Here is a 51,862-nt window from a genome sequence, read left to right on the forward strand (position 1 = left end):
TATTCTTATGGATAGTGAAGGAAAGAAGATCAAAAATGAATCGAGAATAAAATCTTGGTAACGTTAATAGTCTAACCTGTCAAAATCCTGTCAATAAAAAAGCCACTTATGATAAGTGGCTTTTTTATATAGAGAATTTTGGTGGGATGGCGACTACCAAACTAACTAAACAAGTTATTGTTTAATATTGTTTTTATAAATAAAAAATTCCATAGGGATACACGCTAGGATACAAAATCTTGCTTATTATCTATTTTTATAAATATTGTTGAATCTGAAAACTGGAATTAAAAATAAGAATTTTTCTTAATTTACAGAGCTTGTAAATATAGAGGATACAACATCATTAAGCTATAAATCTTTAACCTCATTGCTGTCAGGCATTTCATCAAATAGTACTTTAGGGTTAACACCTAGTGCATCAGCTATCTTAAAAATATTTGCTAGAGTTAAGTTACGCTTACCTCTTTCCACATCACCATAGAAAGTACGTTGTAAGTTCTTTTCATGAGCAAAGTTTTCTTGTGAAAATCCTGTTTTCTCTCTGTATTTACGGCAATTGTTACCAAAAATAATAAAACGGCAATCATCAGTTTTATCCTTAGTGTCTTTAGATAGTCTTTTCATGAAGCCTACGCTCAAAGCTAAAGAATCATGGTAAAAATTCACTCCCATACAGACCACCCTCATAAAAAATACCCCTATATATAGGACAATAATATTTATTAGAGTATTATTACGTATGTTTAGTAAGATGGAGTTGGTAGCCAAGTTCACATTTCATCAGATGAACGGTTATCAACAATATGAAATTCTAAAGAAAATTAACTTTATAATTTCTTTAAAACTTCAATTTAAAATTAAGGGGGAAATACATGGCTTTAGTACCTTGTCCTGAGTGCAAAAAAGAAATTAGTGACATCAGTAAAAGTTGTCCTAGTTGCGGCTTTCCAATGAGTGAATACACTAGAAATCAACTAAATTCCAGCACGCCACCACCTTTACCTCCCCCCCTACCAAAAGAATATTTAGACTCTAAAAAATCTTCGGACCAAATGAGTAAGTTAACGAAACAAAATAAGTATTCTCAAAAAATTTTTTGGGGATCTTTACCTATAGTAATCTTATTTATATGCTTTGTTCCTTTTGGAAAAGAAAATACGCCAACAGAATCAGGCAAAGAAACGCAAACTAAGGCTGAACCAGTATTAGAAAACACTACAGCCAATGCTGAACCTAAGATCAACTATCTAAAAACAACAGCAACTAAAATGATTAACACCTATAACAGCAATGAAGTCCGTGCTGATAACATATATAAAGACACTTATATTGAAGTAACAGGAATTGTTGGTTCAATTGATAGTGATTTATCAAATGAGGCTGTTATAAACTTATCTTCTAAAAATGAATATGAGTTTAACTCTGTAATAGCAAGTGGAGATTTAGACTTCCAAAAGAAGGCTACCAATATCAATAAAGGACAAATTATTACTTTGAGATGCATTGGTGGAGGAGAAGTTGTTGGAAACCCAATTCTTAATGAATGTACATTTAAATAAATAGATATTAATCATTATCAAGGAGCACCCTATGTCACTACAGCAAGAAATATTTGTAGAACAAAAGGTTTCAAATCAGAAAAAATCTAAAGGTGTTGCATATTTATTATTAATTTTTTTTGGAGGTCTTGGAGCACATAGATTTTATCTAGACTCTTCAACATCAGGAATTATTATTTTACTTGCAACTATTTTTTCTTTTGTGTTTTTACCTCTTATTGCAATTACTGTAATTTGGTGTTTCATTGACCTTTTTTTAATTCCAAGTTTAGCTGACAAACATACAGACAAGTTAAGACAAGAAGCACGTCTAGAAGCGTTAGGTCTTAATAAGAATGGTCCTTTCTCATAATTAAATTAAAAAAAACACGACACCCCATAAAAGGAATGCCGTGTTTTTTTCATTAGATTCATGCAACCAAAATACTTTGATTATCCATTCGTGCTCTTTTCTTCCAGTTTTCATACCAATCAATTATTTCCTGATAATCAAAAAAAGCTGTTGCTTGCCTAGTATCACCCTCTTTAAAAGGTTGGGGAAATGTAGGATCATCACGTCTATATCTATTAATCATATCTCGACTGCAACCCAACATTTCACATACTTGCTTCATATTAACCCTTAATACTCTAATACCTCCAAAACTCTCATTAGCAATCATTTATTACCTCCTTACATTCAATTAATTTTTCACCTTATGTTGAGTTTCTTTAAGTGTTATATGTGCAAGCATATCAACTATAGAATTAACTCTTTCTTCCAAAAAATTTTCTAAATCTTGGAAAGTTACTACTTTAGACAATAATATTTCTCTATTAAGTAAAGCCTTGATAAGAGAGCTTAGATTAGGGTAGTAGCCAATATTCTTGTAACTTACAGTATTAGCACCAGTCGCCCTGTTGCGTGCTCTTCTCTTTTCTTGTAGAATGAAATTGAGTTCATCTGTTTCCACACGATAATTTTCATTTAAATCTATAATCAAATTTTTCTCCTTTTACCTCGATTTTTAAACGTATTTATAAGCAATTACAGCCACCTTAAGACATTAAGATAGGTAAGCACCAACGAACTTATAAAATGGCTATAACATGCTTAAAACACACTTGAAATTGATGTTTACTATTAATTAATACTTAGGCGGCTGCTTCACATTCAAAATTTTTAGATTTTGTCATTCGTGTTACATTAAAAGAACACCTAACAAACCTATTTGGAAGCATAGACTTTTGACTCGTTTTACATAAGTAACTTGCCCTTTTCACTGCATCAGAAAACTCTAGTTTTAAATCATGCCAATATAAATCCTGATACTCAGCCGTCATATATTCATGTTTTCTAAACTTCAAAAATCCAATACTAAAATCATCCTCAAGTTCTTTAATTTCCAAACCTTGAATTCTATTTAGTGTGCAATTTACAATATGATTTATTTCTTTTTTTCCATATCTGCCATACCCTATGTCCACGATAAGCATGATATGAATATGATTAAATCGATAGGGTGCCAATTCTCCACTGCCGTCATCCCGTTCTATCAATTTACTTTCCACACTATAAATTATCTCTAGATCAGGAATGCTTCTCTTTCTAGCACCACAATTCCTTTTCTTCCTTTTTTTTTCATTTATTTTCCACTCGCTCTTAAAAATTTCTTTAAAAGCTTGAATAAATCTTTTAGGGAATAGGTTTACTTGATCTATCTCTGCTACGTAATGCATCATTTTAGGATTTATCATGCTTTCCTTAGCACGATGTAGCACATTAAACATTGATCTAACATTATCTTGATTATCAGCTAGCTTAAAAATTTCAATACCATTAATGATATTTCTGTTAACCATAATTTGAATCTCCTTAAATTTTCTCCTTTTGGGAATTACCTTTAGATAGGCAATATGCTTTAAAAAACTATTAATTCAGAATACTTCTGTTGTAGCTGCTACACATTTAGATTAGCCATTAGGTACTTTGCACATCAATTCTTTCAGTGAATATGTGCAGAAAAGTTAAATAGGCTTATTTTGAAGTACAGAATCAATAGCATGCTATAAAGGAGTTTCACAGTCACCACTATGTTATAAGGCTTGTGAAACTCACTAAAAAATACTCGTACGCTAGCCACTAACCCATAGATACAGATACGATTGCTCCAATTTTTAAAGACGATAAGCCCTTAAATTCGAAAAATCTAAATCTTGGAAATTGAGTTATGGCAAGGATGTGATTGCTGGATAGTGGAACAAAAGATAAAGTTGAAAAGCAGTAAAAAATTTCTGCTAAGTCCTTTTAGAATTTATCCCAAAACACCTGATGACGAGGTATTCGATCAATATCTTTTTCAGCTAAAAGAATAACAAAAAACTCTCAAAAGTGAAGTTCACTAATGAAAGTTAAAATTTATTTTTCGAGATAAGATGTCTTGATATTTAAAAATATATCATGACTTTCCAAAATGTCTATTGCACAAAATTACATTTTATTAGCATTTTATACCAATTTTAAAATTAACACCTATCACCGTAGTATATTAAAATAATACCTAAAAAGACTAATATTCACTTCAATGACATGCAACTTAAACTTATTATTAAAACTCTTTTAACATATAGGTGTAACCACAAGATAATTAAATAATTTTATAAGATAAGTTGCTATTTAAAAATATTAATATACTTGATTCAATATACCAATTTACTCAACTTATACAAATGAAAAATTAGCATCGCTATACCTAAGCCTACTTAGCAAGTTTTCTACCCCCCTAAAAAAAATTGATATCTATTTTTAAAATATCCGTAGCAATGAATTTATTAAGTCTTATGTCTACCACGTAAAATATTAAAGAAAGTAAAATAATTAATTAGCACTAATCATTACTCTAGTCTTTTGAAAATACTTTATGCTGCACTTATTTTGATTGTACTCTGTACCAACTTATCCAAATAATCAGCCCATGATTGCATCATTTCTTTTCTAGGTTCAATATAAATTGCCTTATTATAAATTCCCTCAACACCACCAACTTTATGAGCTAAAGCAGCTTCTACATGATCACGGTCAAAACCCAACTCCCTTAGCTGTGTTGAAAAAATATGTCTAAAGCCGTGAGAAGTTTGTCGACCTTGATAGCCCATAGATTTCAATGCTTTATTAAATGTGTTGTTTGAAACTGGTTTACTTGAATTACTACGGCTTTTGAATAAGTAAGGACTATTACCACAATATGATTTTAATTCACTCAATAACGCTAAAGCTTGCTTCGGCAAAGGTATTGTATGTTCAATTCTTTTCTTCATCCGTTCAGATGGAATAACCCATATTGATTTTTCAAAATTAAATTCATCCCACGTAGCTTCTCTTAACTCATTTGGTCTACATGCTAATAGACTCAATAATTGCAATGCTATTGACGTTGTTGGGCTTGGATAAGACCTAATATCAACAAGTAATTGTGGCAATTCATCAATATTTACATGCTCCATATTTTGTTTCTTATGCTTAGCTATAAATTTTTCAATTCCTGATAAAGGATTATGATCAATTCTCTCTGTTACTTCTGCTAAATCGTAAATGTCTTTGCACAATCCTCTAACACGATTCCCCATTTCAACGATAGGCTTACCAGTTTTTGGATGTAGTTTTTGTTGAATCTGTTGAATTAAGCTTAACCATTCTTTCTTAGTAATTTTTCTATAATCACGATTGCCCAATATTGGATATACATGATTGACTAATGCACCTATATTTCTTGTTCTTGTGCCATCCACCCAATTTTTTGAGTTGCAATATTCCTCTGCCAAATTTTTAAAGCTGAATTGATCACTGTTTAACAACGCCTGTTTTTGTTCGTCACGATGTGCTTTAGGATCAATACCATTAGCAATTAATAGTCTTGCTTCTGCTGCTTTTTGTCTTGCTAATTTTCCACTGATTTCAGGATAACCACCTATACCAAACCAAGACCAAGCACCATTTGGCTTTTTATATCTTAATTGCCAAGATTTATTACCATCAGGTTTTACACGGAAATATAAACCATTGCTATCAATCTCTCTGTATTCTTTTAACTCAGGTTCCAAGCCGCTTAAAGTTGCATCCTGTAGAGGACGGCGTTTGATTTCCGATCTCTTCATCTCTCTTGTATCCCTAAATTAATCAAACTCAAAGGATACACATCAGGATACATACACACAAGCTATAAATCACACCATACAACACCATATAACGGCATAAAAAAAGCCCTAACTATTGATAGTTAAGGCTTTTAGTTTTATATATCATCATATAACGGTATATAAATTTAAGTATATGGTGGAGATGGCGGGAGTTGAACCCGCGTCCGCCAGCATTACGCTCGAGAATACTACATGCTTAGATATCGTCTATTGTTTTAACACCTTGTGACCCGACGAACAGGGTACAAGTTGCGATCCTCTAAGTTTGGTATAAAGCCCCGAGGCTTGACTCTATACGGACTTGTGTGCGTGCGCTACGGTCGGGTTCCTAAACCACAAGTATTCTAGGAAGCGGACAAACTGCCCTTAGGCAGCTAGAGCGTAAGTTTCGTCGTTTGCGACTAAAATATGCAAATTTGATTTACGAGAGAAAATGCGCTCTCGGCATGCATCTATGAGTTTCATCACCAGCGTCGAAGCCAATAACATCCCCATGAATGTATGAGCATCATAGCATAACTAAAATAAAATACTGTGCATTTTATCAACAGTCCGCTACTGATGAACATATTTACATAATGGAGAGCCTTTTGTTTTTTTCAAGGGCCACATAAAAAAGCTGCCAAAAATGACAGCTTTTTTTAAGTTGGGTCTATAAAGCACCATTGCCTAACACAATACCTTCACGGCGTGGGTCTACCCCACCTGCGTATTTACTTTGATTATTAATGTTTACTTTCATAATCGTTGAAATACCGCTGGTTTGCGCAGTGTTGGCAACGCCATGCCCTTTTGCTTTTAAACCTTCAATCAAATCAAGCAAAGAAAGCTGAACATTCGAGCTATCTACATTGGTGTTTTTACTATTGGTCGCACCAAAGTTTACAAGCGAGGTAGCCTGCTGAGCGTTTAAGTTCCAGTCCAATGCACCCACCAAAGTTTTAACCACATATTGAATGATGGTACCACCCCCTGGTGAACCTGTTGCCATATAAAACTCATCTGGCGTAGTGCCTTTAAACACCAAAGTTGGCGCCATTGTACTGCGTGGGCGTTTGCCCCCTTCTACACGGTTAGCAACCAGTGCCCCAGTGCTATCAAGCGGGTTGGCGCTAAAGTCAGTTAACTGGTTTGAAAGCAAGAAACCATCCACCATGTGGAATGAACCCATACTTGATTCAACCGTCGATGTCATTGAAACCACATTGCCATAGGCATCTACAATCGTGAACTGAGTTGTTCCGTGTTCAACAGTCGTGTCGACACCCGAAGCTGGATTGAAATTACCCGCTGGCGCAATACCCATGCTCTGGTTCGGGTTAATCAGTTCTGCACGTTGCTTTAAGTAATTTTTATCAATAAAGCTTGCAATGCCCTGTGCTGGTAAAGCAACAAAGTCAGTGTCTGCCACATATTTATCACGGTCGGCGTAGGCCAAACGCTCTGCTTCAGACACTAAATGCACACCCATCACATCTGGTACACCGCCTTCATTTTCAGGGTTTTTAGGTGGATAGAGCGACATATCAAAGTTTTCTAAAATACCCAGCGTTTGCGCAACCGCAATTCCTCCCGAAGATGGAGGTGGCATGGTACACACATAGTAACGGTCACGGTACGTCGTACAAATCGGGTCGCGTTTTTTAACCTGATAGCTCGATAAATCCTGCAAGGTCATCAAACTTGGGGTAATTGGAGTTCGTGCTGGGTCATCCCCTAACGTCTGTCCTGCTTTTGCCACAATCGCTTGAGCAATCGGACCGGTGTGCAACGCATTTGCCCCTTGTGAAGCAAGTGCTTCTAGGGTTTTTGCATAGGCTTTATTGGTCATGGTTTCACCGACTTTACGAGGTGAACCATCTGTGTAGAAATAGGTCGCCATTGCATTTGCATCAAGCGCTAAGCTGTTTGCATTACTTGCAATCGCATCTGCCAAACGCCCCGGAATGCGGAAACCATTGTCAGCCAAACCAATCGCTTCACCAAAAAGCTGGTTCCACTTGAGTTTGCCATGTTCCTGTTGCGCTTGTTCAAGCAAACGCATCACACCCGGCACACCAATCGAGCGGCCACTACGGCGGGCACTTGGTACAGGTGCTGGTGAATTTGGGTCATATATATCTTGGCGAATTAAATAATATTCGTTGGCTGCGGCTGGTGCGGTTTCACGGCCATCATACGCCGTGACTTTTTTAGTTTTAGCATCGTAATACATCATAAAACCACTACCAGCAATCGTGCTCGATTGTGGCTCGACCAAACCAAGCACCGCTTGTACGGCAACGGCTGCATCGACTGCGCTACCGCCTGCTCTTAAAACATCACAGCCGGCTTTTACCGCAAGTGGTGTGTTTGCCACCACCATATATTTATCTGCGTATTTAACCGTGTTACCGAGTCTATAACCCGATGCACCTTCAGGCGCTGCTGGGTCACCATTTTGATTTGAACCGACCACCACGCTTGAACCGTCTTGTGCCAGTTTGCTACAACTGGTCGGGTCATTATCAACAATTAAATTGGGCGGGGTTGTATTTGAATCATCCTTGGGCTGATCTGACGAGGAGTCATCTCCACATCCTTGTAATAAACCGACTGCTAATAAACTACTGAACAAAAATGAATATCTTTTATTCACGTGATAACTCCAATATATACGCCTGCCTATCCATGCAATTGCCATGCAAGCTTCTTTGTTTTCAGGTATTAAGTTTTTTTAATCTTTGATAAAAATAAGGTTTTATAATATTGAATGTTCCAGGGCGATTTATCCTGTGCCCTGTCTTATGCCTCCTTGCTTGATATCACACTCTTTTATAACTGATTTGCCCGATTCTGGCATGCTTTATTTCTCTAAATACAGGCAAAATCTGCCATTTGCAGATGCAGTTTATTTTTTAATGGACCTAAAAAAAGCACCTCCGAAGAGATGCTTTTGATGTTTAATGAGAAGGCATTCCGCCGACGTCCCCTTTGGGTTTTGGACACAGCCAAATGACCAGCCCCGCAAAGACAAACACCATCGCAAACAATAAAAATACATGGTTTGCCGACATGGTAATCGCTTCTTTATCAACGAGGTTTGAAATAATTCCTAAGGTCGAGTCAGCCGAAAAACCATTTTGCGCAAGGTTATTTTGAACTTCGGCAGTATGTAGGTTAGACACCATTTCACTGCGTGCAACTTTGGCATGATCGTCCCAAACGGTCACTGCAATTGAGGCACCAATCGCTCCTGCCATGGTTCTTAAAAAGTTCATGAGGCCTGCAGCAGATGCAATTTCTTGTTGGAGTACCGAACCAAGTGCAATATTCGAAAGTGGAATAAAGAAGAACGGTACGGCAAAACCTTGCAGGATTTGCGGCCAAGCCAGTGCCATAAAGTCGGCATCTGTGGTCCAGAACGCCCGCATTAAGGTCACAGCACCCAGCAAAATCAAACCAAAACTCGCTAGTGCTCGTGGGTCATGTTTGGTCGAAAGCTTCGCCACAATCGGTGACATGGTCAAACTACCAAAACCCATGGTTGCAGTTAAATAGCCGGCCCATGTGGCGGTATAGGAAAGGTTCATTTGCAGCCACTGCGGAATCAGTACAATACTGCCAAAGAAAGCTCCAAAGCCCAGAGACAGAGCTAACACTGAAATTGCAAAGCCCCTATGCCGAAATACTTTTACATCCACGACGGGGTGCTTATCGGTCAGTTCCCATATGAGGAACACCACAAAGCCAATGGCGGCAGTTAAAGCGAGTACCACAATGCTGATGCTGTTAAACCAGTCGCGTTCATGCCCCAAGTCGAGCATGAGCTGTAGCGCACCAATCCAGAGTATTAACAAACCTAAACCGACCGTATCGATTCTTAAAGAAATCGTTTCTGTTTCGGCTGGTTTGAGCAAACGGATTGCCGCTAAAACACAAATAATGCCGACCGGAATGTTAATAAAGAAAATCCAGTGCCAAGACAGGTTGTCACTAATCAGACCACCTAAAATTGGTCCTAAAATTGGCCCAACCACTGTGGTCATTGCCCAGAGGCCCATCGCCTGTGCATGTTTTTCTTTAGGGAAAATACGCATGAGCAAGGTTTGGCTGAGTGGCATAAGTGGGCCACCGCATAAACCTTGTCCAATACGGAAAAATACCAGCATGCCTAACGAGTTTGCTAGGCCGCACAAAAAAGAAAAAATGGTAAAACCAATCAGGCCAAAAATAAAAACCCGAACAGTTCCAAAGCGGCCCGCAAGCCAACCCGTTAAAGGTACACAAATCGCTTCTGCAACTGCATACGAGGTAACGACCCATGTCCCTTGTGTACTGGAAACAGCAAGGTTACCAGTAATGTGTGGTACAGATACGTTGGCAATGGTTGTATCGAGCACGACCATAAAGTTCGACAAGGCAATAACAAACGCTGCCAGTAATAAACGGCCACCGCTTAGCTCGGCAAAAGGTGTTTGCGTTTTCATAAGCGTTTACTTCGCAGATAGGTCGACTTTTGCTTCCATCGACAAGCCAACACGCAGTGGGTGTTCAGCAAGTTCTTTTGGGTCAAGTGCAATACGAACTGGTAAGCGTTGAACCACTTTAATCCAGTTACCTGTTGCATTTTGAGCCGGAATTAAGGCAAAGGCAGAGCCTGTACCACCAGAGAAGCCCATCACTTTGCCGTGATATTCAACATCGTCACCATATAAATCTGAAGTAAGTGTGACGATTTGACCCGGACGGACTTTTTTCAACTGACTTTCTTTAAAGTTCGCATCTACATATAAATCGTTGAGCGGCACAATCATCATCATGCTAGTGCCCGGTGCAACACGTTGTCCGACTTGAATATTACGACGTGTGACCACACCATCAACTGGCGCACGAATCACGGTACGTTCTAAATCAAGCTGAGCTTGTTCAACATGTGCTTGTGCAACTTGTACATCGGGTGTTGAAGTCTCGCTTACACCCTGAATTAAAGCTTCGTTCGCTGCAAAAGTGCTTTCGGCAGCTTTACGGCTTGAAGATGCTTGCGCTAAACCTGCTTTGGCAAGCTCTAGCCCTGCTTTGGCTGTTTCAACTGCACTTTGTGATTTAGTGAGCTCTTCTTTAGACACTGCACCAGACGCGGCAAGTTGCGCACGGCGATTCAGCTCTAAAGCAGCTCTGTCGTAGTCAGCCTGTGCTTGAGCAACTTGAGCTTTGGCACTGGTAATTTCGTCGGCACGCACCACAACTTGAGAGTTTAAAGAGCTACTGTTTGCCGCAGTTTGTTTGTATTGACGTTTTGCTTTAGCGAGTTCTGCCTCAGCTTGAGCCAGTGCAATTTTGGCATCACGGTCATCAATACGAACCAGCACGTCACCACGATGTACCGTTTGGGTATCTTTTACCACAACCTGAGCGACCTGCCCGCTTACCATTGAAGTGATTTGAGCCGTTTCTGCACCGACATAGGCATTATCCGTACTCACGGAATGATTTAAAAATAATGCCCAGATTGCATATAAAATAGCGGCGATCAATAAAATCAGCGCAAAAAAACCAAGAAATTTTTTGCGCTTGTTTTGATTGTTGTCATCCGAGGCAGATGTTGTTGGCACTGTTTCTTGTACATTGCTTTGTGCATCAGTCATGGTATGTTCCTAAAGATGGGTTGGCTTTGCCATCAATCTCGCACTACACCTTGTTATAGAGTTTTTATTTTTCTATAAACAAGACATACCGCATTGTCAAAGGAGCTAATTTTAACGCTAAAACCTCATGATATGAGAATAAAAAATTATAACTAATGCGTTCGTTCTAATTAAATTAATGTTTATCTCAAAGTTTTTGTGAAAATTCCTGCTTTTCAAACACCAAAAAAAGCGCACTTGGCGCTTTTTAACTACTTAAATGGGCAATTTAATAGGCGTATGAAGCAATACCCGCAGCAATTGCTTTGCCTTCATCATTGACCATGGTCATGCGCATGGTACAGCCCTTACGACCTAAACGCAGAACTTCGGCACGTGCAATAAAGTATTTACCACGCCCCGGCGCCAAATAATCTACACGCATGTCGACAGTTGCCAAACGCGATACTTGCTTAATGGTCTCGGTTAAAGTTTCCGGCGTTGAACGGCGATATAGATGTTCCATTGCCACAATACCGCCAATGCTATCGAGCAAGGTTGCAGCAACTCCACCATGCAAAATCTGAAATGCCAGATTACCAATCAGGTCGGGTTGCATCTCGATATAGCCTTCAATTTGCCCGTCCACCACACGCATAATCATTCCACTATGCTTAAAAAAAGGAGAGCTATTAAACGCCTTACATAATTGCTTAAGAACTACATTCAGGTCAGTTTTTGCACCTAAATGAATGCTCCCAGTCCAATTTTTCTTTTCATCACTCATACATTGCCTAAATTTAAAAGCATGATAAACACCCATAATTTTGTACAAATCCAGCATTATGGGGCTACAATACAGCAGTCGGTTGACAGTAATGGAATATCCGCCAACCTATCCTAGTGTAATACCGAACATCGAGATTGTTATGACTTATACGTTCAATCGTCCTGCATTTCCAGCCACTCGCATGCGCCGTATTCGTAAAAATGACCAGTTGCGTGCGATGGTCAGCGAAACACAGCTCACTACCAATCACTTGATTTATCCAGTATTTGTATTACCGGGACAAAATCAGACCCAAGATATTCCAAGTATGCCAAACATTCAGCGTTTGTCGGCAGATTTATTACTGAAAAAAGCTGAAAGACTTCTGGAATTGGGCGTATCTAAACTGGCTCTTTTTCCAGTTACGCCTCAAGAAGATAAAAGCCTGACCGCAGAAGCTGCATGGCATGAAGATGGTTTAGTCCAAACCACGTGCCGTTTACTTAAAAAAGAATTACCAGAAATGGTGTTAATTACTGATGGTGCACTCGACCCATACACCACGCATGGTCAAGACGGCATTATTGATGAGACAGGCTATGTGCTGAATGACGAGACTGTCGAATGCTTGATTAAACAAGCGCTCAGTCACGCAGAAGCAGGTGCCGAAGTGATTGCACCAAGTGACATGATGGATGGCCGTATTGGTGCTATTCGTCAAGCTTTAGAAGCCAATGGTCACATCTATACCAACATCATGGCCTACTCTGCGAAATATGCGTCTAGCTTCTATGGTCCGTTCCGTGATGCTGTTGGCTCTGCATCCAACCTCAAAGGTGGTAATAAATATAACTACCAGATGGACTTTGCCAACCGTGCCGAAGCGTTACATGAAATCGCACTTGATATTCAAGAAGGCGCTGACATGGTGATTGTAAAACCGGGCATGCCATATCTGGATGTGGTACGTGAAGTGAAAGATACCTTTGGTGTTCCAACCTTCATTTATCAAGTGAGTGGCGAATACGCGATGTTAGCGGGCGCAATTCAAAATGGCTGGTTATCAGAATCAGTGATTTTAGAATCACTCATGTGCTGCCGCCGTGCTGGTGCAGACGGGATCTGGACTTACTTTGCAGAAACCGCTGCCGAAAAACTCAAGGAAATGAACTAAGTTCGCAGAGAAAGGATAACACTGCATGCATATTGCAATGATTGGCGCGGGCATAAGTGGATTAATGTCTGCGCTAGAGTTGGTTGAACAAGGCTGTACGTTAAGCATTTTCGATCAACAACAAGCGGGACAAGCAGCCTCTTGGGCTGGCGGAGGGATTCTTTCTCCGATGTACCCTTGGCGCTATGTGTATGCAGTGAACCAACTCGCTCAATTTGGCAAAGCGTCTTATCAAGCATGGAACCAAAAACTCTCCCCTGTTACAGGGATTGATTTTGAAATTCATGACACAGGCATGTTGATTTTTGATGAAGAAGATTTTGACGTCGGACTTTCCTACGCCGATCAACATCAAGAACCCATGCAACGCTGTGAATATTTACAACGAGATGCCCTAGAGCAAGTCAACCCGCATATTTCCGCTCAGTTTCAAGAAGCCATTTATTTTCCTGAACTTTCTAATATTCGTAACCCACGCGTATTACAGTCTCTGATTAGTTATTTAAAACAGCATCCAAATGTTGAGTTTTTTGAACACGCTGCTGTTAAAAAACTGATTCAACACGGTGATGTGATACAAGCGCTACAAACCGAAGATGGTCGCAAACATACAGCAGATCATTTTGTAATAACTTCGGGAGCTTGGAGCCATTACTGGAACTCACAATTACAACTCGAAATTCCAGTCGAACCTGTTCAAGGTCAAATGTTGTTATTTAAAACCCCTGCTCACTGGCTACCGACCATGTGTATGAATCGAGTGATGTATCTGATTCCTCGTATGGACGGTCATATCGTGTGTGGTTCAAGCATGGCACATCGGGGGTTCGACACTTCCACCGATGAAACAACCCAGCACAATATTTTAGAAGCTTGCTTAGAAATGGTTCCAGAACTGGCAGATTTCCCGATCCTACAGCGCTGGGCAGGACTCAGACCAAGTTCACCAAATGGCGTTCCTTATATTGGCAAAATGCCTGAAATGGATAACCTCTGGGCAAACTTTGGTCATTTTAGAAATGGGTTATGTATGGGTGCAGGCTCTGCACAATTACTCCGTCAGCTTATGCTGGGTCAACCAACGTTAGTTGATGCAAAAGCATATTCACCAGAGCGCCTACAAAATAAAATCTTAGCCTGACGCGAGTACATTCTCTAAAGCCATTTTTAGTTGAGGATAAGCAAATTCAAATCCTTCTGCTTGCAGAGCTGCGGGTTTAACGTATTGACCATTTAAGATCAATTGCGACTGCTCTCCCAACAAACAGCGAAAAACTGTGCTTGGTGCTGACAACAGTGGTTTCTTATTCAAAACCTCAGCGGCTTGCTCAACAAAAACTTTTTGAGTCACATTTTCTGGTGCCACGACATTGTGAATTTGGGCAGATTGAGGATGTCTAAATATAAACTCGATTGCGTTTAAGACATCTTCAATATGTACCCAAACTACAGGCTGACGACCGTGACCAATTTGACCAACTAAATTGAGTCGAATCGGAAGCAACATTTTAGGCAAGATGCCACCGCCCTGCCCAAAGACCACACCTAAGCGAATAATTTTAGTATTTTGCTGAGTATCTGCTAAAGCTGCGTTTTCCCACTCTTGGCAAAGCTCGGACATAAAAATAGGCTGTGGCAGGCTTTGTTCTGTGCACACCTCTGCCCACTTTTCTTGATCATCAATCCCGTAATAACCAATCGCTGAGCCAGAGACAATCACTTCTGGAAAAATTTCAGATTGTTTTAGCCACGGATACAATTTTCGGGTCGTGTTTACTCGGCTTTCAATGAGTTGCTTTTTACGTGACTCAGTCCAGCGTTTTTCGCCAATATTTGCACCTGCCAAATTCACCACATAGTCAATTTGACGTGTCGCAATATCTTCGACTTTTTGCACCCACTGTAAGGCAGGATGGTCAGATATCTTTCCAACCTGCCGCGTAACAGCAATCACGTTATAATTTTTTTGCAGCAGGAACTTAATTAAATGCGTTCCGATAAAACCACTGGCACCCGTGATTAATACATTCTTATTCATATTTCCTCCTAAGCTGAGGACTCAAGTTTTATTTAATTGTATAAGACTCATTTATATTTAATCGTAGCTGTTTATATAGTGATCTATTGCATATTAAACATTTTGCTTGCCATTCGCTGTGCCTGTTTGCCGTAAAACCAGTAAGTAATTAAATAAAGGGGAATGGCTAACATTAAAAGCATAATCACCATAATACTTAAGAACTGAGGCTGTTTGAGGTAAAGCATAAAGTTTTGCAAAATCTCAGGGTCTCTTCTGGCAAATAAAAACAGGCCAAATAAAACGCCACACAAGTTATAGCCCCAGAAAATCAGGGTAAAACCTAAAGTAAATTTCTTTTTTTCTTGTACAGTCGGTGCACGGCGTTCTTTCTTTAAAAATTTAAATAAGACAAAAATCATTGCGCCTAAATAGGGAATGGCTGTTAAAATACCGCCTACACTCGCTGGTAATAGTGCTGCAACCACACCAACAACTAAGGTGAGTGCGATGCATAAAGCAAAAAACCAGAGAAAGTAAGAACGTAATTTGGTCATATTTTTGCCTAATTTATGGGTTTAAAAAATAATTATAAATTTTTTTCAATTTTTTTTCATTTTTCTGTCAACCAATCTGAATCTCTTGACGTTATATAGAGTAATAAGGTCGCAGCAACCGAATACTTCCTTTGCACGGCATCCGCAAAATTGTTTCGGTGACCTTTCATTACGACTCTTTTCTTCCTTCAGATTAGGTTTTGTTAGCAGCCGAAACCCTTGATGAAGTTTTTGACCGACGATTCTCTCATCACTCGAATCGTCGGTTTTTATTTTCTGGCACTTTCATTTATTTTACGCTCAACCTACACAATCGTTATTTCATAGCTATGAAAGCTATGGGTATACTTTTTACACCATAAAAATATGTTTTAAATAATATGAACAATATTGCCTATTTTGAAATCCAGTCTTCAAACCCTGCTCGCGATGCGCAGTTTTATCAAGCTGTGTTCGGCTGGCAATTTAAACTCGATGAAAGTTTACCCATTGAATATTATCGTATAGAAACCCCTTCACTCATGGGCGGCCTATTAAAACGTCCTGCTCAAACGCCTCCAATGGAATATGGTACCAACGCATTTACGTGTTCGGTTCATGTCGAAAATTTCGATGAAGTTGCTGCAAAAATTTTAGCGCAAGGCGGTATTGTTGCAATGGATAAATTCGCCATTCCCGGTCGTGCTTGGCATGGTTACTTTGTCGATTTAGACCACAACGTTTTTGGTATTTTTCAAGCCGATGAAAATGCAGCTTAAAGTTTTTATTTAACGACTTTATTTATTTTTTAATGTATAGCCACCGCCTTTTTATCGGTGGCTATTTCATATTGATTACTCAGCAAAACTAAAGCTGGCTTCACATGTAATTGGGAAATTCACCGAATTGGCAATCATACATTCATGATGCGCTTCTTCATGTAATTTTGCAGCAAGCTCTTGGTTGGCGCCTTTTTCCAAAACAATCTCTGGCTTTAAAATAATTTGAGTAAAGTGGCCACGTTTAACTGGATCTGCATCCTCCATGAATCCAAGCGCGTGGTCGACATAACTCACAACGTGAATATGATTGACTGCACATAGGTGTAAATACCACAGCTTATGACAAGCTGAAGCTGATGCAACCAGTAAATCTTCTGGGTTCCATCTGGTCACATCACCTAAATAGGCTGGGTCTGATGAACCTTGAATCGTGGCCTTTTGTGGGTGTTGAATACTAAAGTCTCTTTTATATGAACGATAAGAAGAAGTGCCTGTTCCCGTATTGCCTTCCCATTGTATTTTTACTTCGTATTTATGAATGGTCATTTTGTTCTCAAAGTTCGTTGTTTGCCTTGATAGTAACAAAGCAAAGTTTAAAGTGAAAAATTTAATTTAGATTTTACGGTGGGCTTAAATATCGAGCACTTTAAAATGTCTTTATAAAATCTCCTGCCAATTTATGCTAACGTATCTGTGTTTATCTTGGCTTGATGTCTGTTTCTATGTCCGTACATTTTCTACATACTTCTGACTGGCATTTGGGGCAGTTTTTTTATAATCATTCACGCCACTACGAACACCAACAATTTTTAAGTTGGTTACTTACTCAAATTCAAGAAAAACAACCGCATGCCCTACTTATTGCTGGCGATATTTTTGATGTTATTAACCCAGGTTCTCAAGCACAAAAGCAACTCTACCAATTTTTAGCAGATGCGCATCGTCTTGCCCCATACATGCAAACGCTCATGATTGCCGGGAATCATGACTCAGGCTATCGTATTGAACAGGTCGAACCTCTTTTAGAAAAATACAATGCGAAAACCGTGGGCGTGGTTCGCTGGAATGAAGATAAAACTCTAGATCTCGATCGTTTGCTTTTGCCGATTTATAATCAAAATCAGGATATTGTGGCGTGGTGCCTTGCCCTACCTTTTTTACGTTCGGCGGAAATTACGGGCTTTAATGAACATACTACTAACAGCAAAAATGCGATTGCCTATTTGCACCAGCAACTCATTGCCGAAGCCAAACGTCGTAAAACGCCAGACCAAGCGCTTATTTTGATGTCGCATGCGCATATGCAAGGTGGAGAAACATCCGACTCTGAACGCCCAATTATTATTGGTAATGAAGAAGCTCTTTCAACCACTTTGTTTGAAAATGCTGTCGACTATGTGGCTTTAGGGCATTTGCATAAACCACAAAAAGTAGGTCAGCCGCACATTCGTTATAGTGGCTCGCCAATTCCGCTGTCTTTTAGTGAAATTAACTATAAGCACCAAGTGGTTGAGGTCAAAATTGACCCGACTCAAGAAGCAGACAGTCGTTTGCAATTTGAAGCAGTAGAAATTCCACGTTGCATACAGCTACACCGCATTCGTGGTGAGTTAAACGAAGTGCTACAACAACTCAAAGCTTTACCACATGGCGTTGTTGAAAATATTGACCATCGTGAATATGTCGATATTGAATATTATAGTTTAACGCCGCCACAACCGAATTTACGCCAGCAGTTTGAAGCAGCTTTACCACCTGAGCGCTATCGCTTAGTACGTATTTCACGCCAATATGTGAACAAAGACACCACCGATTCAAATACCACTCAGCAAATTGCACTCGAACCACCAACACCAGAAAAGCTATTTCAAAATATCTGGGAAAAACAAGGTTACAGCGCCGATGATGCAGTATTAAAAGATTTTCTGAGTCTGGTACAAGAAGCACAAAAAAATCTTGAAAATGATGCAACCCCTTAAGGATATGTCATGAAAATTTTATCCATTCGTATAAAAAATCTGGCATCTCTTTCTGATGAACACTTTATTGATTTTGAAAGCGCACCTCTCGCCCATGCGGGTCTGATAGCGATTGTAGGGAAAACGGGTGCAGGTAAGTCGACCATTTTAGACGCGATGTGTCTGGCCTTGTTTAATCGGGTGCCTCGCCTTAAAGACAGTGATGGTAAGTTAAAAGATGTCGATGGCTCAGAATTACTGACCAACTCACCTTTAACTGTCTTACGCCGTGGTACAGGACATGGTTTTGCTGAACTGTGCTTTATTGCGCAAGATCAAAAACGCTATTTGGCACGTTGGGAAATTAAACGTGCACGTGAAAACCCAAATGGTAAATTACAAAGCGTGCAACGCCATTTAAAATGTCTGACCGATGGTGTGGTGCTTGCAGATAAAGCCAAAGCGGTTGATGAAAAAGTTAAACAAATTACCCAGCTTTCATTTGAACAGTTTACGCGTGCTGTATTACTTGCCCAGTCAGAAGTGACCGCATTTTTAAAAGCACGAGACAGCGAACGCGGTGAATTACTTGAGTACTTAACCAACTCCAGCATTTTCGCCAAAATCGGTGAATTAGCTTTTCGTAAAACAGCAGATATTGCAAAGCAGCGTAAACAGCTTGAAGAGTTCTTAGGCCATATCGAAATTTTGTCTGATGAAGAGATTGCGGCATTTACCGAACAATACCAGCAAGCGGAACAAAACCGTCAACAGTTAGAACAACAAAAAAATGTCTTAGACAAACAACAACAATGGTTTGAGCGTAAAGCCAAACTTGAGCAAGAAGTTCAAGCTAAACAACAACAGTTTCAAACCCAGCAAAACCATCATCAACAATTGGCTTCCGAACGTGAGCAATTAAAACGGCTCGAAGTTTTCTCTGAAATACGCCAGCAGGTTTTTCAGCAATCTCAAAATTTACAAACGCTACAACAACTTGAGCCACAAATTCAACAAGCTCAAACCAAGTTTAATAACCTACTACAAGTTTTTGAAACGGGACAAAAACAATATCAACTTGCAGAGCAAGAACTCAAACATACGCTCGATTTTGAGCAGCAGCATCAACAAGCTTTAAATCAAGTTCGACAGTCCATTCAGGAACGTGCTTTTATTGGTGATGAATATAAAAAGTGCAAAGAAAAAAGAAACGTACTTGAGCAGAAACTCAGTCCACTGCACCAACAGCAAAATACTGTCCAACAGCACATTGCACAGCTTGAGCAGAACCAAATTCATCTTCAACAGCAGCTTACTCAAACTCAGCAATATGCTGTATTAGATAAAGGCCTTTCAGCGCATCTACATCAGCTTGGGCAATTTATTCAAAATTACCAAGCGATTGAACAACAGCTTGGCAACCCTACCCTTGCTCGCCAAAAGCTGTCGGAAGCTAAAAGTGAACTCGAACAACTCGTAACTTTACTAGGTACCGTTGAACAGATTGAGTTAAAACTTGAACAACAGCGTAAAGACAAAGATCAGAAACTTGTTCAAATCACGCAGTTAGATTTGATTCAGCAAAAAATAAAAACTTATCATGAGTTATATGCTGAGCTTCAGCAGTTTGCTGAAAAACATACTCAAACCTCAGAGCAAGAACAGCGGCTTAAAACCCTTTGCCAGTCGACTGAGCAAGAGTACCAAACAGCAAAAACTGAACGTGAAAAGTTACAGCACATCCTGCAACAGCAGCGTTTACTGCACACCGAAAATATTGAGCAGTTACGAGCCAATCTTAAAGACGGCGAAGCTTGCTTAGTGTGTGGAAGCACACATCACCCCTATCGTGTTGATGACAGTGCAGTCTCCAAGGCCTTGTTCGACTTACAGCAACAGCAAGAGCAACAGGCCGTAGTTCTAGAGCAAACTAAATTTAATGCATGGCAAAACCAACAACATGCTCTCACCCAGTGTAGCGCCGAGCTTGAGCAAGTTCAGAAATACTTAGCTCAACTTCAAGCTAAACAATCAAGCTTGCAGCAAGAGCTTGAGCAGCAATTTAGCCTCAATCAGTTACAGATTGAGCTTAATCAAGTTCCTGAACAAATCTTGCAAACGCTTAACGAACTCAGACAAATCGCACAAACTGCGATAAGTTCATTTGATTCAGAAAACTTGCGTTTAACCCAAGCGATTAAACAACACAATCAGCTCGTTCAATCTATTCAGCGTAATGAGACACTGCTAAACACGGCACAGCAATGGCAACAACAAGTTCAACATATTGTTGAGTGTTTATCGGAAAATGAACAGCATGCATGGCAGCAGTCGAGTAGCCAAACGGCTAAGCAGACTTGGTCGATTCTCGACGCACGCGCCAAGCAACTTGAGCAACAAGAACAGCTTTCACAACGTTTCGAGCAGCAGCAACAAGAACTTAAAATGCTAGCTGCCAATCTTGAACAAATGACCAAACAAATTGATGAGGTCGATCAAAATCTCAAAGACATTACGCTTAAAGGCCAACAAAATAATGAAAAAGCGGTGTCGCTCATTCAGCAAATGACGGGCCGCGCTGACATTAAACCGCATGAATGGTTAATTGAACATGACGCTAAACGTCAGCAGCAACAAACGGCATATCACGAAGCTAAACAACGTTTCGAACAAACTAGACAGCACTTTGAGCAGCAAAAACAGGCGCTTGATCAACTCAAGCATCAGCATCAACACACTGCACAACATCAGCAGCAGGTTGATGAGCAAATTCAAAAATGGTTAAAGGCCCATGTCGATTTTCAAGCGTCTGAGCTTACAGCGCTCATGCAGATTAATTCAGCCCAAGAACAAGATATTCGTAACCGCCTTAATCATGCTGAGCGTCTATTAAGTGAAGCCTCATCTGCCCTAAAAACTATGCAAGAGCAATTGAGTGAGCATTTACAAACTCAGCCAGATATTGAACATGAAAAGCTTGTTAACCTCATTCAAGACAATATTGCAGAACTCAAAGCACAGCTTGAAGTACGTGATCGGCTTAAGCTTAAGCTCGAGGTACATCAACAAAACCTTGCGAAGCAGCAACAATACGCCGAGCAAATTCAAAATATTCAGCAAGAAGAACATCGCTGGAGCAAAATTTCAGGTCTGATTGGTGATGCTAAAGGTAAAGAGTTCCGTGACTACGCCCAGCAATATCACCTAGATATTTTAGTTGAACATGCCAATCAGCAACTGGCGATGCTGTCTCAACGCTATACGCTTAAACGTTTAGAGCAATCGTTAAGTCTTGCGATTATTGACCACGATATGGATGGAGAAACCCGCTCTGTTGCCTCTTTATCTGGCGGTGAGTCGTTCTTAACTGCCCTTGCCTTGTCTTTAGCGATTGCCAATATGGCCTCGGGTTCAATGAAAATTGAATCTCTGTTTATTGATGAAGGGTTTGGTACTTTAGATGCTTCGTCTTTGCACATGGTTATGAACGCTTTAGATCAATTGCAAAATCAGGGCCGTCAGGTCATTCTGATTTCACACATTCAAGAAATGCATGAACGTATTCCTGTACAAATTCAGGTGAAACCACTCGGTGCTGGTGCAAGTACCATTGAAGTCGTGGGTTAATTTATTAAGATTTCATATCTTAAACTTGATTGAATCTTATATAGCAAAGGGGCGTATCATTTACGCCCCTTTGTCTTGTATTCATTTTCTTTTATTTTAAAACATCAAAAATTAATTAACGCAGAGCACTACAACTGCAAAACCGATACAGTACATACCGAACAAATGCCAGCGCCCATGTTCTAACCATGATGACAACCATTTTAATGCCAAAAGGCCAGCACCAAAGCTAAAGCACATGCCTAATAAGCTGGGAACCATCGAATGGAACACTTGTCCATGAGCTACAGTTTGTAAGCCTTGAGCGTGAACTAAACGATATAATTCTTTTAAAATTACTGCTGGTGTTAATACAACCGCCAGCGCAAAACTGAATTCTTCAGCCTTTTGGCGTGATACACCTAAAAATAGCCCTGTAGAGATGGTTGCACCAGAACGTGAAAAGCCACGGAAAGGCAAACATAACGCCTGCACTGCCCCAATAATAGAAGCACTACGTAAACTGATTTCACCTTGTTGTCCGCGATCTAAACGCGAAGATAAAATAATCAGAACACCTGCCGAAATCAGCGCAGCTGCCATGAGTTTTGAGTTACTAAACAAATGCTCAATTTCGAAACTGCTCGCGCCGCCGAAGAACACATGTTTAATCATAGATTGAAGCGCTAAGCCAAGCGCACCTGTAATTAGGGTTGCCAAAATAATATAGAAGGCTTGTTTTTTGAAACTTTCCCATGAAGAAAAATAGGTTTTTTTCCAAGATTTCCAAAAGTAGACAATCACTGCAAACATCGTACCTGTATGTAACATCACAAGTAAGAAAGTCATATCAGGTGCAGATGGATCATACCCCATTAACTTTTCAGCTAAGATAACGTGTGCGGAACTAGAAACTGGCAATAATTCAGCAAAACCTTGAATGATTGCCAGAATGAAAACATGCAACAAATCCATACCCTACACACTCAAATATTAAAATATCTGGGTTATAAGCTAGGAAAATTAAATTTAAATTAACAAATTACAGTTACCCGACAAAACGTCTATCTAAATTGTAAAAGTCATTTTTTCTCAACTGTATCGCGCTTTCCAAATAAAGCCGTTCCTACACGGACCATGGTTGAACCTGCGGCAATTGCAGCGTCTAAATCACCTGACATTCCCATACTTAATGTGTCCCAGTGTTCTGGGTGGACATGTTGTTCTTTCACAGCATCAAACAAGGCTTTAGCATCCGCAAAAGCAGCTGTATTGTCTGGCGCTGGAATCACCATCAAACCGCGTAATTTGATTTTCGGCAGTTGACTAATTTGAGCAACTAACTCGGCAACCTCATCTGGTGCACAACCATCTTTACTGTCTTGCCCATCAATATTCACCTGCAAACAAATATTCAAATCAGATTGATCTTGAAGTCTTTGATTAGATAAACGCTCAGCAATAATTAAACGGTCTACACCATGCACCCAATCAAACTTTTCAGCCAAATGTTTAGTCTTGTTGCGCTGAACATGACCAATAAAATGCCATTCAATTTCTAAATCGTGTAAAGCTTCAATTTTGTCTAAAGCTTCTTGTAAATAGTTTTCACCAAATGCTCTTTGCCCTGCTGCATACATTTCACGCAAACTTTCACTCGGATGTGTTTTCGACACGGCTAAAAGTTGCACAGTTTCAGGCGCACGCTGAGCATGTTCACAAGCACGTTGGATTTGCTGTAATACGAGCTGTCGCGCATCTTGCAGGTAATTCATTGACAAGGTTCTCATTTTCAAAAAACTTTTTTGCTTTTCACCTAAAGCGAGGTGTTGGTAAGCCTCGGTGAAAGCCGTATATTATTCTACAAAATAATGACATATTTTGATTTACTTGGGGAAATTATGGATATTACAGAGCTACTCGCTTTCTCTGTGAAAAATGGCGCGTCCGATTTACATTTATCTGCTGGCATGCCACCGATGATTCGCGTTGATGGTGAAGTCCGTCGCATTAACTTACCAGCTCTAGATCATAAAGATGTTCACCGTCTGGTCTATGACATCATGAATGATAAACAGCGCCGAGACTACGAAGAAAAACTTGAGACTGACTTTTCTTTTGAAGTGCCCAATGTTGCTCGTTTCCGTGTTAACGCATTTAACCAAAACCGCGGTGCTGGCGCTGTATTTCGTACCATTCCATCTAAAGTACTTACTATGGAAGATTTAGGCTTAGGGCAAATCTTTAAAGATATTTGTGATTACCCACGTGGGATTGTACTGGTAACAGGTCCAACAGGTTCGGGGAAATCAACCACGCTTGCAGCGATGATGGACTATATCAACGAAAATCGTTATGACCATATTTTAACAGTTGAAGACCCAATCGAATTTGTACACCAGTCGAAGAAATGTTTGATTAACCAGCGTGAAGTACATCGTGATACGCATGGCTTTAATGAAGCACTACGTTCGGCACTGCGTGAAGACCCCGATATTATTTTAGTCGGTGAGATGCGTGACCTTGAAACCATTCGTTTAGCACTTACTGCTGCTGAAACTGGTCACTTGGTGTTTGGTACGCTCCATACGACTTCTGCTGCAAAAACCATTGACCGTGTGATTGACGTATTCCCTGCCGAAGAAAAAGACATGGTTCGTGCCATGTTGTCAGAATCTTTACAGGCTGTTATTTCGCAAACCCTTCTTAAAAAGAATGGCGGCGGACGTGTCGCAGCACATGAAATCATGATTGGTATTCCTGCCATTCGTAACTTAATTCGTGAAAATAAAGTCGCACAAATGTATTCATCAATTCAGACTGGTGCAAATCATGGCATGACAACACTCGACCAAAGCTTAAAAGGTTTGGTATCTCGTGGTGTGATTAGCCCACAAACTGCACGTACTGCTGCAAAACAGCCTGAATCATTCCTATAAAAATAATTAGAGAATAAATATGGATTTTAATGACCTACTCAACCTCATGGTTGAAAAAAAATCATCCGATCTTTTTATTACAGATGGTGTTGCACCATCTATGAAAATTAACGGGCAAATTGTTCCAATTTCAAAAAATAGTCTTTCAGGGGATGTTATTGGTCAACTTTTACATTCCATCATGAGCGAAAAACAACGCAAAGAATTTGCAGACACTCGTGAATGTAACTTTGCCATTATGAACCGTGATAAAACGGCCCGCTTTCGTGTGAGCGCTTTTCAGCAGCGTGACATGCCAGGCATGGTACTACGTCGAATTGAAACTAAAATTCCTTCAATTGATGACTTGCAGTTACCGCCCGTTCTTAAAGATTTATCAATGACCAAACGCGGTATCATTATTTTTGTTGGTGCAACAGGTACTGGTAAATCGACTTCATTGGCTTCAATGATCAGCTATCGCAATCACAACACTAAAGGTCATATCATTACTATTGAAGACCCAATCGAGTTTATTCATGAACATGCGGGCTGCATCATTACCCAACGTGAAGTCGGGATCGATACAGACTCTTTTGAAATTGCCTTAAAGAATACTTTGCGACAAGCACCAGATGTCATTTTGATTGGTGAGATTCGATCTCGTGAAGTTATGGACTACGCGATTGGCTTTGCTGAAACAGGTCACCTTGTATTGGCTACGATGCACGCTAACAATGCCAACCAAGCGCTCGATCGTATTATTCACTTCTTTGAAAGTGACCGCCACAGTCAGCTTTACATGGACTTATCGCTTAACTTAAAGGCCATGATTGCTCAGCAACTTATTCCAACGCCTGATGGTAACTCGCGTCGCGCTGCAATTGAAATCTTAATTAACTCACCATTAATTTCGGACTACATTCGTAAAGGTGAAATTCATGAAATTAAAGATTTAATGAAGCGTTCCCGTGAACTCGGTATGCAAACCTTTGACCAAGCATTGTTTGATCTCTATAAAGCAGGCCAAATTACCTACAAAGATGCATTAAAACATGCCGACTCACCAAATGATTTACGTTTGACGATTAAGCTTGCCGAAGAAGGACCTGATCAAATTGCAGGCACAAATCAGCATTTAACCTTCGACCGACAGTAATTTCCCCATAAAAAAAGGAAGGTTAAACGTAACCTTCCTTTTTTATTTGTTTTCTTTGTGTGAAAACGATTATTTCTTGCGCAACACTTCCTGACACTCAGGTTCGTTACAGTAACCGTAGAGGTTTAATGAGTGACCCGTTAAGGTAAACCCATATTGGTCTGCTACAGCATGCTGTTCCTTCTCGATAACATCATTAGTAAATTCAATAACTTTGTTGCAATTATAGCAAACCAAATGATCGTGATGATCTTCTTGCATAATTTCGAAAACAGAATGATTATTTTCGAAATGATGACGCTGAATGATACCTGCAGCTTCAAATTGTGTTAACACACGGTAAACTGTCGCAAGACCGACATCTTCCCCTTGTTCTAACAAAGTCTTGTAAATATCTTCAGCACTAAGATGATGTTGCTTTGAATTTTCTAATAATTCCAAAATCTTAATTCGTGGAAGGGTAACTTTAAGTCCAGCTTTGCGCAAATCTTGATTGGAAATAGGCATGAAAAAAGGTCTCTCAACAAATCTCAAGTTGGAATAGGCAATAGAATTTAGATGAAGTATGATCTATCCTTTGATCAAATGCATCATAATTTATTGGGATAGTGTAGCAAAATGCAAAAACTCGTGCTGACGTTATTAGTCACTTCACTCCTTGCTGGTTGTTCAATCTTTGGTGTATATAAGGTTGATATTCCTCAAGGGACTCCTTTGACCAAAGCTCAGGCCTCTCAAGTACAAGTCGGCATGAATTTCCAGCAAGTGCGTTTTTTGCTTGGTAGTCCAACTGTGACTGATCCCCTCAATCCTCAGCGTTGGGACTACATTTACAACTATATCCCGGGAACTTACGCTAAAAAGGCAAAAATCCCCGCAGCACATGGTCAGCATTTAAAAATTTACTTTGATGGCACTGGCACAGTAACTAAAATTGAAGGTTTAGAAACTATTCCAGAATCGCAACCAGGTTTACCTGCTTCTAAAGAAGCGATTTTAACTGCCCCACCACTATAATCGTTTTTTCTAATAAAAATAAACCCCTCAAGTGAAATACTTCGAGGGGTTTTATTTATGGGGCTTATTACTTTAAGCGATTACTTTTAATATATCGCCCCACAGGATTTTTCTCGGCGCGGTTACGGCGTATATCCTTAGGATTAATCGTTAAAGTTCGATAAACCTCTACCCGATCACCCGCTTGTAAAATCGCATGTGTCTCAACTTTTGCACCAAAGATGCCAAGTTGTAATGGCTCAGGCAAAGTTACCTGTGTCTGCAAGCCACTCGCTTCAACTGCTTGTAATGCTGTCATTCCAGCTTCAAATGGAACAGCAACTAAAAACTGTTGCTCTGGGGCTGCAAAAGCAACCCACACTTGCTGAGCTTTTTCCATCAGATCATTTGTCCAACTACCGCAATCATGGCAATTACAATTGAAAGCGGTAAAACAATACGTACCGCAATACGCCACAAGTTATAGAACAACTCATTGCTAAAATTCATTGATTTACGCAAGTGGCTAATTTTCATAATCCAGCCAGCAAAAATTGCATAGATGAGGCAAATGAGTAATCCCCAAAGCATCAAAATCAGCGTAAAAATGCCGTGAAGTTCAGGCACAGCCCAAACCGCAATTGCTACAACAATAATCACCCACTGTAAAACGTACATCAGTTGACGTTGAGCAAGCTGTTCTTTAGCAAGTTGAATAAACAGAGCTGTTGTCATTACCGCAGTAAAAATCCAGGTGAAAACAGGAAGCTGTGCTTGAAGAGAAAAGAAACCAAACGCAACGACAGCAATCAATTGAGCCAACCAGATTGGAAGTACAGTTTTTGTAACGCCTTCTTGAGAGTGAATTACAGATAAACTATTTTGCCAGTAAAGTCCTAAGCCTAAACCACTCGCAACAAGAGCAAGTACAGTTGCATTACCCCATTCTTTAAATTCAACATTTGTCCAATGCCAAGGCTGTAAAGTCGTTCCCATTGTATTAGCTAAAACAAGAGAAGCGATTACACCGACTGTCATGAGCAGAATTAAAATCTGACGCGGAATAAAAGATAAAATTAAAGCCGCAACTGCAAGCCCAGCAAAAACAATTTGCCCAGAAACGCTGTTATTGAGCTGTACTGTCAATAAATTGCCAGCAGTACTCAGTACATTCCCGGCTAAAAAAGGAATAAAAATAACTGCAAGCCAACCAGCCAAACGCCATTTTGGTGAACTATCTGCTTCACGAGTTAAACTTGATAAAGCATTTAAAGCAGTAGTCTTCGACCGTTTTGCTAAAGCAATTTCTAAATAGCAAACTGGCAAAGCCAATAACAGCATTGTGCCTAACCACAATAACCAGAAATCGATTTGACGATCAATCTGGATCCCCATAGCGGGCGCCAATGTCGCCATAATGATGAAAGACAAGCAAAACGCCATCAGGGGCGATAACCATCGTGACATAGGTATGTCCTGCATTATGCATTCCTTGAAAAAGACTATCGATATTTTGCCCGTCTCATGCCTGAAAATCAAAGTTTGCTCAATAAAAAAAGCAAACTACCGAAACGATAGTTTGCTGCGCTAACTAAAATTATAAGTTTTGTTATTTAAATTATGCGAAAAACCGGGCAAACCAGTTTTTCCCTTTCTTCTTTTCTTTTTCTCTAATAATTCCCATCATATTTTCTTTTACTGCCCCCACATAATCTGCATCATCATGTTGAATATGGTTAATTAACCATTTTGCTAAAATTTCTTGTAGCTCTTTTTCAACAGTATGTCCCATTTCAAAACGTTCACGATATAACTCTATTTTTTTAATAAACAAATCATGTACACGTTTATGTGGTACACGATATTTATAATCTGCTTCCTCTTGTAAACTTTCTTCGAAAGTAAAATGTGATTGCGTGTAATCAATAATATTATCTAAAACATCTTTAATTCGACGTCTATCTTCATCATCTTTTACATCATCAATTTCATTAATATAATCAAGTATTCGTTTATGTTGCTCATCGATTACATCAATACCTGTATTATATTCTGAAGCCCATTTCATTTTCATACATCTCCCCAATGATGTTCAATGACTGTTGCATAAACTTCATGATATATTTAAAGAATTAAAATAAAAACAAAGCTATTTTGTCGGGTTTATCACATAAAAATTATATTTAAATCAAACCATTGTTTTTATTGTTTTTTTAAAAATTTAACCAACTAAAATAATAAAGTATTTTTTAAACAAAATACTTTATTGTTAAATGTCAAATATATATAAATATCTCTATTCATACATTTTAAATATACTTTATATTAATATTGATCTGCACGAGTAATACGTTTAAGTTCAGGATTTTCCTGCTCACGCTTTAATCTTTCCACATGAGTAATTGCTTTTTTAATCGGCTGACCATGTTGAAATAAAATCATTTCACCAGGTAGATAAGCTGTCCAATTTTCATTATGTGTTAAAGGCTCAGTTGTTATTACTGCTACACGATCCTCAGGCGTTGTTACCTGACTAAAATCGACTTCAACATCTAAATCAATTAAATGAGCCTGATTAAATGGATATTCTCGAACCAACCAATGTAATTTAGTAATCGCATAACTAAATAATGCCTTGCCATTCGATAAGCAATAATTAAATGTGCCGTACTCAGCAATTTGTGGCGAAATTTTTTCTAATACTTCAAATATCTGTTCAAGGCTTGGTTCTTCATAGCCAAAAGCTTCAACAAGTTGATCGAGCAAATAACAAAATGCACGTTCACTGTCTGTATTACCTACAGGTGTAAAACGTCCACTCAGTGGTGGATCAAAGTCATGTAAATCACCATTATGGGCAAAAATCCACTGACGCCCCCACAGTTCTCGAATAAAGGGATGAGAATTTTCTAAAGTAATTTTGCCTTGAGTCGCTTTACGGATATGCGCGATCACATTACGCGATTTAATTGGATAATTACGGATAAGATCGGCAATTGGAGATTCAACTGCCGACTGGTTATCGACAAATAGTCGACAAGCTTTATCTTCGAAAAATGCAATACCAAATCCATCACTATGGTCTGAGGTAATTCCTGCACGCTGTGAAAAACCACGGAAAGAAAAAGTGATATCCGTTGGTGTTGCACAATTCATTCCTAATAGCTGGCACATATTGCTTTTAAACTACTTCTAATTACCCCATCTGCTCTATTGTGCATGAGAGTAAAATTGCTTGCAAATCTCAATATGTGCTGGCTATTAGAAAATAGGACATATGATTAACGCTGACCCATTTTATTCATGACAAATGAAGTCGCCACTTTATTCACTTCCAGAAATACAAAATAATCTAGACAGTTAAACTCTTCATCAAAAAATGCCTGTTTCGATAGTTTTGACTGCATGCTCAAATACATTTGGAATAACTTTGGCATACGTTCATCTTGTGGAAAACTAAACTCAGGATATTCAGGTTCGTAGATTTTTTTCGAACGGATATCAATGGTTTTGCTTTCAGATAATTGCTGAATCTGGCGATGTGTGTAGTACGCTCTAGCTAAATTATCTTGTAGATGAATACTGACACAGCCCATCAAATATTTAGCACGCATTGACCACAACACTTTAGGTGCAAGATTCATCCAAAGCATTGAAAGAGCCTTACCATTACGAAAGCGTGGGTGCACACAGGTACGCCCTATTTCTAACACATTAGGAAGGTGCGATAACTGAGGAACAATATCAAACTCATGCGCGCTGTAGCTTTGTGCAATCTCATGACCTTGAAATAATTTTAGACGAGTATACGCTACAATTTCTCCAGTCCACTTTTCACGTAAGACAGCATGCTCACAACCAAAATCATAAATGTCTTGGTCTAAGTTATCTTCAAAATGAATTCCAAATTGTTGGCTAAATTGTTGTGCACGAAACCGCTGTACATCTTGTAATTCTTTTAAATTATCAACCCATTCAAAACGAAATTGTGTCTGATTTATTGCTTTATGACGATTTAAAGGTAAAGTCCAGGTTTGGCGATATTGATTAAGTTTTTCCAGCATAATGAACGCTCCTAGTGACACCCCATACACTAGTCAAAGCTCATGACAAAAAAATGACCAAATTAAAATGGTATAAAAAAAGACCACCTAGGGTGATCTTTTCTTGAGAAGAACGGATTTCTTAAGCAGTTTTTGCGCGATTAGAAATGAGTGTTCCAACACCATGATCAGTGAAGATTTCTAGCAATGTTGCATGTGGTACGCGACCATCAACAATATGCGCGCTCACAACACCACCTTTAACAGCATCAAGTGCACAACCTACTTTAGGAATCATACCGCCATAGATCACACCTGTTTCAATGAGGCGATCAACTTCTTGCGTAGTAAGCCCAGTTAACAGATTTTTATTTTCATCAAGCACACCAGTAATATTGGTAAGCAAAATTAACTTTTCAGCGCCTAGTGCTTCTGCAACCTTACCTGCAACTAAATCAGCATTAATATTATAAGTATTGCCTTCTTCATCTACACCCAATGGTGCAATCACTGGAATAAAGTCACTTTGGGTAAACATTTCCAATACATCGGTTTTAACGCCAGTTACTTCACCAACCATACCCAAATCGATATGTTTGATAGAACCGTCTTCTTCTTGCTTTTCCATAAGTAATTTACGGGCACGAAGTAAGTTACCATCTTTACCTGTTAAACCAATTGCGCGGCCACCATGTTTATTAATCAGGTTAACAATCGATTTATTTACGCTACCACCTAATACCATTTCAACCACTTCCATGGTTGCAGCATCAGTTACACGCATACCGTCAATACGGTCAGACTCTCGTCCTAACTGCTTTAAAAATGAGTCTACTTGTGGCCCACCACCGTGAACAACAATCGGATTTAATCCTACAGTTTTAAGTAAAACGATATCTCGGGCAAATGAACTTTCTAGCTCCGGATCAGTCATCGCATTGCCACCGTATTTCACCACCAGCGTTTTACCAGTAAAACGTTGAATATACGGCAAAGCTTCAATCAAGATTTTTGCTTTGTCGACACCGATATGCTGATGTTGGGGCATTACGCCTCTCCTTACTTAGGCCTCTGAAAGTTCTTGTGCAATTTGCGGATAGTGCTCTTGCAACATATCTACAAATTTTTGCTGGATTTCCTTTAATCGTAAAGGGTTATCCGCATCAAATCTTACTGTAAAATATTCACCAGTATTTGATGCTCGAATAATGCCAAAACCATCATCAAAATCAAGACGTACGCCATCGATTTTACTGATACGAGCACCTAAACGATGACTTAAAATCTCAATATCTTGTAATACATACTTTGGATCGGACTGATACGTACCAATATAGGTATCTTCTGTACAACATCTTTCTGGATAAGGAGCAAATAATTCGGAAATTGTAGCGGCATCAGATTGAGTAAAATATTCCATTACACGTAATGCAGCATACAAGCCATCATCGTAGCCAAAACCACGCCCATCATTAAAAACGTAGTGGCCCGCATATTCTCCACCAAAAATGGCGCGTCCATTTGACTGAGATAAATAAGCTCGTAAGAAACTACTTCCCGTGCGGATCATTTTTGCTTTTCCGCCGAGTTGTTCGACCGTTTTTTGAACCATGCGTGAACATTTCACATCGAAAACGATTTCTTGCTCTGGGTGCTGCTCTAGGCACATTTGCGCAAAAAGCGATAATAAGCGGTCTGCTGTCAATATCTGGGCTTTTTCATCTACTAAAACAACACGGTCACCATCACCATCAAGGGCAATGCCTATATCTGCTTGTTGCTCAATAATTGCTTTTCGCAAATCACTTAAATGTGCTGCATGTGAAGGATCAGGTGCATGGTCTGGAAACTCTCCATTTGGATTGGTTCGTAAAGCAATCACTTCGCAGCCCATTTTTTCTAATATTATTTTTGAGCAGTGTCCAGCAGAGCCATGTAAACCATCTAAAACAACTTTTAAAGGACGTTTTAACTGAATATCTTTAAAAATGGCTTGCTGGTATTTTTGGCAAAACTCAGCTTTAAATTGAGCCACCGTTAACTCAAGAACAGAAATTGAATGGGCTGCTACATAAGTTTGAGCTTCATCACCAACCTGCTGAATCATTTCTGGAGACGGCGGTTCACCTTTTAAAATCCACTTAATACCATTATCGGACTTTGGGTTATGGCTTGCAGTCACCATAATGCCATTGCCACCAAAATCTCTCGCAATGTAATACATCATTGGTGATGAACAACAACCAATGTTTGTGACCACTAAACCCTGTTCTATTAAAATTTCTTCAATTAAGTGTGCATAGGCTGGACTTGTGAGACGGGCATCATAGCCAATCACTAATTGAGTTTGTTTTGCTTGTTTGTATTGTTGTGCCAATCCGTAGGCAATCGAACGAACAACGTCCGCGGTTAAGTAAGAAAGTTTGCCTCTAATATCGTAAGCACGAAAAATACTTTTTGGAAATGAGTGTCTTACATTCATAGTGTATCTTCTATTTAAAGATCAATCCGATCTATCGCAAAAACATAGATTATTCAAAATTTTTGAAAGGTTTGTTTGCTAAATAAAGTTAAAAGAATATGAGTAAAGCGTGTTGTAATATAATCCATTGTAACATTCAAGATGTAAAAAGAAACGCCTGTTCAACAGGCGTTTGATTTTCGTTAATATTTTCAAAAAACTTATTGTTTGCCTGTGTGACCAAAGCCACCAGCGCCACGTAAAGTTTCTTCAAATTCTTCTACTTGCTCAAATTCAGCTTGAACAACTGGAACTAAAACGTACTGTGCTAGGCGCTCACCTGGTTCTAGACGGAATGTGGTTTGACCACGGTTCCAAACTGAAACCATCAATTCACCTTGATAATCCGAATCAATCAAACCAACTAAATTGCCAAGCACGATACCGTGTTTATGACCTAAACCTGAACGCGGTAAAATTAAACCAGCAAAATTTACATCATGAATATAAATTGCCATACCTGTTTTAACCAAAACAGTTTGTCCTGGTTCAATATCAATTGCTTCATCGACGCAGGCACGTAAATCTAAACCCGCTGAACCTGCTGTTGCATATGAAGGTAAAGGCCATTCTTTACCTAAACGCGGATCGAGCAATTTCACTTGAACTTTCATGGGATTTCCTAAAAATTAAAAAAATTAACGCTTTAATAAAGCTTTTAAATTTGCCAGATATTGTTGAGCCTGTTCTTTAGGATCAACATTAGCCGCAATTTTCTTTTTACGCCCTAACCACTCGAGCTCATCTTGCGGAAGTTCATCAAGGAACCGGCTAGGCGTCATCTGTTTCATCTGTCCGCCATTTTTACGCTGTTCTGCCAGTGTTAACGTTAAACCTTGGCGTGCACGGGTAATTCCCACGTACATTAAACGGCGCTCTTCCTCAATGGTTTCAGCTGCAATCGAGTTTTTATGCGGCAATAGTTCTTCTTCCAGTCCCATAATATATACATAGGGGAATTCCAAACCTTTTGCGGCATGCAGAGTAAGAAGGTTAACTTTGTCAGTATCTTCTTCTTCCTGCTGCTGTTCTAACAGGTCAAGCAGAACCAGTTTTCGAATGACGCTTTCAATATTTTTTTCATCAACATCTTCTGCACGGTTAATCAGGTTTTGAATACTGTTAAATAAGTTCTCGATATTATCGAGCTTACTTTTCTCTTGTGCAGGTGTTGCAGACTGTTCACGAACGTAGTCCATATAACCAGCTTCGTTCATCATTTGACGAACTTTAGGCACAGGTTCATCATCTTCTAACAATTCACGCGTAAATGTCGCGATAAAGTCAGCAAACTCATGAAGTTGAGTCTCTGCTTTTTTAGGAAGCACCATGCTTAAACGCTGGTCAGCAGAAGCACCAAGTAAAGACAAATTATTTTCTTGTGAGAATAAACCTAACTTCTCAAGAGTAACCGGTCCAATTGCGCGTTTAGGCGTATTAATAATACGTAAGAAAGCACTGTCATCTTCTGGGTTAATAATGAGACGTAAATAACTCATTACGTCTTTAATTTCAGCACGAGCGAAGAACGAAGTACCGCCAGAGAGTTTATAAGGGATTTGCATTTGGCGAAGCTGGGTTTCTAAGACACGAGCCTGAAAGTTCCCGCGATATAAAACCGCATAATCTTTCCAGTTTTTACCGTTCATGAGCTTATGAGTAAGTAGGTCTTTCACCACACGCTCTGCTTCATCATCATCATTACGACACGTAATAATTCTGATGACTTCACCATGCCCTTTATCACTCCACAATTTCTTATCAAAAATATGTGGGTTATTTTGAATGACACAGTTCGCGGCTTTTAAAATACGGCTGGTTGAACGATAGTTCTGTTCAAGTTTAATAATATGTAGATTTGGGAAATCCTGTTTCAGCAAAGCCATATTCTCAGGCTTAGCGCCGCGCCATGCGTAGATCGACTGGTCATCGTCACCAACCGCTGTAAACTGCCCCATTACTCCAACTAAAAGTTTGACTAAAATATACTGAGCCGTGTTGGTATCCTGATATTCATCGACCAATAAATAACGAACACGGTTTTGCCATTTATCACGTACTTCTGCATTTTCTTGCAGTAAACGTGTTGGCATAACAATTAAGTCATCAAAATCAACGGCGTTGTAAGCACGTAAATTACGCTCATAAAGCTGATAAAGATGGGCAAATTGTACATCTTCAGGTGTTTCACAGGTTGAATGCGCTTGCTCCGGCACGATCAGATCATTTTTCCAATCTGAAATTTTCTTCATTGCCTTAGCAATTAATTCTTTGCTTTCTGCACCCGACAAATTATCACGATGCATCAAATCCATCAGAATACGTTTGCAGTCGTCTGCATCTAAAATCGAAAAATTAGCTTTTAAAGGTAAATTTTTAAGTTCTAAACGTAAAAGGTTTAAACCAAAAGTATGGAAGGTAGAGACTGACAGTCCTTTTGACTCTTCACGTGATAAAAGCTTAGACACACGCTCTTTCATTTCACGTGCAGCTTTGTTTGTAAAGGTCATCGCAGTGATACGATGCGCCGGAATACGGCATTGCTGCACCAAATAAGCAATTTTACGGGTAATTACAGATGTTTTGCCTGAACCAGCGCCAGCAAGCACCAATAAAGGGCCCTGAGTATATTTCATGGCTTCTTCTTGCTTGTTGTTCAATTGACTGGCAGATGACATCGTGGATTACCTCTTAATTTTTCGAGCATGATTATAGTCATCTCTGTTTTAGAAACCCAATAGTAAATCTACGGATATGTATAAATGATGTCTAATAATGCAATTTCTACGCCGCAGTTTGTCGTGGTTATTTATTATTCATAGTCATAAAAAAACCACCCGAAGGTGGTTTTTAATACAATAATTTAAATCTTATTGTTTTGCATAGATGCTGATTTCTACACGGCGGTTTTGTTCACGGCCAGATGCAGTTGAGTTATCTGCGATCGGGTTAGAAGCACCTTGTCCTTCAGCATTAACTCGACTTGATGAAAGGCCTTTATTTACTAAATAGTTTTTAACAGCAATTGCACGACTATTTGACAATGGAATATTGATAGAGTCATTACCCGTGTTATCAGTATAACCAGTAACCAAAATCGCGCTCTTGTTATCTTCAGCCAATGTTTGAGCTACTTTGTCTAAAGTTGAATAGAAGTTTGGCTTGATGTTTGATTTGTTTGTATCAAAAGTAATGCTACCAGGCATGATCAATTGAACAGAACCATCTGGATTACGGCCAACGTCTACACCAGTACCCGCCATTTGTTGACGTAATTTTTTCTCTTTCTGGTCAAGGTATACACCACCAGCGGCACCAAGAACTGCGCCAATTGCTGCAGCACGGTTGTTTTGACGGCTAGAGTTTGCACTTGATTTAGAAATACCGTAACCAGCTGCTGCACCAATTAAAGTACCTAATGCGGTTTTATCGTATTCAACGCCACCAAGATTATTACCAGTTGTTTGACAACCAGATAATACTACTGCTGCCCCTACCACTGTCGAAATAACTAATGCACGCATTGCATGCCTCCTCACTTTGTGTGTTTTGTTGTCTGAATGAATAATGAAACAAAAAGGAAGTATAAAACATTGATATTTTGTTAATAATAAACAGTTTAGTTACTTTTTTGTAATATTTTGATGCACTTTAAGATGTACCCTCATCACAATTTCTTCATTGTTGTCTAAGATATCGTTGTATTTCATATTATGACAGTTATAGTTGAACAACTTTTCTATGGATTTTAGACATTCGGGGTCATTCATATGTCAACTGCACCCAATAAGCAATCTGCGCTAAAAAAAATTACACGTGGACTCACTGTAGGTACAGTCATTACAGGAAGTACGTTTTTTCATGGTCCACCTGTTCTTGCACTAGGCCTGACCAAGCTTTTAAAAAAATCATCAAAAGTAGATGAAACCAATATTCAGATTACAAATAGCTGGTTAGGCGTAAATAATTGGTTAATTGACCATGTTTTACCAAATCTAAAATGGGATATCACGATTGATGAGGGACTTGACCTAAATATGCAAGGTCGATATCTCATGACATGTAACCATCAAAGTTGGGTTGATACAACGGTAAATCAATACTTTGGTTTAACCCGTATGCCACTCACCCGCTTTTTTACCAAATGGGAACTCATCTTTATTCCTTTCGTTGGCCAAGCTTTTAAAATTTTAGGCTTCCCAATGATGAAGCGTCACAGCAAAGAACAGGTTGCAAAGAATCCTGAACTCAAAGACCGTGACATGATGGAAGCACGTAAAGCCTGCGAGCAACTTTTAAGTCAGCCCTTTACATTATTGAATTATTTAGAAGGTACTCGCTTTACTCAAGAAAAACATGATCAGCAAAAATCACTATATAAACATTTACTTAAACCTAAAGCGGGTGGTTTAGCGCTTGCCTTGAATATTTTGGGCGACAAAATTGATGCCTTGGTTGATATGACAATTGTCTATCCGAATGGCGTACCTGGATATAGTGATTTCTGGTTAGGCGATGTTTCAAAAATTGCGGTAAATTTGCGTAAAATTGAAATCCCAGACTGGGTTCTTGGTGGAAACTATGAAGACGATGCGGTTTACCGGGAACGTTTCCAACAATGGGTCCATGAAATCTGGACTGACAAAGATCAACTTATTGAGCAAATGAAATCTCAATATACCTCTACAAATATTTAAGAAAGCATCCGTTATTATGCAAAACAGCGCTGGGAAAAAAACGAAATATCATCAGGTAGATCCAAACAGTCTTTCGTTTAAGCTGTTTTTGATCTATGACATCTTTATGGTGTTTATTATTATTTTTAACCTGTTCTGTCTTGCTATAAATTTCTTTTTAATGAGCAGTATTGGGGCATGGTTCTTTGAACACATTCATTTGCCCCAAATACTGAGCTTTTACCGTAATTCACTACATCCATGGGTAATCACATCAGAAGCATGGTTTATTGGTTTTTTAATTGTTGAACTGCTTGTTCGTTGGAGCATTGCGATCATCAATAAACACCATAAGCGTTGGTTCTTTTTCCCTTTTATTCACTGGTATGAAATTTTAGCCATTATTCCACAGCTTCGTTTTTTACGTTTGTTCCGAGCTGGGATTATTGCTTATCGCTTACAGGAAATGGGATATCAAGTTATTCCCGAAAGCTGGCGAAAGACTGGATTATTTTACTATCGCGTCGTGATGGAAGAGTTGTCTGACCGTGTTGTTATTACCGTGATTGATGGCATTAGATATGAACTTCAAACCAGTTCTAGCCATAAACAGATCATTCATGACTTGGTTAATCATCATCGTGAGCAATTTACTGCTACCCTAACAGCATTATTACAAGAGTCTTTAGCCACTGCTTTAAAACAACAAAAGCCAGCAATTACAAAAGGCGTTGGGAGAATTGTAGATCAGGCCATAGTAGATACACCTGAGCTAACCCAATTATTACGCTTAATTCCTTTAGTCGGCGGTCGCATTGAACAGCAAATTCAAAGCATTGGTCAAAGATTAGGTGAGAATATTAGTGCAGGTTTAATTGAACCTTTAATTGAGGGTTCACCAAATAGTCCGAATCCTACTTATCAATTAATTTCTCAAAAAGTTAGTGAAATAAATATTAATAATCGTCAGCTTGAGCAATTGGTTGAATCTGTCGTGTTCGAGACGCTCGAATCTGTACGAAAACAAGTTAAGGTCAAACAATGGCAACAAACGCTTGCGGAGCATGATCGAATCAAAGAATAAGCATTTACTTAATTTTTTATGAATCTTGCTAGAGAATTGGCATAAATTGTTCTAGCATTTGCCCTATTTACAATAAACTTAGCGCTATTACAGCTCGTTTAACGCCTTGAAGGAAGACTTATGGCTGATATCCGGATTACCGGCAGAATGGTTAACTTTAGCAGGATAACCTTCGATACCAATGATCATGATGTGATCCGCCAGCAATTATCAAATATATTAAATGAAGGTTCCCATCAAGGAACTTTAGTAATTATTGACAGTACAGTTGAGCAAGAATTAATTGCATTAATTCAACTTCTGGTGAGCTTGGGTCTACAGCCTATGGCGGTAATCGACGGTATTTTAGGAGATGAAGCTCGCGCTATTCAATTCCCTGTTTTATCGGCAGATCAACCATTACAGCGTATTAAAGCCACAACAGAACAAGTAGCGATTGTAGAAAAACCAGCTACCGCCCCTGCCTCGTCTTCAGCAGAAACAAAAAAACCACTAAACAAGATAGCGGTTGCTCATATTACCTCTTATCATGATGAAATTTTGCGTACGGGCCAATCCCTCGTACAAGATAACGGCGATATTATTTTAAAAGCTGGCATGAATAGTGGTTCTGAAGTTATTGCATCAGGAAATATACATATTTATGGCACAGTTCGTGGTAGAGTCATTGCTGGTGCGGGCGGGCACGCAGCTGCACGCATTTTTTGCCAATCTTTAGAGGCTGAGCTCGTTTCCATTGCCGGAACGTATTGTGTCGCAGATGATATCCCTAAACATGTGGTAAAAAAGCCAGTACATATTTATTTAAATGAAAAGCAAGAGCTTGAATTCGAAGCGATTGAACTTTAGTTTATTAAGCAAATCACCAAAAAACAGCCCTTTTAAGGGTGAATGACCATAATAGGAGTGGATTCGGTGGCCAAAATTGTTGTCGTAACATCAGGCAAAGGTGGTGTAGGTAAAACTACAACGAGCGCATCTTTTGCAACAGGTTTAGCCCTTCGTGGTCATAAAACTGTTGTGATTGATTTTGATGTAGGCTTACGTAACCTTGATTTGATTATGGGTTGTGAGCGTCGTGTTGTTTATGATTTTGTCAATGTTATTAACAACGAAGCACGTCTGCAACAAGCCCTTATTCGCGATAAAGATATCGAAAACCTTTATATTTTACCGGCTTCACAAACACGTGATAAAGATGCGTTGAGCGACGAAGGTGTTGCTCGTGTTATTGATGAGCTATCTCAAGAATTTGATTATGTCATTTGTGACTCACCTGCGGGTATTGAACGTGGTGCGATTTTAGCCATGTATCATGCAGATGAAGCAATCATTGTAACAAACCCTGAAATCTCTTCAGTACGTGACTCTGACCGTATTATTGGTATGTTAGATAGCAAAACCAAAAAGGTTGAACAGAACGAAGGACGTATACGTAAACATTTATGTATTACACGCTTCAACCCTGAACGCGCAGACCGTCAGGAAATGCTGACCATTGATGATATTTCTAAAGATATTTTACGCGTACCGACATTAGGTGTTATTCCAGAATGTCCAAGTGTATTGCAAGCATCAAACGAAGGTAAGCCAGTAATTCTGTATTCAGAAACTAAAGCTGGTCAGGGTTATGATGATTTGGTTGCTCGCTTTCTTGGTGAAGACCGTCCTTATAGACACATCACAGCTCAACCTAAAGGCTGGTTAGCAAGACTATTTGGAGCGTAGATATGGCAGGATTCTGGAGTAAATTATTTAGCAGTGACGAAAAGCCATCAAGTGCTCAAACTGCAAAAGATCGTTTGAAAGTTATTGTTGCTTCTGAACAAGGTTTAGGCCGTCGTTTAAGCCAAGACAAGATTGATCAGATGAAGAAAGAAATCATGCAAGTGGTTAGTCGTTATGTCAGCGGTGTAGGCGAACAGCATATCCAAATGCAGGTTCGTTCTGAAGCCAATATCGAAATGTTAGAAATGAATATCAATTTACCTGAAGAACGATAATTCTATTTCTGACTATTCAATAAAACAGAATCAAGGCAAAATAACGCAAGTTATTTTGCCTTTTTTAAAACTGAGGAGATTGTCATGGCATTATCACAGCCAGCAACTTTCAATGAAGAATGGTCCGATGAGCGTGTTTTTGCCTACCTCAACCAACTTCCGCCAGCGGGTGTGAACGCAGATTTTCATGTGCTCTACCATGCATTCAAACATATGCGTCCAACAGACTATGAACGTCTTTTGACTCAATTTATTGCGGACGGACGCGATATTAATGCCAAAGACCCAGAAGGCCAACGCATCCATGATGTGATTGCCAAATTTCCACGTCAATCGGCACCCTTTTTAGAAGTTCTAGCAAAGTTTGCTTAAAAATAAAAAGCCTCTTAACGAGGCTTTTTTCTTACCTAAATTTATCGATTACCAATCAGGAAAATACCAAACACCGTAAAAATACCACCTGAAATACCATCAATCCATTTTGAAAAATTACGATAAGCTGATCTAAAACTCGGTAACGAAAAAATAAAAGTCACAAAGCAGAACCATAAAATCGTTTCAACCGTGACAATAATAAAGAGTAACCAATGAACCTGATCAAGTTGAGGATTGGCTAAAAATAAAGAAAAAACACTACCAAAATAAATAACAGCTTTAGGATTTGATAGATTCGTTATAAGACCTTTAATAAAAAATAAGTAAGGTGCTTTGGGTAGCTCGACAGCAACATTATCTTCTTGCTGATTTTTTGAAAATGCTGAACGTAACATCTGATAGCCGAGCCAACATAGATATAAGCCACCAGCAATGAGTAAACCTTGCTTTAACCAAGCCATTTTCTCAAAAATAAGATTTAATCCCATCAGTGCCAAACAAGCCCAAAACATAACACCTGCTGTTATGCCAGCAACCACTAACATAGCGTCTTTACGTGATCGACTAATCGCTGTTTGAGATACAAGGAAAAAATCAGGCCCTGGAGTAATAAGTGCACAAAAATGGATAAAAGCTAAAGTAATCAGAGCAAGTAACATGTTTTCCTCCAGATTTAATTCATTGTTATTTATTTAGGAAAAAATACATTAGCATTTTTTACTATCCGATAAAATCTTTAAGTCATTTTATGGAAGTGATTATTTTTATTTAAATCATAAAAAAAGCCTCCGAAGAGGCTTTTTAGCTATTTCATATTAAACCAATATATCTCGCTTACCATTAGGACCCATTGCGCTCACAATGCCGTTCTCTTCCATTTGGTCAATGATACGAGCAGCACGGTTATAGCCAAGGCTAAACTTACGCTGTAGCGATGAAGTAGAAGCTTTACGTGTTTCTAAGACAAATGAAACACATTGGTCATAAAGTGCATCACGGTCAGAACCACCCTCGCCCTCTTCAAAACCACGTGAAGTTTGTTCTTCGTCAAATGGAGTCAAGATTTCGTCGACATAATCTGGTTCACCACGTTCACGCCAAGCATCACAAATGCGGTTTACTTCATCATCACTGATGAATGCACCATGCACACGCTCAGGCTCGATTTTACCAGGCCCCAAGAACAGCATATCACCATGGCCTAACAGATCTTCTGCACCACCTGCATCCAAAATCGTACGCGAGTCAATTTTACTGTTTACACGTAATGCTACACGCGTTGGAATATTGGCTTTAATCAAACCCGTGATCACATCAACAGATGGGCGTTGAGTTGCAAGCAATAGGTGAATACCAGCAGCACGAGATTTTTGTGCTAAACGCGTAATCATTTCCTCTGCTTTTTTACCGACCTGCATAATCATATCGGCAAACTCATCTGCCACAATCACAATAGATGGTAACGGTGTTAAGCGAGGTGCACGCTCTTGCGTCGCAGAATCACTTGGCTTCCAAGTTGGGTCAATTAAATCTTCCCCATTCGCAATTGCTTCTTCAACTTTACGGTTGTAGTCACTTAATTTACGAATCTTCAAGAATGACATCAGCTTATAACGGCGTTCCATTTCATTCACACACCAGTTTAATGCGCTTACTGCATCTTTCATGTCAGTAACAACTGGCGTTAATAAATGTGGAATATCATTATAGTTTGCAAGTTCAAGTTGTTTTGGATCGATTAAAATCAAACGTAACTGGTCAGGTGTATATTTAAGCAACATCGATAAAATCATCGAGTTTACCGCAACCGATTTACCTGAACCTGTTGTACCAGCAACTAACATGTGCGGTGCTTTCGCTAAATCAGTTAATACTGGATTACCTGAAATATCTTTACCCATTGCCATACTGATTAATGCACTTGGATCGCGATATGTTGGCATTTCCAATAGCTCAATCAAACGCACCATTTCACGGGCACTGTTTGGTACTTCAATACCAATATACGGTTTACCAGGAATTACTTCCACTACACGAACAGACGCCATCGACATTGAGCGGGCTAAGTCACGCGAAATATTTGTTACCTTAGATGCTTTAACACCCGGTGCCAAATCTAACTCAAAACGGGTAACTACAGGTCCCGGTTGAGCTTCAACCACTTGAGCTTTAACATTAAATTCTTGTAACTTAATTTCAAGTAATTCAGATAAACGCGAAAGCTGCTCTTCAGTGAAGTTAACTTTCTTATTCGGATCAACATTATCGAGCAGCTCAAGGCCCGGTAATGTTGGTAAATCTAAACGCTTCTTGGCAACTTGCATTGCACGAGACATTGGTCGACCAGCTGCATCTGTTAATGGTGCATCTAAATCGAAATCGTCTTCATCAATATCAGGATTTTCCTGAGGTTTCCCAGCAGTTTCCTGCCACGCCTCAATAAACTCTTCTTTTGAAAGTTTATCGGCCTGAATAGTCGTTTGAATAGGAGCTTTTACAAATGCTGAAGATTGCGCATAACTACTTGCTCTGACAGGTTCTGCTGGCGCAATATCTTCATCTATTAATAAATCATCGAAGTCTTCAAAAACTTGTTCATTTGCTAAATTTTTTGGTGACTGATTTACATTTGATAAAGGTGAAGAAGTTTCTTTCGCAATATTTACGGATTGCGAAGGAGGTTCTGCGACTACATGCTGATCTTGAATAAATGGTGTATGCACATCTGTTGCAGTTTTACTGTTTGGAACCGCAGCAAGCAATTCATCAAAAATCTCATCATCATTCCAGTCAAGACCATGTAAATCTTGTTTAGCTGTAGATTGAGTTTGATGAGCTTGAGAAATGGTTTGCTGGAATTGCTCATGTGTAGGAGCTTGTTCTGTTGAATCGTCAGCTGCTCTTAAAAGCGCATCAATTTCTTGCTTATGGCTCGCATCATCACGTTGTAAAGCACGCCATACTTCACCGGTAGCCACTAAACGTTGACTATCTTTTTCAAGTTTATGGGCTTGCTCAAGCGTATGCTCAAAATTTTGAGTATTTGCAACTGGCGTATCTGCTACAGGCTCAGGTCGGCTTTGCTCTTTGGCTAACATATCTGCAAATAGGCGCTCAGCAACCGCATCATGTCGTGTTGCTGCTGGTTGTGATGGAATACTTTCAGATTGAACTGAAGCCACTTTCTCACTTGAAGCATTTGTCTCTGCGTTTTCTGCAACTTTAACTGCCGCTGCTTTGTTAGCAGGCTGAGTCGTTAAATCATAATCCGATTCGTTCGGTGATACATTTTTATAAAATAAATCTTGTAAATAACTTGGTGTCGCTTTGAGCGTAACCCATGTTTTGCTCCACTGCACCCCAAATGCAAGAGTAAACAAGACCACTCCGAAAGCCAGTAAAAATAAAGTCGCGCCGTAAATTGTTAGCAATTGAGATAGGCTCTGACCTAACTCGTAACCAATAATTCCCCCAGCCGCATTATCTAAAGTATCTGCCGGTAGATTCCAGTGTAAATAAAGCAGGCTAGACACAACCAGAATTAAAAAGAATTGTGCAGCATAACGAAATGGGCGGTTTAAAAAACTACGTGGCCACCACACCTGAATTGCTTCAATAAAAAGGAAAATTGGAATAAGCAAACTTGCCCATCCTAAAAAACCAAACAGCAAATCTGCAATCCATGCGCCAGCAATACCACTCGCATTGGATACTTGCTGAGTATCACTGGAAATATGCATCCAGCCCGGGTCAAATGGTGTATATGTTACTGTCGCCAGAAACATATAAATGCCAAAAGAAACCAAGAATAATGTCATCAATAAGCGCTGTGCATAAACACTCGACACCGCAGTCATATACTGTCCTGTAACCCATTTAATTATTGGTTTAGAGATGTGAAGAACTACATTTTAGATCTTCAACGAATGAACTTGATATTATGCACCTGTTCTTACAAAAAAGGTGCATGATTCTTTACAGTTGTTGTTAACATGAGGCACTTCTACATTGTTATATAACTTAATTCGATTGACCTGATCAATATTATCCACATTGATTTAACGCTATTGATCGGCAAATTCACGTATAATTTTCAAAATTCTCGAAATAAATAAGGATACCCTCAATGAGTGTTCGTCATTCTCGGTTAGTTATTCTCGGTTCTGGCCCTGCGGGCTATAGTGCAGCTGTCTATGCAGCGCGTGCAAACCTTAAACCTACTTTGATTGCAGGTTTACAACTAGGTGGGCAGCTTACAACAACAACCGAAGTTGACAACTGGCCGGGCGATCCTGAAGGTTTAACAGGTCCTGCATTAATGGATCGTATGCAAGCACATGCTGAACGCTTTGGTACAGAACTCGTCTATGACCATATTAACGAAGTGGACTTAAATGTACGTCCTTTTGTTCTTAAAGGTGATATGGAAGAGTACACATGTGATGCTTTGATTATTGCAACTGGTGCTACAGCTCAATACCTTGGCCTAGAATCTGAACAAAAATTTATGGGACAAGGCGTAAGCGCATGTGCAACATGTGACGGTTTCTTCTATAAAAACCAAAAAGTAATGGTTGTAGGTGGTGGTAACACCGCTGTTGAAGAAGCGCTTTATTTATCCAATATTGCTGCACATGTAACTTTAGTACATCGCCGTGATAGCTTACGTTCTGAAAAGATTTTGCAAGATCATTTATTTGCCAAAGAAAAAGAAGGCAAAATCAGCATTATCTGGAATCATGAAGTTGAAGAAGTATTGGGTGACAATACTGGCGTAACAAGTGTTCGCCTTAAGTCAACTCAAGACGATACCAAGCAAGACGTAGAGGTTCATGGTCTATTCGTTGCAATTGGTCACAAACCAAATACTGGAATGTTTGATGGTCAATTAAACTTACGTGATGGCTATATTCAAGTACAAAGCGGTACTTCTGGTAATGCAACAGCAACTTCTGTAGCTGGTGTTTTTGCTGCTGGTGATGTCGCTGACAGTATCTATCGTCAAGCCATTACTTCTGCTGGATCAGGCTGTATGGCTGCTCTAGATGCTGAAAAATATCTAGATAATCTCGGTTAATTCAATCGATGCAAAAGACATCCAATAAACGATTGGGTGTCTTTTTTTATGATGTTCATCTCTTCATATTTTCAAAATGGTCTAAATGTGTAAAACGTCCAGAACTCGTCTGGTATTGGTCAATCTGAGGAACTAACCGTTGAAAGTGCTCAGACTGAACATGTCGATCTAAAGCGGCTCGATCTACCCATTCCTCAATAAAAACAAAATGTCCTAAATTTTTTATATCATGATATAAATCGTACGCAACACATCCTTCTTCACATCTCGTTTTTTCAACAAGTTCTTGATAAAGGGGTAAAACAAAATCAATTTTTTTAATATCAATAAAATCTTCTGCAATAATTTTTAGCATTACGCCAACCTTTTCCATGTATTCATTCATGCTAAAGATGAACAATAAAAATTGTCAATGAAGCTCAGTTACGTTAATTTTGAATTATTCCATTTTATTTTATTTTCTATGCAGAAACTTCCACTCTCTCAATTCATTTTCCCTGACCCCATTGAATCCGATCCAGACGGTCATGGTTTAATTTGTATTGGAGCTGATCTCTCCCCTTCTACCCTATATGAAGCATACACCCATGGATTATTTCCTTGGTTCAATGAAGATGAACCCATTTGTTGGTGGAGCCCAGAGCCTCGTTGTGTGATCTACCCTCAAAACTACAAGCCAAGCAAGTCACTGCTTAGAAACATGAAAAAATATGACTATGCAATCACTGTTAATCGTGCCTTCGAAGAAGTTATTCGCTCATGTTCTCTACCAAGAAGTTATGCAGACGAAACTTGGATTAGCGAAGATATTATTCAGGGCTACTGTGAGATGTTTAATGCTGGCTATGGATATAGCGTGGAAGTTTGGGAACAAGACAAACTTGTAGGAGGTTTATACGGCATTACGATTGGTAAAGGATGCTTCGGCGAGTCAATGTTTAGTAATGAGACAGATGTTTCAAAAATGGCTTTTTATACATTAATGCTGATTGGACAAGAAAATCAACTCCCTTGGGTAGACTGTCAACTTGTAAATAGTCACTTAATTAGCTTGGGAGCTTGTACACTTTCTCGTCAAGACTACTTAAAATCGTTACAAGATGTAATTATTCACCCCCCTATCAATTGGAAAAAGTATCAAGAACGTGTATTTTCAAGTAAAACAATAGCATTAGATGCAAAATTAATGGAATGATAACAGGAGGGACCAATCATGAAATCATATCACCCGAAGTCCCTTTTAAATGATCTGCAGTATTACATTACTCCACCTCATGATTGCAGCTACCTAGAAAATAAATCGGCGCGCATGGTGTTTTTAGACCCTATTCATCGGATTGATGTGGTCACTCTTTCAGAACTTTCCCGTTTAGGATTTCGTCGTAGCGGTGACTTTGTTTATCGCCCTGAATGCCACTTATGCAGACAATGTTTGTCTTGTCGTGTTCCAGTTGCCGAATTCCAAATGAACAGCATGCAAAAAAAAGCGTGGAAACGAAATCAAGATCTGACCATGACTATTTTGCCGACTCAGCAAGCAGCACAAATTCATTATGATTTATATGAACGCTATATTAATGAACGCCATGCTGATGGTGACATGTTTCCACCCAGCTTAGATCAGTTTGAAAAGTTTTTAGTACATAGTTGTACAGATAGCTTTTTCCTTGAGCTTTGGAAAGATAACCGTTTAATCAGTGTGTCTACTTGCGATCTAATGGATGACGGACTGTCTGCGGTCTATACTTTCTTTGATCCCGATGAGCACCGCAGATCCCTTGGTGTGTATTCTATTCTGAACCAAATCGAATATGTTAAATCGCTTGGTTTAGAATATCTTTATTTAGGCTACTGGGTGCCGCACTCAGCCAAAATGAATTATAAATCGCAATACACCCCTTTAGAACTTCTACTCGATGGGCAATGGCGCCGTTTAAACAGATCCTTATCACCAGACGAAATTCAACAGTTAGGTACGTCGCTTATGACAACATTACCTTCTGAATGGAACAATTTAATTATTAAATAATTTTGATTTTGCCTTCTTATGAAAAAATCAGATCAAAATTTAGAATAAAGAAGCAAAATCATCGGTACAGGTTTTTACCATAATGACTGCATGTTCCCGCCCTCCTTCTGGGGTAGGATAATAATTGCGACGGAGGTCGATTTGGTGAAAACCTGTTTTTTCATATAAACCGATAGCGGCTTTATTACTTTCGCGAACTTCTAAAAATATTTGTACTGGCTGATTTTTTAACTGATCAATTGATGCATTTAATAATTCATATCCTAAGCCCTGACCTTGCATTTTAGGATCAACTGCCATGAGCAATAAATTTGCTTCATCTAACACTGGTTGTAAAATACAAAAGCCAACCACTCTATTTTGTGACTCAATGACGGTACATTGATAAGAATTCAAAGATTCTACAAATTGCTGTCTTGACCATGGATGTGTTTGCACTGATTTTTCGATTTGTACAACAATATCAACATCAGTGTTTTGCATAATACGAATCATGGGTTCCAGCACAATCAAAGTTCTAAAGTAATGCGTATTATAAAAACTTCACAAGAAAAAACGAGTAAAAAAAAGGACAATTAAATTGTCCTTTTTCACTGTCTTTTCTAGAGACCTAGTTTTTCACGCCAAGTTGCTAGCAGTGCTGTAGTGTCAGAATCATTTGGATGAAATTTTGGTCTTAAGAAATCAAGTAACTCTGGAATTTGACGGGTCATAAAACCTTTACGTCCATACATAAACTTAAGCATGTACTTAGTATCTTTCCATGTTAATTTTCCATCGGTTTTTAATAACTTAGCAGTGAAATGTGTCTGAGTTGCAAAAATTAATGCCATTGCAATGATTAAAGCTGTTGAACGCATGAAATAGGCTTTCGGACCTTGCCCATACATGCTTGTGTACACATCAAATGCCACAGCTTTATGTTCATTTTCTTCTACAGCATGCCACATCCACAAATGATACATCGTGTCATCTTGGAACATTGCTTGAATTTCAGGATTCTGTAAAAGTTCAGCTGCAATCGTAGACGTAAAATGTTCTAGAGCACATGTTCCAGTCAAATCAATCATTTCTTTAGTGTAGCCAAAAGGTTTCATTAATTTGGTTACAACAGCTGTACCCATATTAATGACTTTTCCTGTTTGCTTTTCCATATGACGCACATCATATCCATAGGCCTGAGCAGAGGCATTAAATGCTAAATGCTCTTTCGAATGCATTGCTTCTTGACCAATAAAAGCACTTATTTCTTTTTGAAGATCTGGATCTGCAAGCTTTGGATCATTTCGAACAGCACGAGTACTATTTACAAAGAACTGCTCACCTTCTGGGAAAAGAGCCGATAATGCGGTCATAAAATGAGTTAATCCTGCATCATAATTCGCCCAATAGCGCGGGACCTGAGCAAACTCAAAGTCCATACGACGCACAGGAAAACTAGCACCAGCACGATTTGAAATATTTACTTTAGCATTCATCTCAGACTCCTTTTAAGTGAATAGCTAATTCACATATAACTTTATTTATTTTCTTAATATTTATAATCATACGTCTTTCAATGTGCCAATTAAGTGCAGATGAGGACAGAGAAATATCAGATGAGGTCATTAATCACCCCATAAAAGTGCATTGATCTGCTAATAGTTATTGTGAGCACCTAAAAGAAAAAGGGCTACTCATGAGCCCTTTCAAATCAACATAGATTTAACTTACAAACCTAATTTTGCTTTCCATGTTTTCAATAGACCCACTGTATCTAAATCATTTGGATGAAAACCAGGCTTAAAGTAAGCCAGCATTTCTTTAGCCATACCAGTAATGATACCTTTCGATGGGCTATATGCGTATTTATAAATCACCGATAGCTCATCTAGATTTAACTTGTTGTCTTGCTTTAATAGACGAAGCACAAAAGAAGACTGAATCAAGAAAATCAAAGTCATTGCAAATACTAGTGAACTCGTACGTAATGCATAAGCTTTTACGCCCTTACCAAACACACCTTCATACACGTCAAAAGCTACGGCTTTATGCTCATTTTCTTCGATAGCATGCCAATACCACATCGTTGACATGGTTTCGTCTGTCATCAACTCTTGAATATGTTTATTGACTAATAACTGTGAAGCAATCGTAGCGGTAAAATGTTCAAGTGCTGTTGTAGCCGTTAGATCAACCATGTCTTTGGTCATACCAAAAGGTTTGACAATTTTTACAAAAGTTTTGATTGCTGTTTGAATTGCTGTGTCAGTAAACTTCTCTAACGCATCTACATCGTGACCAAACTTTTGAGCAGAGGCATTAAAATTCACATGCTCTTGAGTATGCATTGCTTCTTGCCCAATGAAGGCACTAATCTCTTTTTGTAATACTTCATCATCGTTAATAGATGGATGATAACGTACAGCCCGTACGCTATCTATGAAGAATTTCTCACCTGCTGGAAACAAGGCTGACAATGCTGTCATAAAGTGTGTTAGTCCAGCAGAACCATTCATCCAATATTCTGGTACATCATTAAAGTCAAAATTCATACGACGTACTGGAAAACTTGCGCCTGCACGATTCGTAATATTCACTTTAGCATTCATACCCAAAGCTCCTTAATAAGCAACCCAAGTTACTCAAACTTTATTGTTCGTTTTCTTGATTCTTATCATACAAAGTTAATAAAAAGGATTAAGTGTAAATAAGGACATTGAAATATCAGTTAAGGCCAGCTTTTATAGTAATTGTTAGACATTTAGATATAAAAAAAGCGCTCTAAAAAGAGCGCTTTTTTTCACTGAAAGTGA

General features: G+C 39.0%; 50 protein-coding genes and 1 other RNA gene. 19 read left to right on the plus strand and 32 right to left on the minus strand.

The window, feature by feature from the left end; genetic code table 11:
- Window positions 1-351: 351 nt before the first annotated feature.
- Window positions 352-675 (minus strand): helix-turn-helix domain-containing protein, encoded by a 324-nt coding sequence (locus tag FY048_RS13920; RefSeq protein WP_254799149.1) that lies wholly within the window; start codon window positions 673-675, stop codon window positions 352-354.
- A gap of 200 nt (window positions 676-875) precedes the next feature.
- Between FY048_RS13920 and FY048_RS13925 the strand changes: the two genes are divergently transcribed.
- Together FY048_RS13925 and FY048_RS13930 are read left to right on the plus strand one after the other, a co-directional pair.
- The gene (locus tag FY048_RS13925; RefSeq protein WP_207693815.1) at window positions 876-1,562 is read left to right on the plus strand and encodes an OB-fold protein; all 687 of its coding nucleotides are present in this window, start codon (window positions 876-878) and stop codon (window positions 1,560-1,562) included.
- Window positions 1,563-1,593: 31 nt separating this feature from the next.
- The gene (locus FY048_RS13930) at window positions 1,594-1,914 is read left to right on the plus strand and encodes a TM2 domain-containing protein (RefSeq protein WP_151819074.1); all 321 of its coding nucleotides are present in this window, start codon (window positions 1,594-1,596) and stop codon (window positions 1,912-1,914) included.
- Between the two features lie 58 nt (window positions 1,915-1,972).
- On the opposite strand, the gene FY048_RS13935 is transcribed toward FY048_RS13930, so the two are convergent.
- From FY048_RS13935 to FY048_RS13975, 9 genes are all read right to left on the minus strand, one after another.
- Window positions 1,973-2,224 carry a helix-turn-helix transcriptional regulator gene (locus tag FY048_RS13935; protein WP_151819075.1) on the minus strand — a complete coding sequence of 84 codons (252 nt, stop codon included), beginning with the start codon at window positions 2,222-2,224 and terminating at the stop codon, window positions 1,973-1,975.
- A 21-nt stretch (window positions 2,225-2,245) separates the two neighbouring features.
- Window positions 2,246-2,545 (minus strand): hypothetical protein, encoded by a 300-nt coding sequence (locus tag FY048_RS13940; RefSeq protein WP_207693816.1) that lies wholly within the window; start codon window positions 2,543-2,545, stop codon window positions 2,246-2,248.
- Window positions 2,546-2,696: 151 nt separating this feature from the next.
- On the minus strand, window positions 2,697-3,404 hold the full coding sequence (locus tag FY048_RS13945) for a hypothetical protein (RefSeq protein ID WP_207693817.1): 708 nt from the start codon (window positions 3,402-3,404) through the stop codon (window positions 2,697-2,699).
- Between the two features lie 1,056 nt (window positions 3,405-4,460).
- Entirely contained in the window at window positions 4,461-5,696 is a 1,236-nt protein-coding gene (locus FY048_RS13950) for a tyrosine-type recombinase/integrase (RefSeq protein WP_207693874.1), read from the minus strand.
- 176 nt (window positions 5,697-5,872) lie between these two features.
- Window positions 5,873-6,231: a transfer-messenger RNA gene (gene ssrA, locus FY048_RS13955) on the minus strand.
- A gap of 159 nt (window positions 6,232-6,390) precedes the next feature.
- On the minus strand, window positions 6,391-8,376 hold the full coding sequence (gene ggt, locus FY048_RS13960) for a gamma-glutamyltransferase (RefSeq protein ID WP_446091532.1): 1,986 nt from the start codon (window positions 8,374-8,376) through the stop codon (window positions 6,391-6,393).
- A 304-nt stretch (window positions 8,377-8,680) separates the two neighbouring features.
- On the minus strand, window positions 8,681-10,207 hold the full coding sequence (locus FY048_RS13965; protein ID WP_446091533.1) for a DHA2 family efflux MFS transporter permease subunit: 1,527 nt from the start codon (window positions 10,205-10,207) through the stop codon (window positions 8,681-8,683).
- A 6-nt stretch (window positions 10,208-10,213) separates the two neighbouring features.
- Entirely contained in the window at window positions 10,214-11,365 is a 1,152-nt protein-coding gene (locus FY048_RS13970) for an EmrA/EmrK family multidrug efflux transporter periplasmic adaptor subunit (protein WP_005042593.1), read from the minus strand.
- Between the two features lie 268 nt (window positions 11,366-11,633).
- Entirely contained in the window at window positions 11,634-12,131 is a 498-nt protein-coding gene (locus FY048_RS13975) for a thioesterase family protein (RefSeq protein ID WP_004641674.1), read from the minus strand.
- Between the two features lie 142 nt (window positions 12,132-12,273).
- On the opposite strand from FY048_RS13975, the gene hemB reads away from it, so the two are divergent.
- Window positions 12,274-13,287 (plus strand): porphobilinogen synthase, encoded by a 1,014-nt coding sequence (gene hemB / locus FY048_RS13980; RefSeq protein ID WP_198496352.1) that lies wholly within the window; start codon window positions 12,274-12,276, stop codon window positions 13,285-13,287.
- 25 nt (window positions 13,288-13,312) lie between these two features.
- Complete coding sequence (locus tag FY048_RS13985; RefSeq protein ID WP_446091534.1) at window positions 13,313-14,428, plus strand: NAD(P)/FAD-dependent oxidoreductase; 1,116 nt, start codon at window positions 13,313-13,315, stop codon at window positions 14,426-14,428.
- On the opposite strand, the gene FY048_RS13990 is transcribed toward FY048_RS13985, so the two are convergent.
- Both FY048_RS13990 and FY048_RS13995 read right to left on the minus strand, forming a co-directional pair.
- Window positions 14,420-15,325, minus strand: a complete 906-nt coding sequence (locus tag FY048_RS13990) for a TIGR01777 family oxidoreductase (protein WP_446091535.1) — start codon at window positions 15,323-15,325, stop codon at window positions 14,420-14,422. The genes FY048_RS13985 and FY048_RS13990 overlap by 9 nt on opposite strands.
- Window positions 15,326-15,408: 83 nt before the next feature.
- Window positions 15,409-15,861 carry an ABZJ_00895 family protein gene (locus FY048_RS13995; protein WP_446091536.1) on the minus strand — a complete coding sequence of 151 codons (453 nt, stop codon included), beginning with the start codon at window positions 15,859-15,861 and terminating at the stop codon, window positions 15,409-15,411.
- Between the two features lie 380 nt (window positions 15,862-16,241).
- Here FY048_RS13995 and FY048_RS14000 point away from each other — a divergent pair, with 380 nt between their 5' ends.
- Window positions 16,242-16,619, plus strand: a complete 378-nt coding sequence (locus FY048_RS14000) for a VOC family protein (RefSeq protein ID WP_446091537.1) — start codon at window positions 16,242-16,244, stop codon at window positions 16,617-16,619.
- A gap of 75 nt (window positions 16,620-16,694) precedes the next feature.
- Here FY048_RS14000 and FY048_RS14005 read toward each other — a convergent pair whose 3' ends face one another.
- Window positions 16,695-17,168 (minus strand): OsmC family protein, encoded by a 474-nt coding sequence (locus tag FY048_RS14005; protein ID WP_446091538.1) that lies wholly within the window; start codon window positions 17,166-17,168, stop codon window positions 16,695-16,697.
- 164 nt (window positions 17,169-17,332) lie between these two features.
- On the opposite strand from FY048_RS14005, the gene FY048_RS14010 reads away from it, so the two are divergent.
- Window positions 17,333-18,601, plus strand: a complete 1,269-nt coding sequence (locus tag FY048_RS14010; RefSeq protein ID WP_446091539.1) for an exonuclease SbcCD subunit D — start codon at window positions 17,333-17,335, stop codon at window positions 18,599-18,601.
- A gap of 9 nt (window positions 18,602-18,610) precedes the next feature.
- A complete protein-coding gene (locus FY048_RS14015) occupies window positions 18,611-22,207 on the plus strand; it encodes an AAA family ATPase (protein ID WP_446091540.1) in 3,597 nt (1,198 codons plus the stop codon).
- 111 nt (window positions 22,208-22,318) lie between these two features.
- Here FY048_RS14015 and FY048_RS14020 read toward each other — a convergent pair whose 3' ends face one another.
- The gene (locus FY048_RS14020; protein ID WP_446091541.1) at window positions 22,319-23,161 is read right to left on the minus strand and encodes an undecaprenyl-diphosphate phosphatase; all 843 of its coding nucleotides are present in this window, start codon (window positions 23,159-23,161) and stop codon (window positions 22,319-22,321) included.
- Window positions 23,162-23,268: 107 nt separating this feature from the next.
- Window positions 23,269-23,961: a YggS family pyridoxal phosphate-dependent enzyme gene (locus tag FY048_RS14025; protein WP_446091542.1), complete on the minus strand. Its 693-nt coding sequence runs from the start codon at window positions 23,959-23,961 to the stop codon at window positions 23,269-23,271.
- Between the two features lie 126 nt (window positions 23,962-24,087).
- On the opposite strand from FY048_RS14025, the gene FY048_RS14030 reads away from it, so the two are divergent.
- Window positions 24,088-25,125: a type IV pilus twitching motility protein PilT gene (locus FY048_RS14030; RefSeq protein ID WP_003653239.1), complete on the plus strand. Its 1,038-nt coding sequence runs from the start codon at window positions 24,088-24,090 to the stop codon at window positions 25,123-25,125.
- A 19-nt stretch (window positions 25,126-25,144) separates the two neighbouring features.
- Entirely contained in the window at window positions 25,145-26,263 is a 1,119-nt protein-coding gene (locus tag FY048_RS14035; RefSeq protein WP_004641663.1) for a PilT/PilU family type 4a pilus ATPase, read from the plus strand.
- A 69-nt stretch (window positions 26,264-26,332) separates the two neighbouring features.
- Here the strand turns inward: FY048_RS14035 and fur are convergent, their stop codons facing one another.
- Window positions 26,333-26,770 carry a ferric iron uptake transcriptional regulator gene (fur, locus tag FY048_RS14040; RefSeq protein ID WP_016139030.1) on the minus strand — a complete coding sequence of 146 codons (438 nt, stop codon included), beginning with the start codon at window positions 26,768-26,770 and terminating at the stop codon, window positions 26,333-26,335.
- A gap of 111 nt (window positions 26,771-26,881) precedes the next feature.
- Between fur and FY048_RS14045 the strand changes: the two genes are divergently transcribed.
- Window positions 26,882-27,280, plus strand: a complete 399-nt coding sequence (locus tag FY048_RS14045; RefSeq protein ID WP_003653245.1) for an outer membrane protein assembly factor BamE — start codon at window positions 26,882-26,884, stop codon at window positions 27,278-27,280.
- A 67-nt stretch (window positions 27,281-27,347) separates the two neighbouring features.
- On the opposite strand, the gene FY048_RS14050 is transcribed toward FY048_RS14045, so the two are convergent.
- The 10 genes from FY048_RS14050 to FY048_RS14095 all read right to left on the minus strand — a co-directional run bounded on the left by FY048_RS14050 (window position 27,348) and on the right by FY048_RS14095 (window position 37,347).
- The gene (locus tag FY048_RS14050) at window positions 27,348-27,659 is read right to left on the minus strand and encodes an RnfH family protein (RefSeq protein WP_446091543.1); all 312 of its coding nucleotides are present in this window, start codon (window positions 27,657-27,659) and stop codon (window positions 27,348-27,350) included.
- Window positions 27,659-28,726, minus strand: coding sequence for a hypothetical protein (locus FY048_RS14055; RefSeq protein WP_446091544.1), 1,068 nt, complete (start codon window positions 28,724-28,726; stop codon window positions 27,659-27,661). Before FY048_RS14055 ends, FY048_RS14050 begins: the two co-directional genes overlap by 1 nt.
- Before the next feature lie 151 nt (window positions 28,727-28,877).
- Window positions 28,878-29,333: a bacteriohemerythrin gene (locus FY048_RS14060; RefSeq protein ID WP_013198763.1), complete on the minus strand. Its 456-nt coding sequence runs from the start codon at window positions 29,331-29,333 to the stop codon at window positions 28,878-28,880.
- A 251-nt stretch (window positions 29,334-29,584) separates the two neighbouring features.
- Window positions 29,585-30,433, minus strand: a complete 849-nt coding sequence (locus tag FY048_RS14065; RefSeq protein WP_446091545.1) for a class II glutamine amidotransferase — start codon at window positions 30,431-30,433, stop codon at window positions 29,585-29,587.
- A 107-nt stretch (window positions 30,434-30,540) separates the two neighbouring features.
- Window positions 30,541-31,323: a GNAT family N-acetyltransferase gene (locus FY048_RS14070; protein ID WP_016139034.1), complete on the minus strand. Its 783-nt coding sequence runs from the start codon at window positions 31,321-31,323 to the stop codon at window positions 30,541-30,543.
- A 121-nt stretch (window positions 31,324-31,444) separates the two neighbouring features.
- Window positions 31,445-32,350, minus strand: a complete 906-nt coding sequence (gene argB, locus FY048_RS14075; RefSeq protein WP_446091546.1) for an acetylglutamate kinase — start codon at window positions 32,348-32,350, stop codon at window positions 31,445-31,447.
- Window positions 32,351-32,365: 15 nt separating this feature from the next.
- Window positions 32,366-33,784, minus strand: coding sequence for a phosphomannomutase/phosphoglucomutase (locus tag FY048_RS14080; RefSeq protein WP_446091547.1), 1,419 nt, complete (start codon window positions 33,782-33,784; stop codon window positions 32,366-32,368).
- Between the two features lie 200 nt (window positions 33,785-33,984).
- Entirely contained in the window at window positions 33,985-34,437 is a 453-nt protein-coding gene (gene dut / locus FY048_RS14085) for a dUTP diphosphatase (RefSeq protein WP_003653255.1), read from the minus strand.
- 24 nt (window positions 34,438-34,461) lie between these two features.
- Window positions 34,462-36,501, minus strand: a complete 2,040-nt coding sequence (gene rep / locus FY048_RS14090) for a DNA helicase Rep (protein WP_446091548.1) — start codon at window positions 36,499-36,501, stop codon at window positions 34,462-34,464.
- A gap of 192 nt (window positions 36,502-36,693) precedes the next feature.
- Window positions 36,694-37,347 (minus strand): OmpA family protein, encoded by a 654-nt coding sequence (locus FY048_RS14095; RefSeq protein WP_042897748.1) that lies wholly within the window; start codon window positions 37,345-37,347, stop codon window positions 36,694-36,696.
- Window positions 37,348-37,593: 246 nt separating this feature from the next.
- Here FY048_RS14095 and FY048_RS14100 point away from each other — a divergent pair, with 246 nt between their 5' ends.
- The 6 genes from FY048_RS14100 to FY048_RS14125 all read left to right on the plus strand — a co-directional run bounded on the left by FY048_RS14100 (window position 37,594) and on the right by FY048_RS14125 (window position 41,958).
- Window positions 37,594-38,520 (plus strand): acyltransferase, encoded by a 927-nt coding sequence (locus FY048_RS14100; RefSeq protein ID WP_446091549.1) that lies wholly within the window; start codon window positions 37,594-37,596, stop codon window positions 38,518-38,520.
- A 16-nt stretch (window positions 38,521-38,536) separates the two neighbouring features.
- Window positions 38,537-39,583, plus strand: coding sequence for a preprotein translocase subunit SecA (locus FY048_RS14105; protein WP_446091550.1), 1,047 nt, complete (start codon window positions 38,537-38,539; stop codon window positions 39,581-39,583).
- Window positions 39,584-39,703: 120 nt separating this feature from the next.
- The gene (minC, locus tag FY048_RS14110) at window positions 39,704-40,432 is read left to right on the plus strand and encodes a septum site-determining protein MinC (RefSeq protein ID WP_016139042.1); all 729 of its coding nucleotides are present in this window, start codon (window positions 39,704-39,706) and stop codon (window positions 40,430-40,432) included.
- A gap of 66 nt (window positions 40,433-40,498) precedes the next feature.
- Window positions 40,499-41,311, plus strand: coding sequence for a septum site-determining protein MinD (minD, locus tag FY048_RS14115; RefSeq protein WP_004641647.1), 813 nt, complete (start codon window positions 40,499-40,501; stop codon window positions 41,309-41,311).
- Between the two features lie 2 nt (window positions 41,312-41,313).
- The gene (minE, locus tag FY048_RS14120) at window positions 41,314-41,586 is read left to right on the plus strand and encodes a cell division topological specificity factor MinE (protein ID WP_003653273.1); all 273 of its coding nucleotides are present in this window, start codon (window positions 41,314-41,316) and stop codon (window positions 41,584-41,586) included.
- 84 nt (window positions 41,587-41,670) lie between these two features.
- On the plus strand, window positions 41,671-41,958 hold the full coding sequence (locus FY048_RS14125) for a PA4642 family protein (protein WP_003653274.1): 288 nt from the start codon (window positions 41,671-41,673) through the stop codon (window positions 41,956-41,958).
- A 41-nt stretch (window positions 41,959-41,999) separates the two neighbouring features.
- Here the strand turns inward: FY048_RS14125 and rhtC are convergent, their stop codons facing one another.
- Together rhtC and FY048_RS14135 are read right to left on the minus strand one after the other, a co-directional pair.
- Window positions 42,000-42,620 (minus strand): threonine export protein RhtC, encoded by a 621-nt coding sequence (rhtC, locus tag FY048_RS14130; RefSeq protein WP_004794146.1) that lies wholly within the window; start codon window positions 42,618-42,620, stop codon window positions 42,000-42,002.
- A 156-nt stretch (window positions 42,621-42,776) separates the two neighbouring features.
- Window positions 42,777-45,818, minus strand: a complete 3,042-nt coding sequence (locus FY048_RS14135) for a DNA translocase FtsK (protein WP_446091551.1) — start codon at window positions 45,816-45,818, stop codon at window positions 42,777-42,779.
- A 269-nt stretch (window positions 45,819-46,087) separates the two neighbouring features.
- On the opposite strand from FY048_RS14135, the gene trxB reads away from it, so the two are divergent.
- Window positions 46,088-47,038 carry a thioredoxin-disulfide reductase gene (trxB, locus tag FY048_RS14140; protein WP_016139045.1) on the plus strand — a complete coding sequence of 317 codons (951 nt, stop codon included), beginning with the start codon at window positions 46,088-46,090 and terminating at the stop codon, window positions 47,036-47,038.
- Window positions 47,039-47,093: 55 nt separating this feature from the next.
- Here trxB and FY048_RS14145 read toward each other — a convergent pair whose 3' ends face one another.
- Complete coding sequence (locus tag FY048_RS14145) at window positions 47,094-47,393, minus strand: putative quinol monooxygenase (RefSeq protein WP_446091557.1); 300 nt, start codon at window positions 47,391-47,393, stop codon at window positions 47,094-47,096.
- 108 nt (window positions 47,394-47,501) lie between these two features.
- Here FY048_RS14145 and aat point away from each other — a divergent pair, with 108 nt between their 5' ends.
- Window positions 47,502-48,233 carry a leucyl/phenylalanyl-tRNA--protein transferase gene (gene aat / locus FY048_RS14150; protein WP_446091558.1) on the plus strand — a complete coding sequence of 244 codons (732 nt, stop codon included), beginning with the start codon at window positions 47,502-47,504 and terminating at the stop codon, window positions 48,231-48,233.
- A gap of 18 nt (window positions 48,234-48,251) precedes the next feature.
- Entirely contained in the window at window positions 48,252-49,067 is an 816-nt protein-coding gene (locus tag FY048_RS14155) for an arginyltransferase (RefSeq protein WP_016139048.1), read from the plus strand.
- A 39-nt stretch (window positions 49,068-49,106) separates the two neighbouring features.
- Here the strand turns inward: FY048_RS14155 and rimI are convergent, their stop codons facing one another.
- The 3 genes from rimI to FY048_RS14170 form a co-directional block, all read right to left on the minus strand.
- Window positions 49,107-49,562 carry a ribosomal protein S18-alanine N-acetyltransferase gene (gene rimI, locus FY048_RS14160; RefSeq protein ID WP_013198774.1) on the minus strand — a complete coding sequence of 152 codons (456 nt, stop codon included), beginning with the start codon at window positions 49,560-49,562 and terminating at the stop codon, window positions 49,107-49,109.
- Window positions 49,563-49,669: 107 nt separating this feature from the next.
- Window positions 49,670-50,545: a metal-dependent hydrolase gene (locus tag FY048_RS14165; protein WP_336170756.1), complete on the minus strand. Its 876-nt coding sequence runs from the start codon at window positions 50,543-50,545 to the stop codon at window positions 49,670-49,672.
- Window positions 50,546-50,776: 231 nt separating this feature from the next.
- Window positions 50,777-51,658 (minus strand): metal-dependent hydrolase, encoded by an 882-nt coding sequence (locus FY048_RS14170; protein WP_016139051.1) that lies wholly within the window; start codon window positions 51,656-51,658, stop codon window positions 50,777-50,779.
- Between the last annotated feature and the right edge of the window lie 204 nt (window positions 51,659-51,862).

Source organism: Acinetobacter sp. 1124_18A, assembly GCF_052824995.1.

Coding starts and splice junctions, on each gene's coding strand:
- FY048_RS14070 (WP_016139034.1), bottom strand. CDS start 31,323: ATGCTGGAAAAACTTAATCAATATCGCCAAACCTGGACTTTACCTTTA.
- FY048_RS13950 (WP_207693874.1), bottom strand. CDS start 5,696: ATGAAGAGATCGGAAATCAAACGCCGTCCTCTACAGGATGCAACTTTA.
- FY048_RS14100 (WP_446091549.1), top strand. CDS start 37,594: ATGTCAACTGCACCCAATAAGCAATCTGCGCTAAAAAAAATTACACGT.
- trxB (WP_016139045.1), top strand. CDS start 46,088: ATGAGTGTTCGTCATTCTCGGTTAGTTATTCTCGGTTCTGGCCCTGCG.
- FY048_RS14145 (WP_446091557.1), bottom strand. CDS start 47,393: ATGCTAAAAATTATTGCAGAAGATTTTATTGATATTAAAAAAATTGAT.
- minE (WP_003653273.1), top strand. CDS start 41,314: ATGGCAGGATTCTGGAGTAAATTATTTAGCAGTGACGAAAAGCCATCA.
- FY048_RS13920 (WP_254799149.1), bottom strand. CDS start 675: ATGGGAGTGAATTTTTACCATGATTCTTTAGCTTTGAGCGTAGGCTTC.
- FY048_RS14165 (WP_336170756.1), bottom strand. CDS start 50,545: ATGAATGCTAAAGTAAATATTTCAAATCGTGCTGGTGCTAGTTTTCCT.
- FY048_RS13930 (WP_151819074.1), top strand. CDS start 1,594: ATGTCACTACAGCAAGAAATATTTGTAGAACAAAAGGTTTCAAATCAG.
- FY048_RS14155 (WP_016139048.1), top strand. CDS start 48,252: ATGAAATCATATCACCCGAAGTCCCTTTTAAATGATCTGCAGTATTAC.
- FY048_RS14055 (WP_446091544.1), bottom strand. CDS start 28,726: ATGTCACGATGGTTATCGCCCCTGATGGCGTTTTGCTTGTCTTTCATC.
- FY048_RS14050 (WP_446091543.1), bottom strand. CDS start 27,659: ATGGAAAAAGCTCAGCAAGTGTGGGTTGCTTTTGCAGCCCCAGAGCAA.
- minC (WP_016139042.1), top strand. CDS start 39,704: ATGGCTGATATCCGGATTACCGGCAGAATGGTTAACTTTAGCAGGATA.
- FY048_RS14005 (WP_446091538.1), bottom strand. CDS start 17,168: ATGACCATTCATAAATACGAAGTAAAAATACAATGGGAAGGCAATACG.
- FY048_RS13975 (WP_004641674.1), bottom strand. CDS start 12,131: ATGAGTGATGAAAAGAAAAATTGGACTGGGAGCATTCATTTAGGTGCA.
- FY048_RS14015 (WP_446091540.1), top strand. CDS start 18,611: ATGAAAATTTTATCCATTCGTATAAAAAATCTGGCATCTCTTTCTGAT.
- FY048_RS14010 (WP_446091539.1), top strand. CDS start 17,333: ATGTCTGTTTCTATGTCCGTACATTTTCTACATACTTCTGACTGGCAT.
- FY048_RS13970 (WP_005042593.1), bottom strand. CDS start 11,365: ATGACTGATGCACAAAGCAATGTACAAGAAACAGTGCCAACAACATCT.
- FY048_RS13945 (WP_207693817.1), bottom strand. CDS start 3,404: ATGGTTAACAGAAATATCATTAATGGTATTGAAATTTTTAAGCTAGCT.
- FY048_RS14170 (WP_016139051.1), bottom strand. CDS start 51,658: ATGAATGCTAAAGTGAATATTACGAATCGTGCAGGCGCAAGTTTTCCA.
- FY048_RS14045 (WP_003653245.1), top strand. CDS start 26,882: ATGCAAAAACTCGTGCTGACGTTATTAGTCACTTCACTCCTTGCTGGT.
- FY048_RS14065 (WP_446091545.1), bottom strand. CDS start 30,433: ATGTGCCAGCTATTAGGAATGAATTGTGCAACACCAACGGATATCACT.
- FY048_RS13990 (WP_446091535.1), bottom strand. CDS start 15,325: ATGAATAAGAATGTATTAATCACGGGTGCCAGTGGTTTTATCGGAACG.
- FY048_RS13965 (WP_446091533.1), bottom strand. CDS start 10,207: ATGAAAACGCAAACACCTTTTGCCGAGCTAAGCGGTGGCCGTTTATTA.
- rhtC (WP_004794146.1), bottom strand. CDS start 42,620: ATGTTACTTGCTCTGATTACTTTAGCTTTTATCCATTTTTGTGCACTT.
- FY048_RS14080 (WP_446091547.1), bottom strand. CDS start 33,784: ATGAATGTAAGACACTCATTTCCAAAAAGTATTTTTCGTGCTTACGAT.
- FY048_RS14000 (WP_446091537.1), top strand. CDS start 16,242: ATGAACAATATTGCCTATTTTGAAATCCAGTCTTCAAACCCTGCTCGC.
- FY048_RS14025 (WP_446091542.1), bottom strand. CDS start 23,961: ATGAATTACCTGCAAGATGCGCGACAGCTCGTATTACAGCAAATCCAA.
- FY048_RS14095 (WP_042897748.1), bottom strand. CDS start 37,347: ATGCGTGCATTAGTTATTTCGACAGTGGTAGGGGCAGCAGTAGTATTA.
- FY048_RS13925 (WP_207693815.1), top strand. CDS start 876: ATGGCTTTAGTACCTTGTCCTGAGTGCAAAAAAGAAATTAGTGACATC.
- dut (WP_003653255.1), bottom strand. CDS start 34,437: ATGAAAGTTCAAGTGAAATTGCTCGATCCGCGTTTAGGTAAAGAATGG.
- hemB (WP_198496352.1), top strand. CDS start 12,274: ATGACTTATACGTTCAATCGTCCTGCATTTCCAGCCACTCGCATGCGC.
- FY048_RS14105 (WP_446091550.1), top strand. CDS start 38,537: ATGCAAAACAGCGCTGGGAAAAAAACGAAATATCATCAGGTAGATCCA.
- FY048_RS14125 (WP_003653274.1), top strand. CDS start 41,671: ATGGCATTATCACAGCCAGCAACTTTCAATGAAGAATGGTCCGATGAG.
- FY048_RS14030 (WP_003653239.1), top strand. CDS start 24,088: ATGGATATTACAGAGCTACTCGCTTTCTCTGTGAAAAATGGCGCGTCC.
- FY048_RS14020 (WP_446091541.1), bottom strand. CDS start 23,161: ATGGATTTGTTGCATGTTTTCATTCTGGCAATCATTCAAGGTTTTGCT.
- FY048_RS13995 (WP_446091536.1), bottom strand. CDS start 15,861: ATGACCAAATTACGTTCTTACTTTCTCTGGTTTTTTGCTTTATGCATC.
- fur (WP_016139030.1), bottom strand. CDS start 26,770: ATGCCTATTTCCAATCAAGATTTGCGCAAAGCTGGACTTAAAGTTACC.
- FY048_RS14135 (WP_446091551.1), bottom strand. CDS start 45,818: ATGACTGCGGTGTCGAGTGTTTATGCACAGCGCTTATTGATGACATTA.
- FY048_RS14035 (WP_004641663.1), top strand. CDS start 25,145: ATGGATTTTAATGACCTACTCAACCTCATGGTTGAAAAAAAATCATCC.
- FY048_RS13985 (WP_446091534.1), top strand. CDS start 13,313: ATGCATATTGCAATGATTGGCGCGGGCATAAGTGGATTAATGTCTGCG.
- aat (WP_446091558.1), top strand. CDS start 47,502: ATGCAGAAACTTCCACTCTCTCAATTCATTTTCCCTGACCCCATTGAA.
- FY048_RS13935 (WP_151819075.1), bottom strand. CDS start 2,224: ATGATTGCTAATGAGAGTTTTGGAGGTATTAGAGTATTAAGGGTTAAT.
- rep (WP_446091548.1), bottom strand. CDS start 36,501: ATGTCATCTGCCAGTCAATTGAACAACAAGCAAGAAGAAGCCATGAAA.
- rimI (WP_013198774.1), bottom strand. CDS start 49,562: ATGATTCGTATTATGCAAAACACTGATGTTGATATTGTTGTACAAATC.
- FY048_RS14060 (WP_013198763.1), bottom strand. CDS start 29,333: ATGAAAATGAAATGGGCTTCAGAATATAATACAGGTATTGATGTAATC.
- argB (WP_446091546.1), bottom strand. CDS start 32,350: ATGCCCCAACATCAGCATATCGGTGTCGACAAAGCAAAAATCTTGATT.